Source organism: Nocardia sp. NPDC051929 (assembly GCF_044548645.1).
GTDB classification, from domain to species: domain Bacteria; phylum Actinomycetota; class Actinomycetes; order Mycobacteriales; family Mycobacteriaceae; genus Nocardia; species Nocardia sichangensis.
Genome location: NZ_JBIUCG010000038.1, coordinates 1 through 46539 on the forward strand (window position 1 = coordinate 1; position 46539 = coordinate 46539).

At 68.7% G+C, this 46539-nt stretch carries 55 protein-coding genes; 23 read left to right on the forward strand and 32 right to left on the reverse strand.

The window, feature by feature from the left end:
• Positions 1–96: 96 nt before the first annotated feature.
• Positions 97–699: a TIGR03086 family metal-binding protein gene (locus tag ACIHAX_RS35795; protein WP_397282067.1), complete on the reverse strand. Its 603-nt coding sequence runs from the start codon at positions 697–699 to the stop codon at positions 97–99.
• Positions 700–825: 126 nt separating this feature from the next.
• Here ACIHAX_RS35795 and ACIHAX_RS35800 point away from each other — a divergent pair, with 126 nt between their 5' ends.
• On the forward strand, positions 826–1074 hold the full coding sequence (locus ACIHAX_RS35800) for a hypothetical protein (protein WP_356962536.1): 249 nt from the start codon (positions 826–828) through the stop codon (positions 1072–1074).
• A gap of 129 nt (positions 1075–1203) precedes the next feature.
• Positions 1204–1428 carry a hypothetical protein gene (locus ACIHAX_RS35805; protein WP_355072009.1) on the forward strand — a complete coding sequence of 75 codons (225 nt, stop codon included), beginning with the start codon at positions 1204–1206 and terminating at the stop codon, positions 1426–1428.
• Positions 1429–1433: 5 nt separating this feature from the next.
• Here ACIHAX_RS35805 and menD read toward each other — a convergent pair whose 3' ends face one another.
• The 3 genes from menD to ACIHAX_RS35820 all read right to left on the reverse strand — a co-directional run bounded on the left by menD (position 1434) and on the right by ACIHAX_RS35820 (position 4417).
• A complete protein-coding gene (menD, locus tag ACIHAX_RS35810) occupies positions 1434–3077 on the reverse strand; it encodes a 2-succinyl-5-enolpyruvyl-6-hydroxy-3-cyclohexene-1-carboxylic-acid synthase (protein ID WP_356962537.1) in 1644 nt (547 codons plus the stop codon).
• A 162-nt stretch (positions 3078–3239) separates the two neighbouring features.
• Positions 3240–3686, reverse strand: a complete 447-nt coding sequence (locus ACIHAX_RS35815; protein WP_355072006.1) for a DUF6918 family protein — start codon at positions 3684–3686, stop codon at positions 3240–3242.
• A gap of 74 nt (positions 3687–3760) precedes the next feature.
• Entirely contained in the window at positions 3761–4417 is a 657-nt protein-coding gene (locus ACIHAX_RS35820; RefSeq protein ID WP_355072005.1) for a PaaI family thioesterase, read from the reverse strand.
• Positions 4418–4604: 187 nt separating this feature from the next.
• On the opposite strand from ACIHAX_RS35820, the gene ACIHAX_RS35825 reads away from it, so the two are divergent.
• From ACIHAX_RS35825 to menE, 3 genes are all read left to right on the forward strand, one after another.
• Positions 4605–5498: a 1,4-dihydroxy-2-naphthoyl-CoA synthase gene (locus ACIHAX_RS35825; RefSeq protein ID WP_159841692.1), complete on the forward strand. Its 894-nt coding sequence runs from the start codon at positions 4605–4607 to the stop codon at positions 5496–5498.
• Position 5499: 1 nt separating this feature from the next.
• Positions 5500–5892 (forward strand): VOC family protein, encoded by a 393-nt coding sequence (locus ACIHAX_RS35830; protein ID WP_364424271.1) that lies wholly within the window; start codon positions 5500–5502, stop codon positions 5890–5892.
• Between the two features lie 337 nt (positions 5893–6229).
• The gene (menE, locus tag ACIHAX_RS35835; protein ID WP_355072003.1) at positions 6230–7390 is read left to right on the forward strand and encodes an o-succinylbenzoate--CoA ligase; all 1161 of its coding nucleotides are present in this window, start codon (positions 6230–6232) and stop codon (positions 7388–7390) included.
• A gap of 80 nt (positions 7391–7470) precedes the next feature.
• On the opposite strand, the gene ACIHAX_RS35840 is transcribed toward menE, so the two are convergent.
• Positions 7471–7755 carry a nuclear transport factor 2 family protein gene (locus ACIHAX_RS35840; RefSeq protein ID WP_397282071.1) on the reverse strand — a complete coding sequence of 95 codons (285 nt, stop codon included), beginning with the start codon at positions 7753–7755 and terminating at the stop codon, positions 7471–7473.
• A 77-nt stretch (positions 7756–7832) separates the two neighbouring features.
• On the opposite strand from ACIHAX_RS35840, the gene ACIHAX_RS35845 reads away from it, so the two are divergent.
• Positions 7833–8825 carry an ATP-binding cassette domain-containing protein gene (locus tag ACIHAX_RS35845; protein ID WP_355072000.1) on the forward strand — a complete coding sequence of 331 codons (993 nt, stop codon included), beginning with the start codon at positions 7833–7835 and terminating at the stop codon, positions 8823–8825.
• Positions 8826–8895: 70 nt separating this feature from the next.
• The gene (locus ACIHAX_RS35850) at positions 8896–9729 is read left to right on the forward strand and encodes an ABC transporter permease (protein WP_355071999.1); all 834 of its coding nucleotides are present in this window, start codon (positions 8896–8898) and stop codon (positions 9727–9729) included.
• Between the two features lie 114 nt (positions 9730–9843).
• Here ACIHAX_RS35850 and ACIHAX_RS35855 read toward each other — a convergent pair whose 3' ends face one another.
• A complete protein-coding gene (locus tag ACIHAX_RS35855) occupies positions 9844–13182 on the reverse strand; it encodes an AfsR/SARP family transcriptional regulator (RefSeq protein WP_397282073.1) in 3339 nt (1112 codons plus the stop codon).
• A 132-nt stretch (positions 13183–13314) separates the two neighbouring features.
• Here ACIHAX_RS35855 and ACIHAX_RS35860 point away from each other — a divergent pair, with 132 nt between their 5' ends.
• The gene (locus tag ACIHAX_RS35860) at positions 13315–13779 is read left to right on the forward strand and encodes an SRPBCC family protein (RefSeq protein ID WP_355071996.1); all 465 of its coding nucleotides are present in this window, start codon (positions 13315–13317) and stop codon (positions 13777–13779) included.
• 126 nt (positions 13780–13905) lie between these two features.
• Positions 13906–14775 carry a 1,4-dihydroxy-2-naphthoate polyprenyltransferase gene (locus ACIHAX_RS35865; protein WP_356962547.1) on the forward strand — a complete coding sequence of 290 codons (870 nt, stop codon included), beginning with the start codon at positions 13906–13908 and terminating at the stop codon, positions 14773–14775.
• An 89-nt stretch (positions 14776–14864) separates the two neighbouring features.
• Here ACIHAX_RS35865 and ACIHAX_RS35870 read toward each other — a convergent pair whose 3' ends face one another.
• The 5 genes from ACIHAX_RS35870 to ACIHAX_RS35890 form a co-directional block, all read right to left on the reverse strand.
• On the reverse strand, positions 14865–15248 hold the full coding sequence (locus ACIHAX_RS35870; RefSeq protein WP_355071993.1) for a phage holin family protein: 384 nt from the start codon (positions 15246–15248) through the stop codon (positions 14865–14867).
• 74 nt (positions 15249–15322) lie between these two features.
• Positions 15323–15904 carry a Clp protease N-terminal domain-containing protein gene (locus tag ACIHAX_RS35875; protein WP_355071991.1) on the reverse strand — a complete coding sequence of 194 codons (582 nt, stop codon included), beginning with the start codon at positions 15902–15904 and terminating at the stop codon, positions 15323–15325.
• Positions 15904–16125 (reverse strand): helix-turn-helix domain-containing protein, encoded by a 222-nt coding sequence (locus tag ACIHAX_RS35880; protein WP_039802098.1) that lies wholly within the window; start codon positions 16123–16125, stop codon positions 15904–15906. The genes ACIHAX_RS35875 and ACIHAX_RS35880 overlap by 1 nt, the downstream gene beginning before the upstream one ends.
• 116 nt (positions 16126–16241) lie before the next feature.
• A complete protein-coding gene (locus ACIHAX_RS35885; protein WP_355071987.1) occupies positions 16242–17327 on the reverse strand; it encodes a PLP-dependent cysteine synthase family protein in 1086 nt (361 codons plus the stop codon).
• A complete protein-coding gene (locus tag ACIHAX_RS35890; protein WP_397282076.1) occupies positions 17324–17686 on the reverse strand; it encodes a DUF4229 domain-containing protein in 363 nt (120 codons plus the stop codon). The genes ACIHAX_RS35885 and ACIHAX_RS35890 overlap by 4 nt, the downstream gene beginning before the upstream one ends.
• Positions 17687–17871: 185 nt before the next feature.
• Between ACIHAX_RS35890 and ACIHAX_RS35895 the strand changes: the two genes are divergently transcribed.
• Both ACIHAX_RS35895 and ACIHAX_RS35900 read left to right on the forward strand, forming a co-directional pair.
• Positions 17872–18084, forward strand: coding sequence for a BldC family transcriptional regulator (locus ACIHAX_RS35895; RefSeq protein WP_039802103.1), 213 nt, complete (start codon positions 17872–17874; stop codon positions 18082–18084).
• 117 nt (positions 18085–18201) lie between these two features.
• On the forward strand, positions 18202–18408 hold the full coding sequence (locus ACIHAX_RS35900) for a hypothetical protein (RefSeq protein WP_355071985.1): 207 nt from the start codon (positions 18202–18204) through the stop codon (positions 18406–18408).
• 166 nt (positions 18409–18574) lie between these two features.
• On the opposite strand, the gene ACIHAX_RS35905 is transcribed toward ACIHAX_RS35900, so the two are convergent.
• Positions 18575–19183, reverse strand: coding sequence for a hypothetical protein (locus ACIHAX_RS35905; RefSeq protein WP_356962556.1), 609 nt, complete (start codon positions 19181–19183; stop codon positions 18575–18577).
• A 309-nt stretch (positions 19184–19492) separates the two neighbouring features.
• Here ACIHAX_RS35905 and ACIHAX_RS35910 point away from each other — a divergent pair, with 309 nt between their 5' ends.
• Positions 19493–20143: a hypothetical protein gene (locus tag ACIHAX_RS35910; RefSeq protein ID WP_355071981.1), complete on the forward strand. Its 651-nt coding sequence runs from the start codon at positions 19493–19495 to the stop codon at positions 20141–20143.
• A 292-nt stretch (positions 20144–20435) separates the two neighbouring features.
• Here ACIHAX_RS35910 and ACIHAX_RS35915 read toward each other — a convergent pair whose 3' ends face one another.
• Positions 20436–21506, reverse strand: coding sequence for a GNAT family N-acetyltransferase (locus ACIHAX_RS35915; protein ID WP_397282093.1), 1071 nt, complete (start codon positions 21504–21506; stop codon positions 20436–20438).
• A 128-nt stretch (positions 21507–21634) separates the two neighbouring features.
• Between ACIHAX_RS35915 and ACIHAX_RS35920 the strand changes: the two genes are divergently transcribed.
• The 6 genes from ACIHAX_RS35920 (at position 21635) to ACIHAX_RS35945 (ending at position 25907) form a co-directional block, all read left to right on the forward strand.
• Complete coding sequence (locus ACIHAX_RS35920; RefSeq protein WP_397282078.1) at positions 21635–22795, forward strand: helix-turn-helix domain-containing protein; 1161 nt, start codon at positions 21635–21637, stop codon at positions 22793–22795.
• Between the two features lie 213 nt (positions 22796–23008).
• On the forward strand, positions 23009–23470 hold the full coding sequence (locus ACIHAX_RS35925) for a hypothetical protein (protein ID WP_364424282.1): 462 nt from the start codon (positions 23009–23011) through the stop codon (positions 23468–23470).
• The gene (locus ACIHAX_RS35930; RefSeq protein WP_364424284.1) at positions 23467–23955 is read left to right on the forward strand and encodes a DNA-directed RNA polymerase subunit beta; all 489 of its coding nucleotides are present in this window, start codon (positions 23467–23469) and stop codon (positions 23953–23955) included. The genes ACIHAX_RS35925 and ACIHAX_RS35930 overlap by 4 nt, the downstream gene beginning before the upstream one ends.
• Positions 23952–24218, forward strand: coding sequence for a hypothetical protein (locus ACIHAX_RS35935; RefSeq protein WP_397282081.1), 267 nt, complete (start codon positions 23952–23954; stop codon positions 24216–24218). The genes ACIHAX_RS35930 and ACIHAX_RS35935 overlap by 4 nt, the downstream gene beginning before the upstream one ends.
• Positions 24219–24453: 235 nt before the next feature.
• Positions 24454–24807 carry a hypothetical protein gene (locus tag ACIHAX_RS35940; RefSeq protein ID WP_355071971.1) on the forward strand — a complete coding sequence of 118 codons (354 nt, stop codon included), beginning with the start codon at positions 24454–24456 and terminating at the stop codon, positions 24805–24807.
• Positions 24808–25187: 380 nt separating this feature from the next.
• The gene (locus ACIHAX_RS35945) at positions 25188–25907 is read left to right on the forward strand and encodes a hypothetical protein (RefSeq protein WP_364424290.1); all 720 of its coding nucleotides are present in this window, start codon (positions 25188–25190) and stop codon (positions 25905–25907) included.
• 231 nt (positions 25908–26138) lie between these two features.
• Here ACIHAX_RS35945 and ACIHAX_RS35950 read toward each other — a convergent pair whose 3' ends face one another.
• The 8 genes from ACIHAX_RS35950 to hemL form a co-directional block, all read right to left on the reverse strand.
• Positions 26139–26792, reverse strand: coding sequence for a Uma2 family endonuclease (locus ACIHAX_RS35950; protein WP_364424292.1), 654 nt, complete (start codon positions 26790–26792; stop codon positions 26139–26141).
• A 40-nt stretch (positions 26793–26832) separates the two neighbouring features.
• Positions 26833–27798 carry a c-type cytochrome biogenesis protein CcsB gene (gene ccsB / locus ACIHAX_RS35955; protein ID WP_397282084.1) on the reverse strand — a complete coding sequence of 322 codons (966 nt, stop codon included), beginning with the start codon at positions 27796–27798 and terminating at the stop codon, positions 26833–26835.
• Between the two features lie 2 nt (positions 27799–27800).
• The gene (locus ACIHAX_RS35960; protein WP_364424296.1) at positions 27801–29447 is read right to left on the reverse strand and encodes a cytochrome c biogenesis protein ResB; all 1647 of its coding nucleotides are present in this window, start codon (positions 29445–29447) and stop codon (positions 27801–27803) included.
• Positions 29444–30271, reverse strand: a complete 828-nt coding sequence (locus tag ACIHAX_RS35965) for a cytochrome c biogenesis CcdA family protein (RefSeq protein ID WP_364424298.1) — start codon at positions 30269–30271, stop codon at positions 29444–29446. Before ACIHAX_RS35965 ends, ACIHAX_RS35960 begins: the two co-directional genes overlap by 4 nt.
• 40 nt (positions 30272–30311) lie before the next feature.
• On the reverse strand, positions 30312–30566 hold the full coding sequence (locus tag ACIHAX_RS35970) for a hypothetical protein (protein ID WP_364424300.1): 255 nt from the start codon (positions 30564–30566) through the stop codon (positions 30312–30314).
• The gene (locus ACIHAX_RS35975; protein WP_356962575.1) at positions 30563–31204 is read right to left on the reverse strand and encodes a TlpA disulfide reductase family protein; all 642 of its coding nucleotides are present in this window, start codon (positions 31202–31204) and stop codon (positions 30563–30565) included. Before ACIHAX_RS35975 ends, ACIHAX_RS35970 begins: the two co-directional genes overlap by 4 nt.
• Positions 31201–31851 (reverse strand): histidine phosphatase family protein, encoded by a 651-nt coding sequence (locus tag ACIHAX_RS35980; RefSeq protein WP_355072138.1) that lies wholly within the window; start codon positions 31849–31851, stop codon positions 31201–31203. The genes ACIHAX_RS35975 and ACIHAX_RS35980 overlap by 4 nt, the downstream gene beginning before the upstream one ends.
• Before the next feature lie 359 nt (positions 31852–32210).
• Positions 32211–33530 (reverse strand): glutamate-1-semialdehyde 2,1-aminomutase, encoded by a 1320-nt coding sequence (gene hemL, locus ACIHAX_RS35985; RefSeq protein WP_397282087.1) that lies wholly within the window; start codon positions 33528–33530, stop codon positions 32211–32213.
• Between the two features lie 192 nt (positions 33531–33722).
• Between hemL and ACIHAX_RS35990 the strand changes: the two genes are divergently transcribed.
• On the forward strand, positions 33723–34109 hold the full coding sequence (locus ACIHAX_RS35990) for a hypothetical protein (protein WP_355071956.1): 387 nt from the start codon (positions 33723–33725) through the stop codon (positions 34107–34109).
• A gap of 21 nt (positions 34110–34130) precedes the next feature.
• Here ACIHAX_RS35990 and ACIHAX_RS35995 read toward each other — a convergent pair whose 3' ends face one another.
• The 6 genes from ACIHAX_RS35995 to hemB all read right to left on the reverse strand — a co-directional run bounded on the left by ACIHAX_RS35995 (position 34131) and on the right by hemB (position 37369).
• Positions 34131–34352 carry a hypothetical protein gene (locus ACIHAX_RS35995; protein WP_355071954.1) on the reverse strand — a complete coding sequence of 74 codons (222 nt, stop codon included), beginning with the start codon at positions 34350–34352 and terminating at the stop codon, positions 34131–34133.
• Positions 34353–34521: 169 nt separating this feature from the next.
• Complete coding sequence (locus ACIHAX_RS36000) at positions 34522–34752, reverse strand: hypothetical protein (protein ID WP_397282089.1); 231 nt, start codon at positions 34750–34752, stop codon at positions 34522–34524.
• A 57-nt stretch (positions 34753–34809) separates the two neighbouring features.
• Complete coding sequence (locus ACIHAX_RS36005; protein ID WP_355071951.1) at positions 34810–35070, reverse strand: hypothetical protein; 261 nt, start codon at positions 35068–35070, stop codon at positions 34810–34812.
• A complete protein-coding gene (locus ACIHAX_RS36010) occupies positions 35067–35549 on the reverse strand; it encodes a hypothetical protein (RefSeq protein WP_355071949.1) in 483 nt (160 codons plus the stop codon). Before ACIHAX_RS36010 ends, ACIHAX_RS36005 begins: the two co-directional genes overlap by 4 nt.
• 321 nt (positions 35550–35870) lie before the next feature.
• The gene (locus ACIHAX_RS36015; RefSeq protein ID WP_355071947.1) at positions 35871–36386 is read right to left on the reverse strand and encodes a hypothetical protein; all 516 of its coding nucleotides are present in this window, start codon (positions 36384–36386) and stop codon (positions 35871–35873) included.
• Between the two features lie 5 nt (positions 36387–36391).
• Positions 36392–37369, reverse strand: a complete 978-nt coding sequence (hemB, locus tag ACIHAX_RS36020; protein ID WP_364424309.1) for a porphobilinogen synthase — start codon at positions 37367–37369, stop codon at positions 36392–36394.
• A 206-nt stretch (positions 37370–37575) separates the two neighbouring features.
• On the opposite strand from hemB, the gene ACIHAX_RS36025 reads away from it, so the two are divergent.
• From ACIHAX_RS36025 to ACIHAX_RS36035, 3 genes are all read left to right on the forward strand, one after another.
• The gene (locus ACIHAX_RS36025) at positions 37576–38361 is read left to right on the forward strand and encodes a hypothetical protein (protein ID WP_356962583.1); all 786 of its coding nucleotides are present in this window, start codon (positions 37576–37578) and stop codon (positions 38359–38361) included.
• Positions 38362–38397: 36 nt separating this feature from the next.
• Positions 38398–39207 carry a tetratricopeptide repeat protein gene (locus tag ACIHAX_RS36030; RefSeq protein ID WP_364424311.1) on the forward strand — a complete coding sequence of 270 codons (810 nt, stop codon included), beginning with the start codon at positions 38398–38400 and terminating at the stop codon, positions 39205–39207.
• 116 nt (positions 39208–39323) lie between these two features.
• Positions 39324–39596: a hypothetical protein gene (locus ACIHAX_RS36035; protein ID WP_355071939.1), complete on the forward strand. Its 273-nt coding sequence runs from the start codon at positions 39324–39326 to the stop codon at positions 39594–39596.
• Between the two features lie 169 nt (positions 39597–39765).
• On the opposite strand, the gene ACIHAX_RS36040 is transcribed toward ACIHAX_RS36035, so the two are convergent.
• The 5 genes from ACIHAX_RS36040 to ACIHAX_RS36060 all read right to left on the reverse strand — a co-directional run bounded on the left by ACIHAX_RS36040 (position 39766) and on the right by ACIHAX_RS36060 (position 45283).
• Positions 39766–41328, reverse strand: a complete 1563-nt coding sequence (locus ACIHAX_RS36040) for a bifunctional uroporphyrinogen-III C-methyltransferase/uroporphyrinogen-III synthase (RefSeq protein ID WP_355071937.1) — start codon at positions 41326–41328, stop codon at positions 39766–39768.
• 61 nt (positions 41329–41389) lie between these two features.
• The gene (gene hemC, locus ACIHAX_RS36045) at positions 41390–42445 is read right to left on the reverse strand and encodes a hydroxymethylbilane synthase (RefSeq protein WP_355071935.1); all 1056 of its coding nucleotides are present in this window, start codon (positions 42443–42445) and stop codon (positions 41390–41392) included.
• A complete protein-coding gene (locus tag ACIHAX_RS36050; RefSeq protein ID WP_355071933.1) occupies positions 42442–43884 on the reverse strand; it encodes a glutamyl-tRNA reductase in 1443 nt (480 codons plus the stop codon). Before ACIHAX_RS36050 ends, hemC begins: the two co-directional genes overlap by 4 nt.
• 70 nt (positions 43885–43954) lie before the next feature.
• Complete coding sequence (locus ACIHAX_RS36055; protein WP_355071931.1) at positions 43955–44782, reverse strand: redox-sensing transcriptional repressor Rex; 828 nt, start codon at positions 44780–44782, stop codon at positions 43955–43957.
• Positions 44783–45022: 240 nt separating this feature from the next.
• Entirely contained in the window at positions 45023–45283 is a 261-nt protein-coding gene (locus ACIHAX_RS36060; protein WP_355071929.1) for a glutaredoxin family protein, read from the reverse strand.
• 223 nt (positions 45284–45506) lie between these two features.
• Here ACIHAX_RS36060 and ACIHAX_RS36065 point away from each other — a divergent pair.
• Positions 45507–46539: HAD family hydrolase (locus tag ACIHAX_RS36065; protein ID WP_397282095.1), on the forward strand; the 1033-nt coding region annotated here is incomplete at its 3' end.

Consider the following 46539-nt stretch of genomic DNA (forward strand, 5'->3'; position numbering starts at 1 on the left):
CGACTGGCTCCACTTCTACAATCACCACCGAGCCCACTCCGCCATCGGCGGTCGCCCACCGGTCACCCGACTGACCAACCTCCCCGGACATCACAACTAGCCGAGCACCGCTCCCCGGTCACCCGCGGTCCAGTCGGCGCGGCGACCGGTGAAAGCGAGGACTCGCTCCAAGGCGGTGACATCGGGCGCGACCGGCACCACCGGCCCGAACAGACCCGGCACCCCTTCGGCGGGTGTGCCGCGCAGCATGTCCAGCAAGGTCGCCAGATCTTCGGCGGCACACGAAAACGGCTGACCGGTGGCCTTCGCGAGATCCCAGCCGTGCACGACGACCTCGTCCAGCGCGATCCTGGCCATCACCGGGGCGGGCTCGTTCACCCCGCCCGCCTCCGTGTTGCCGTCCCAGGCCGCCGGCTCCCGCCACGCCGCCACCAAGGCATCGAGCTGAGCCGGAATGCGCTCGCGCCAGTCCTCCGCCAAGGCGCGCTCGGCAGGGGCGCCGGGCGCGACGGATCCGCCGACGGCCTCCTTGGTCGCCGACTGACGGAATGCCTCGGTCAGATCGACTACGTGGGCGAGCAGATCGCGGACCGTGGTGTCGGCGCACGGTGTCGGCGCCGTGAGCTGGTCGTCGGCGATGCCGCCGACGACGGTCGCCAGAGTGGCGGCCGCGGGCTCGAAATCGAACTCGGGATTCATCGGGCCTCCTCAGGTGTGGGACGTCTCCGGAAATAGAGACGGAGCGAGACGCCGAAATTGAGCGGCGAGTCGTTCCGCAATCAACCCGTAGCGGCGAAAAGCCCTGGAAAAGCGGATAATTGAAAGATGAAGGGTGATCGGGTGGAGATCGTCGTCGACGTCGGTGACGGGTCCCGCAGTTACGAGATCGCGGCTACCCGAGCTGGTAGGCGGGTCGAGGTGAGGATCGCGCGAGGCGTGGTCGAAGTCAGCGAAGTGACGCGATCGGGGACGGCCGTGCGGACCGCGCGGTTCATGGCCGGGCGCATGCTCGCGCTGGTCGAACACCCCGCGGACGCGACGGCGGCGCGGGTGGGCGAAGCGCGACAACACTGAGCGCCGGATGCTTGCCGTACGCCCGGACCGCGGGCATCCTCGATGCAGTCCGAGTTGATCGTCCGCCTCGATTGCGGCGTGCCACGACGGGTATGCCGATGGAGAGGCCTACGCGGAGAGGAGCGCACGATGTCAGATCCCCTTGCCGACGCGATCCCGGAGGCCGATCTCGCCGAGCAGTCCGTTCCGGCGTATCCGGAGGAGCCGGTGCTCGCCGACGAGCCCGAGCAGGACGAAGCCGTCGGACGGGCGACTCCGGAGCGCGACACCTTCGAGGCGAACCCGGCGGACGTGATCGAACAGTCCATCGCGGTCCCGATCGATGACGAACCCGAGGACGAATCCGGCTACTGACCCGGTCAGGGCTGGATCTTGGCCCGCACCGTCGCGTGCAGTTCCCGCAGGCTGGACCGCTCGGTGGCCACCTCGAGCACCCGTATGCCATGGGCGTGCCCGGTCAGCTCGACGGCCAGCTGCTGCGGATCGACCTGCCGGTGCGGAATGCGATAGGCGGCGCACAAAGCGGCAAGATCCATGCCGTGCGGGGTGCCGAAGACCCGCTCGAACACGCCCGCGTATTGCGGGTCGCCCTGCTCGAGCAGTTCGAAGATGCCGCCGCCGTCGTCGTTGGCGACGACGATGGTCAGATCGGCGGGCCGCGGTTCGCCCGGCCCGATCAGCAGGCCGGACGCGTCGTGCAGGAAGGTCAGGTCACCGATCAGGGCGATGGTGCGCCCGTCGTGGTGCAGAGCGGCGCCGACCGCGGTGGACACCGTGCCGTCGATACCCGCTACGCCGCGATTCGACAGCACCCTGATCCCCGGACGCGGATGCGACACCAGCGCCGCGTCTCGCACCGGGTTCGAGGCGCCGAGCAGGAGTTGGTCACCGTCGCGCAGCGCGTCCATCACGACCGCGGCGACGTGCAGCCCCGTCGGCTTGGGGTGCCGCGCGAGTGCGCCACGCACCACTTGGTCGGCTTTCGCGTTCAGTTCGCGGCAGTGCTCGAGCCATTGCGCGCTGGGTGCGCCGACAGTAACGGCGCGGGTACCGGTGCCGACCACGTTGCCGGACACGTCGGGCCAACGCGGACCGGTGGTCAGCGCGTAGACCCGGACGTCCGGGTCGGCGAGCACCTTCGATACCTGCCGGTGCAGGGTCGGGCGGCCGGTGATGATCGCCTGCGTCGGCCGCAACAGCGGCAGCACGAGGGGATGCAGCGCGGGACCGTGCATGGGGGCGGTGGGTTCGGCGACGGTGGGCAGATTCGCCAGCTCCGGCCGCAAGCCTGCGCCGTGTCCGGAGATCACGACCGTGTCGGGCGTGAGGTCGAGATCGAGCGGCACGTCCAAGGTGGCGTATTGGGTGTCGGTCCAGGCGCACTCCCCCGCGCGGCCCGCCGGAGCCGTCTCACCCGGTTTCAAGTCGGGGACCAAGGGCTCGCGCAGCGGGACATCGAAGTGCACCGGGCCCGCGTTGCCGGAGCGGGTACCGCGCGCCGCCGCAAGCACTCGGCAGACCGCCGAGCGCCACTGGCTGTTCTGCCGGCCGTAGGGCGGATGCTCGGCGTCGCCCGGCTCCTCCTCCGCGAGACCGAGCGAGATGGTGGCGCGAACCTGGCTGCCGAACAGGCCGAACTGTTCGACGGTCTGGTTGGCGCCGGAGCCGAGCAGCTCGTATGGCCGGTTCGCGCTGAGCACCACCAGCGGGACCCGAGCGTAGTTCGCCTCCAGCACGGCAGGCCCGAGATTGGCCACCGCGGTACCCGAGGTCATCACGACCGGGACCGGGAGCCGGCTCGCGATCGCGAGCCCGACGGCGAGGAAGCCCGCCGTTCGCTCGTCGATCCGCATGTGCAGGCGCAGTCGCCCGGCCGAATCGGCGGCTTGCAGGGCGAATGCCAGCGGAGCGTTCCGGGAGCCGGGGCACAGGACGACATCCCGCACGCCCCCGCGCACGAGTTCGTCGACGACGACCTGCGCTTGTGCTGTAGACGGGTTCACGCCTCCAGACTGGCAGACAGTCAACTAGAAGTCCGTGCCGGGAGGCTCGCAATCACACTGTGTCGTCGCACACGGGCCCATTCGCGGCCGGGCTCGCGTCCGAGTGCCGCCGCGTACGCGACGAAGTCGCCGGCGGCGGTCGCTCGGACGCGAGTCACAAAATCATCCAGCGTGCTTCTGGATCAGGTCGCCGACCCGCGGCAGCGCCTCGATGACGTTCTTCTTCGCCGAGGAACGCATCGAGGAGTAGACCTTCTGCAGGGCAGGGCGGCTGGAGGACTCGGCCCGGGCGTCGGTGACGGCGAGCAACGCCTCGGCGACCTCATCGGACTTGGCGACGAGCAGATCGGCGAACTTGCCGGAGCCCGACGCCGTGTACTCCTGCCAGAACGGCTCCAGCTGCGCGACCAGTTTGGGCGCCAACGACTCCAGCGCATCGGGCACGATGGACGGGCTGATCTTCTTGACCGCCGCGTAGCCACCCTTCACAGCCAGGCCGGACGCACCACCCTTGTCCGACACCTCGGCGTCGAGAACCTCGACGGCATCGGCAAGGAAAGCCGGGCGCTTCGCGTCGTCGAGCAGGGATTCAGACAGTGCTGCAACCACTTTCAGGTTCCTCCGGATCGGTATCGATGAACGAGCGAGGGCAACTATACGTGCCCGCGCCAGCATTCACCCGGCTACGGCTGCCACGGTAGCAACTCGACCATCAGACCTTCGCAGTCCGCGAGGAGATCGCCCTGCTCATCGAGCAATTCGGCGGTGATAAAAGTTTTTCGCCCTTCGATCCGATCGACCCGTCCGCGAACCGTCAGTTCCGTCTCGAGCGGAGTGATCTTGCGGTAGTTGACGTGAAGATACGCGGTGCGGCTGATCGGCCGTCCGGCGTAATGCACGATCATGCCGAGCAGATCGTCGAACAGCAGCGGCAGCACACCGCCGTGCGCGGCGCCGTTGCCGCCGAGATGGAAGCGGCGGAACACACCCGTCATCTCGATGCCGTCCGGCCCCGCCTCGACCACCCGCCACGGCAACAGCAGAAGGCTTCCCCGCCCGGGCAATTCGACCGCGCGGCCCGCCGGCCCATGCAACTCGGGGGCGCGGTAGGGCTCGAGCAGGTCGATCAGCTCGCGGGCTTTGGCCTGCGCGGCCCCGAAGACATCGTCCGGTGCGTTCGCGCTCACCGCGAGATCCTGCAACGTCCGCATGGCTTCGATGAACCCGCCGAAGTTCGGCCCGACCTTCGCGGGTGTGACCTTCGGAAACCCGCCGTGCTTCTCGTACCGGGATCCGTCCACCGCGCTCCGGTCTATAACCGGTTTCACTCGCTCGCTCATACTTGCACGGTAACGCGTAGTTTTACACCGTCAAATCGAAGTCCGGCCAACCCCGCGCGAATGCCCGGGTTCGCGGGGCCACGACCGCACCGCTCGCCTCCGCCGCCGCTGGATCGCAAGTCCGGGTCGTCGACGCTTCCCGGGCCCGACCACGACTTTCAGGCGAAGCGAGACCTAGCATTGCCCGGTGACGTTCAATCCGAAGCTGTGGCGCCCCGTTCCGGGATTCGAGAACCTGACCGACATCACCTATCACCGGCACATCGAGCAGGGCACCGTGCGTGTCGCGTTCGACCGGCCGGAGGTGCGCAACGCGTTCCGCCCGCACACGGTCGACGAACTCTACCGGGCGCTCGACCACGCGCGGATGACTCCGGACGTCGGCGCGGTGCTGCTCACCGGCAACGGGCCCAGCCCCAAGGACGGCGGTTGGGCCTTCTGCTCCGGGGGTGACCAGCGCATCCGCGGTCGCAGCGGATACCAGTACGCCAGCGGCGAGACGGCCGACACGGTCGACCAGGCCCGCGCGGGCCGCCTGCACATCCTGGAGGTGCAGCGGTTGATCCGTTTCATGCCGAAGGTGGTGATCGCGCTGGTGAACGGCTGGGCCGCGGGCGGAGGTCACAGCCTGCACGTGGTCTGCGATCTGACCTTGGCCAGTCGCGAGCACGCCCGGTTCAAGCAGACCGACGCCGACGTGGGCAGCTTCGACGGCGGCTACGGTAGCGCGTACCTGGCCAAGATGGTCGGCCAGAAGTTCGCCCGCGAGATCTTCTTCCTGGGCCGCCCCTACACCGCCGAGGAGATGCACCAGATGGGCGCGGTGAACAAGGTCGTCGACCACGCGGAGCTGGAGGACGTCGCGCTGGAGTGGACCGCCGACATCAACGGCAAGTCCCCGCAGGCGCAGCGCATGCTGAAGTACGCGTTCAATTTGCTGGACGACGGACTGGTGGGCCAGCAACTTTTCGCGGGCGAGGCGACCAGGATGGCCTACATGACCGACGAAGCCGTCGAGGGCCGCGACGCGTTCCTGCAGAAACGCAAGCCGGACTGGACCCCGTACCCCTGGTACTTCTGACATGGACATCCTCAGCAGCCGGATCATCCTGCGGCCCGCCGACTACCAGGCCACGCTCGCGTTCTACCGGGACGGGCTGGAACTGGCCATCGCGCGGGAGTATCCGGGCGGCACGGTCTTCTTCGCGGGACAGTCGCTGATCGAGGTGGCCGCGCACGGCGGGTCCGGAGAATCGTCGTCGTTCGAGGGCGCGATCTGGCTCCAGGTGCGCGACCTCTCCGCCGCCGCCGTCGAACTGGCGCTGAAGGGCATCGCGATCGATCGCGCCCCGGTCGAGGAGCCGTGGGGTCTGCACGAGATGTGGATACGCGATCCGGACGGTGTGCCGATCGTTCTGGTGGAGGTTCCGCCTGCCCATCCGATCCGGCGGGATTCCCGCTGGCAGGCGTCGTAGCAACGGTTCCATTCGGTAGTTCGGCGGGCCGCACCGAGTTGCCAACGCGCCGACCGGCGAGGACGATAACGCTCGGATGGCCACCCGACCGCCGACGTCCGGGCCGGCTGTGTCCGTGTCCCGTCCGACGAGTGAATCGCAGTCTCGATGCCTGTCCCACTTGAGCCCCGATCCGACCGGATGGCCGCGCTACGGGCGCGCCACTCCGGCATACCGACCCGTTCCGCACGCGGCGGCGCGGGCATGACACGATCCCTACCGTGAGGGAGTGCAGCGAGCGAGCCATGGGCACAGCGGCTCTGGGCACCACCGAGCCGGGCGAGCGGCGAGGCATGGCATGACCAAGAAACTGCGTACCTTGCCGATGCCGACCGGGTCCGGTCTCGGCGACGTCATGCCCCACCTACGGGAGGCGCTGGAAGGTAACGGGGCCGCCTGGCTCCCCATTCCCACCAGCGATCGGCGCGAGGCGAGGCGCCTGAGCGACGCTTTGTCGCCGGGCGAGCCGATCGACGAGGACATCGCTCTGGTGGTGACCACCTCGGGCACCACGGGCATACCGAAGGGCGCGATGCTCAGCTCGTCGGCCCTGCGCGCCAGCGGCACCGCTACCCACGACCGGCTCGGCGGCCCCGGCAACTGGTTGCTGGCCCTGCCGACCCATCACATCGCCGGTATCCAGGTGCTGTTGCGCAGCATCCTGGCGGGGACCGAACCCACCGTGCTCGACGTGTCCGGCGGATTCCTGCCCGAGGCCTTGGCGGGCGCCATCTCGGGTATGCGCGGGGAGCGGCGCTACACGGCCCTGGTGCCGACTCAGCTGATCAAAGCGTTGGAGTCGCCGGTCGCCGCCACCGCGCTGGCCGAGCTCGACGGTGTGCTGGTGGGCGGCGCGGCCACTCCGCTGCCGGTCTACGAGCGCGCACGCGCCGCGGGCATCACCGTGGTGCGCACCTACGGCATGAGCGAGACCTGCGGCGGCTGCGTGTACGACGGCGTGCCGCTGGAGGGCACGAAGGTCCGTATCGAAGAGGGCCGGGTGGTGCTGGGCGGCGCGATGATCGCCTCCGGCTACCGCAATCAGCCCGACCATCCCGCCTTCGCCGAGCCGGGCTGGTTCCGCACCGAGGACGCGGGCACCTTCGACAACGGCGTCTTGAGCATCACCGGGCGGCTGGACGAGGCGATCACGACCGGCGGCCTGCTGGTGATCCCGCAGGTGGTCGAGGCCGTGCTGATCAACCACCCGGCCATCAGCGAGGTGGTCGTCCTCGGCTTGCCCGACGAACGGCTCGGCCAGCGCGTCGCGGTCGCGGTGATCCCCGCCCCAGGCGCCACCCCCAGCCTCCCCGAGCTGCGCGAATACGTCTCCGCCGAACTGGACTCCATCGCGGCCCCCCGCGAACTGGCCGTCCTCGACGAATTCCCGCTCCGCGGCCCCGGCAAGCCCGACCGCGCCAAGCTCCGCGAATACCTCTTGGCCGAGTCGACCCGCTAGCGGATCGCCGGGCAGCGCACGCGTCCGGCGAAGCTCTCTCGTCCATGGCTAGGTGCGCAAGTGGCGGCTCAGATCGCCCGTCAGGTGAATATGAACCCGGCGCTCCACGAATCGCCACTGCCCGTCGACGCGTTCGAAGCGGTCGTGGTAGCGGCCTGCCGCCACGGGTTGTAAGGGAAAGTCCGGGAGAGCCTGGAAGACGGTGACGTCTCGACGCCTTCCCGGCCCCTGATCGTCGTACCGCTGCCGACGAAGACGCCGTCGGCGAACAGCGCGCCGACACCGGCGAAATCCCCGGCGTCGACCAGTTCCGCGTACTTCATGATCAGGTTCGTCACGGCAGTCGTATCACCGGCTGTGCTCACATTCGTGAGGGTAGCGCCGGAAACCAAGCCAGCGCCGTGCAAGAGCCGTGCAAGTCGAGGCATCCACAGTTGTCCACATGACTTCTTTCGCACCAACTTCAGCGCTCGCCGTCGAGGCGGACGGCCTGGTCAAGGTGTTCGGGGAACAGCGGGCCGTCGACGGCGTGAGCCTGGCGGTGCCGCAGGGCTCGGTGTACGGCGTGCTCGGACCGAACGGCGCAGGCAAGACCACGACCATCCGGATGCTCGCGACCCTGTTGCGACCGGACGGCGGCAGCGGACGCATCTTCGGCCACGACGTGGTCGCCGAGCCGACGGCCGTCCGCTCGCTCATCGGCGTCACGGGACAGTACGCCTCGGTCGACGAGGACCTGAGCGCCACCGAGAACCTGATCGTCTTCTCCCGACTGCTCGGCCTGAGTCGCGTCGACGCCCGGCGCAAGGCGGCCGAGCTGCTGGAGGAATTCGACCTCACCGAGGCGGCGAACAAGCCGCTGCGGCACTTCTCCGGCGGTATGCGACGCCGCCTCGACCTGGCGGCCAGTCTCATCGCGACGCCGCCGCTGCTGTTCCTCGACGAACCGACCACCGGGCTCGACCCGCGCACCCGCGCCCAGATGTGGGAGACCATCCGCCGCCTCGTCCGCGAAGGCGCGACGGTGCTGCTCACCACCCAATACCTGGACGAGGCCGACCAACTGGCCGACCGCATCGCGGTGATCGACCGCGGCAAGGTGATCGCCGACGGCACGGCCGACGAACTGAAGGCCTCCGTGGGCGGTTCGTCGCTGCATCTGACGCTGGTCGATCGCGGCCAGCTCGACGAGGCGCGCCGCATCGTCGGCGATTTCCTCGGGGTCGAAGCGCAGATCACCCCGGAGGCCGGGCGGCTCACCGCGCCGTTGACCGACGCCGGAGTCACCGCCGATCTGCTGATCCGCCTGCGCGAGTGGGAGATCGGCATCGATGAGATCACCGTGACCAAGCCGAGCCTGGACGAGGTCTTCCTCACCATCACCGGCCACCCGGCCGAGGACACCACCGACGATTCCGCGAAAAGCGCGGCATGAGCGTCCGGACCGCAGGCAGCAGCCTGCGTGACCACGCCGGATCCCGCGCACGCAGAGAAGGAACACGACCATGACCACCATCACCGCGACCGAGACGCGCCGAACGGCGCCGACGAAGATCCCCGAAGTGAGCAACCACGTTCCGCTCGTCCAAGCGGCGGCGAACTCGTTCACCATGGCCTACCGCGGCCTGCTGAAGATCAAGCACAAGCCCGAGCAGCTGTTCGACGTGACGATCCAGCCGATCCTGTTCACCGCCCTGTTCGCCTACATCTTCGGCGGCGCCATCGGCGGCAGCGTGCAGGACTACCTGCCGGTCCTGATTCCCGGCATCCTGGTGCAGACCGTGGTGCTCACCTCAGTCGTCACCGGCACCCAGTTGCGCGAGGACATGGACAAGGGCGTCTTCGACCGGTTCAAATCCCTCCCGATCGCCCGCGTCTCGGCGTTGGCCGGCGCTCTGCTGGCGGATATGGTGCGCTACGCCCTCGCCACCGTGCTCACCATCGTCGTCGGCGTCGCCATCGGTTATCGCCCGGAGGGCGGTGTGCTCGGGGTCGTCGCGGCGGGTCTGGTCATCGTCTTCTGCTCGTTCGCGATCAGCTGGATCTGGGCGCTGGTCGGGGTCACCGGCAAGAGCGCGGCGGGCGTGCAGGGCATCTCGATGATGATCATGTTCCCGCTGACCTTCATGTCCGGCGCCTTCGCGCTGGTGAGCACGATGCCGGGCTGGATGCAGGGCCTCAATCACGTGAACCCGGTGTATTACATGGTGAACACGTGCCGCGGGTTGATGAACGGCGCCGCCTTCGGCAGCGATCTGGCTTGGTCGCTCATCGGCTCGCTGGTCGTCATCGCGATCTTCGCCCCGCTCACGGTCAAGGCGTACATGCGCCGCGCGTGACCGATCACCGCACCACAGCGGGCCGGGTGACATCGTCACCCGGCCCGCTTTCGCTGTGCTGCCGCGCACGACGGTTCGACTCCTCGCGCAAACCAGATCACCGCCGTCGACTGATCAGCGAGCGTCGACCAGTCCTTGCAGCAATTCCATGATGCGATCCGCGGACCTGTTCCGGCGCAGGTGGCCGAGGCGGCGGCGGGCTTCGGCGACCGGGCCGGGACCGAGCTTCGCGGTCGCCGCGTCCAAGTGCCGTTGCCACCGCATCGAGGGAAAGTCCTGTCGGCAGACGACGTTCGGGGCCAGGATGAGCAAGTCGAGCCCCACCGTGACCTCGCGGTCGACGGCGATGAGATACGAGCCGATCGCGCAGGCGACGCCGCCGATCTGCGGCAGGTCGCGGTACTGGGTCATCGTCGGCACAGCCGTCTCGGCAAGCTGCGTGGGCAGAGTCGCGTCCGGGTCGGCAGCGCCGTTTATCACCTGCGCGGCGAGCGCCGCCGCGGCCAGCATCAGGGCGCCGGGCCCGGGGCCGAGCGCGTTGTCCGGCCAGCCGAACAGTTCCAGCGCGCGTTCGTAGCGAGTGAACCCGCCCGCGGTGTCACCTTCCGCGAACGCCAACTCCGCCGAGCTCTGCATCACGGTGGACAGCAGCCGGTTCTGTCCGAGGGACGAGTTGTCCAAGTCCGGCGTCCCGAACGCGAGATCGAGTTCCCGCCGCGCCTGCTCCAGCTCGCCGATTCCGACCAGTGAAGCCACCAGCAGGCTGCGGATCTCCACCGTGTCCTCGTAGGCGCCGAGCCGCTGCAACACCTCGAGGGCGCGGCGGTAATAGGTCACCGACTGGTCGTAGCGGGCGATCTGTCCACAGACCTGTCCGAGGTGCCTGCTCACCATGGCCACGCTCCAGACGTTCTCGCGCCCGAGCACCTCCAGCGCCTTGATCGCATCGATGGTGGAGCCGCGCACATCGCCGAGGTTCTCCCGGATGTTGGCTCGCAACAACAGCGCCGAACCCCTGGTCTCCGGATCTGCCGAACGCGCCGCCTCGGCGAGGAGCCTGCTGAAGCCGCGTCCGTCGGCCCTGGTGAGCACGACCCGGGCGATGAATCGGCTGTTCTCGGTGAGTTCGACGGGAAGATGAAGCAATCGGCGCACGCGCCTGCGGAGCACGGCGATCTCCCTGGCGCTGCCGTTGGTGTAAGCGAGATGCAGGAACGTCATCTGGTAGGTGACGAGCACCAGATCCGGACGCGGACCTTCCGGCCCGAAGTCGGCCGGCTCCAATTCGATGACCCGCTGAGCCCAGGCGATCACTTCCAGGTGCGATCCCCGGATGATCCACAGCGTGGCGACGACCGGGAACACCGTGTAGGCCGTCGCGGCATCCCGCCTTTCGATCGCGCAACGCAGCGCGGCGAGCAAGTTGTCCACCTCCGCCGCCACGGAGAGCGCGAGGTGGAACTGATCGCCGGTCATATACCGGCTCGCCACGTCATCGGCGTAGTCCTTGGCCCACCGCATCATCCGGGTATCGACCGATTCCGGCTCTCCCGCCGCGGCGGCCAGCTGCTCTTCACCGTATTCCCGCACCGTCTCCAACATCCGGTAGCGGGTGCCGAGCACTTCGTCGTCCAGGACGGTGAGCAGCGATTGGTTGACCAGGCCGTCGACGGCCGCGGCGACATCGACCACGTCGGCTCCGCCCGCGACCGCCTCGGCCGCCGACAGCGTGAAACCCGCGGGAAATCGGCACAACCGGCGCAACGTGGCTTGCTGTTCGGTGTCGAGCAGGTTCCAGCTCCAGTCGATCACCGCGTGCAGCGTGCGATGCCGTTCGGGCGAACTGCGATCGCCGTGGCGCAGCAGCGCGAACCGATCGGCCAGCCGCTCGTTGATCTCCTCGACGCTCATCACGCGCACGCGGGCCGCCGCCAGTTCGATGGCCAGCGGCAGCCCGTCGAGGGTGTGGCACAACTGGGCGACCACGTCCGGATCCAGCCGGACGCCGGGCCGCACCGCCCTGGCGCGCGCGGCGAACAGCTCGGTGGCGGGCGAGCCCGCCGGATCGATGGTCAGCGGCGGCAAAGGATAGACCGTCTCGGCGGTGATGGTCAGCGGCGAACGGCTCGTGGTGAGCACGGTCAGCCTCGGTGCGACGCCGATCAGATCGGCGACCACCACGGCGACGGCGTCGATCAGATGCTCGCAGTTGTCCAGGATCAGCAGCATCGAGCGCGCCGACACCGCGTCGTGCAGCCGCCCGCGCAGATCGACGATCTGCCCGGAACGCAGCGTGGCCGCGTCGAAGGTGACCTCGCTGAGCCCGAGTACCGCGGCGATCGCCGCCTCGATCTCGACCCTGGCTTCGTCGCCTTCGGCGCGCACCGACGCCAGCTCGACCAGCGCCACCGGACAGGTGGCCGCCGCCTGCCAACCGATCTCGTTGGCGACCCTGGTCTTGCCCGCACCGCCGGGGCCGAGCACGGTCACCACCCGGGCATCGCGGAGCAGCTCGATCAGCTCGGTGATATCGGCGGCCCGGCCGAGCAGTGCGTTGGGCGCGGCACGCAGGCCGATCGCGGCGAGGTGCGGTGTCGGTACGTCAGCGGCCGAGGGTGTCGCCTCGGCCGCGAGCCCGCTTCGGGAACCGCCGTCTTCGCTCGCCGCGCTGCCCGAGCGCGGCAGCGCGACGCGGCCTATCCGCTCCCCACGCAGGATCGCCGTATGCATCTCGGTGAGCGCGGGCCCCGGGTCCGTGCCGAGTTCCTCGGCCAGCCGGGAGCGGAAAGCGGCGAACGATTCCACCGCCTCGTTGGGCCGCCCCGCCGCCGCCAACAGGCGCATCAGGGTCTGCTGCGCGGGCTCGTCCAGCGGTTCCGCGGCGGCGCGCAGCCGAGCGAGACGCAAGGCTCCATCGACGTCGCCGCCGTCCTCGCGTGCGGCGAGTTCGAGTTCGTCCAGTTCGGCCAGACGCCGCCCGGCCGCTGCGCGAAGCTCGTCGGCGAGGTCGCCCGGCGGCAGATCCGCACCGGGATCCCCGCGCCACAGCCCCCGCGCCCGGGTGATTTCCGCCAGGCACCCCGGAAGGTCTCCCGCCGCGCGCAGCCCGTGCGCCCGCGCCACGCGCTCGCCCACCGAGGACAAGTCGACCTGATCGGCGCCGAGGGTCAACCGATAGCCCGCAGGGCCGATTTCCAGCGCGCCCTCCGGCAGCGCCGAACGCAACCGGGAAACCTGGGTGTGTAGCGCGTTCATCGGCGAGCGCGGCGGCTGCTCGCCCCAGACCTCCTCGATCAGGGCCTGCGCGCCGCGGCTGCGACCCGGCCGCAGGGCCAGGGCGGTGAGCAGCAGCCGGGAGCGCGCACCGGGCAGCGGCGTCAGCGTGCCGTCGCGGCGCAGCGCGACCTCGCCCAGCAAGGCCACCACGACCGATTCGCCTGCGGGCGTCGTCACTGCTCGACTGTGGCCGTGCGGGCCGCTGTGCTCCGGAAACATCCCGCGGTCATCGTAGGCGAGCAGACCCGAGAAGCTCGACACGAATTCTTTGCCGCGACTGCGAGCGGTCGGTCGCATAGTGTGACCCCCATGGCTGAGTTCGAGGTGGTCCGATCGGCCGTGATCACGGCCGACCCCGCGCGCGTGCACGGGCTGATCAACGATTTCCACAAGTGGGTCGAGTGGTCGCCGTGGGAGGACCTCGACCCGCAGCTCCAGCGCAGTTACTCCGGCGCGGAATCCGGCGTCGGCGCGCGCTACGCCTGGAGCGGCAACCGTAAGGCAGGTGCGGGCAGCATGGAGATCGTCGGCAGCGCCGAGCGCGAGATCGGCGTGCGCCTGGAGTTCATGAAGCCCATGAAGGCCACCAACATGGTGACCTTCATCCTGGACCCGGTCGAGACCGGCACCGAAGTGACCTGGCGGATGACCGGCCGGCAGACCGGGCTGATGGCCGTCATCGGCAAGCTCATCCCGATGGACAAGTTCGTCGGCCGGGATTTCGAGAAGGGACTCGCGCGGATGCAGGAGGCGGTGACGGCCGAAACGGCCTGATCGCCGCGCGCGGGCTGAGGACGGACTGCGTCCGACTGCGCCGATTATGCGGAACCTCCGCCTTCGCTGCGGCCATGCGCGAGCTGAGGACGGACTCCGTCCGACTCTGCCGATTATGCTGCGAACATGGCTACTGCAGCGCAATGGATCGAGGGCGCGCGACCCCGTACCCTGCCGAACGCGATCGCCCCGGTGCTCGCCGGGACCGGCGCCGCCGCGTCGATCGATGGTGCGGTGTGGTGGAAAGCGATTCTCGCGCTGTTCGTTTCGCTGGCGCTGATCATCGGCGTGAACTTCGCCAACGACTACTCCGACGGCATCCGCGGCACCGATGACGTCCGGGTCGGCCCGCTGCGCCTGGTCGGGCAGAAATTGGCCTCGCCCACCGCGGTGAAGACCGCCGCGATCGTCAGCTTGGTCGTCGGGGCCGTCTTCGGCCTGGTGCTGGTGCTCACCAGCGCCTGGTGGCTGCTGCTCGTCGGCGCGGCCTGCCTGGCCGGCGCCTGGTACTACACCGGCGGCAGCAAGCCCTACGGCTACAGCGGATTCGGTGAAGTGGCGGTGTTCGTCTTCTTCGGCCTGATCGCCGTGCTCGGCACCCAGTTCGTGCAGGCGGGCCGGATCGACTGGGTCGGTGCGCTGCTGGCGATCGCGGTGGGCGCGTTCTCCAGCGCCGTGCTCGTCGCGAACAACCTGCGTGACATCCCCACCGACACCGGGTCCGGAAAGGTCACACTCGCGGTCAAACTCGGCGATCCGCGCACCCGCACACTGCACCTGGCCCTGCTCACCGTCCCGTTCCTCGTGACGTTGGCGCTGGTGGCCCGCACGCCATGGGCACTGGCCGGGCTGCTCGCGATACCGCTCGCCGTCCGCGCCAACGCGCCGGTGCGCGGCGGCAAGGGCGGGCTGGAACTGATTCCCGCGCTGCGGGATTCCGGCCTGGCGCTGCTGGTCTGGTCGGCGGTCACCGCGCTGGCGGTCGGGCTGGGTTAGCGCGGCCCTCGCGGTCGCGGATCGCGCCGACCAGGTGGACTCGATGGCGCGATGCGCGATCGAGCGTCGTCCGTTCGCGGCGGCGCGGACTAATCCTCGTCCGGAACCAGGATGCCGAGCACCCAGTTCACCAGCGAGACGATGATGCCGCCGAACACCGCGGCCCAGAAGCCCTCGACGCGCAGGCCGTAATGGCTGAATGCTCCGGTGATCTCGGCGGTCAGCCACAGCATGAGCGCGTTGATCAGAAGCAGGAACAGGCCGAGCGTCACGATCACCAGCGGTAGCGACAGCAGTTTCACTATCGGCTTGACCAGGGCGTTCACCGCCGTGAACACCGCGGCCACCGCGAGGACCACACCGATCTTGGCGCCGTTGCCGCCTTCCGGAGCGAGAATGTCGATCTTGTCGACCCAGACGGCGGCCAGCCAGATGGCCACCGCGTTGATGATCAACCGAATCACGAGCTGCATGGCCCAATGCTAGGCGTCGGAGGCGGACACACGCCGCTGGAAAACACGAACTCCCGCAGCGCATGTCCGCCTGCTCAAGCCGCACGGTCGAGCAGGGCGTGCACCTTGGGCCGCAATTCACCGATCGCGTCGGAGCCGCCGAGCAGGCGCACCGTCGTCTGGTTCGGGGCGCGCAGGATGCCGAGCAGCATGTGCCCCGACTCGATGGTCTTGTCCTTGCGACCGAGCGCCTCACGCAGGGAGAGCTCGAGCACCTTCTTCGCTTCCTTCGTGAACGGAATGTGCCCGTAGTACCCACCGCGGCTCCACGGGAACGGCCCACGGCGCGGGTCCGGCGCGGCGCGGTCGAGCGCGTCCTCGCCGAAATGCGTGTCCAGCGACTCCCGGACGGCGTCCAGATCAATGCCGATGGAGCGCAAGGCCTCGGCGTCCTCGGGGCCGAGCGGTATCCCGTTGCCCTGCTCGGCGAGCGCGCTGCGCACGCCGTCGCGAGTGAGTCCCGCGTCCGCGAGCAACGCTGCCAATTCCGGCTCGGCATGCGCGAGCACACCGAGCAATACGTGCTCCACCTCGATATTCGACGCGTGGAGTTCGCGCGCGTCCTCCTGGGCGACGATGATCGCCGTGCGCGCAGACCTGCTGAACCGCTCGAACATCAGCGGATCCTGCCTTTCCGGTTGTACTTCTGGTGGACTGCTTGCCTGCTGACCTCGAGCGCCTCCGCGATCGCTTGCCACGACCAGCCCTGAGCACGGGCGTTGGCCACCTGGATCGCCTCGAGACGTTCGAGCAGCCTGCGTAGCGCGAGCACCGCGCGCAGCCCGACCTTCGGATCGGGGCTGCCCGCGGCCGCCGCGAGTGTGGTTGCTTCCGTCATGACGTCAATTTTGATTGACACATGCTCGCGATGTCAACAAAAATTGACAACCGCGGGCGCGATTCGACCCCGTTCCGCCTCAGGCGAACAAAACCCCTGGCCGGGGCACGAACCGATCAGGCGTCCCAGATTCCGGTCGCCACGAACTTCTCCAGGACAGCGGTGGGCTCCGCGAGCTCCAGCCCCTGGGACGCCACCCACGCGTCGTCGAAATACGTTCCGGCATAGCGATCCCCGCCGTCACACAGCAGGGTGACGACACTGCCGCCGCGCCCTTCGGAGAGCATCTCGGCGATCAAGGCGAAAACGCCCCACAGGTTGGTGCCGGTGGAGCCGCCGACCCGGCGGCCGAGCCGCACGCTCGCGAACCGGGCCGCAGCGATAGACGCCGCGTCGGGCACCTCGAACATGCGGTCCACGATCTGGCCGACGAACGAGGGTTCCACGCGGGGGCGGCCGATGCCTTCGATCCGGGAGGGCATTCCGGTCTGGTAACCCGCATCGCCCGTCTCGTAGCCGCCGTAGAAGGCGGAGTTCTCCGGATCGACCACGGCCAGCTTGGTCGCATGCCTGCGATACCGGATGTAGCGGCCGATCGTGGCGCTGGTGCCGCCCGTGCCCGCGCCGACCACGATCCACTCCGGCACCGGATTGGTCTCCAACGCCATCTGCTGGAAGATCGACTCGGCGATGTTGTTGTTGCCGCGCCAGTCGGTCGCGCGCTCGGCGTGGGTGAACTGGTCCATGTAGTGACCGCCGCACTCGGCCGCCAGCCGCGCCGCCTCGGTGTACATGTCCGGCGGGCGTTGCACGAAATGACAGCGCCCGCCCTGCGCCTCGATGAGCGCGATCTTCTGCGGAGAGGTGCTCGCGGGCATCACCGCGACGAAGTCCAAGCCGAGCAGTTTCGCGAAATAGGCCTCGCTGACCGCCGTCGAACCCGAGGACGCCTCCACCACGGTCGTCCCCTCGCCGACCCAGCCGTTGCAGATCGCGTACAGGAACAGCGAGCGAGCCAGGCGGTGCTTGAGGCTGCCGGTGATGTGGGTGGACTCGTCCTTGAGATAGAGCTGGATGTTCCACTCGGCGGGCAGCGGGTAGCGCAGCAAGTGGGTGTCCGCGCTGCGCTGGGTGTCGGCGTCGATCAACCGCACCGCGTTGTCGACCCAGTCGCGCGGAGCGGTGTGATCGCAGGACTTCACGAAGAAGTCCCGGACTCCGGCGGAGCGGGCGGCTCGTCGCCGCGCAACCGCGCCCGTAGCTCGGCCTTGTCGCGGCGCCTGCGCTCGTCGACCAGGGCGATGTCCTCGTTCACATTGGCCCGCAGCCGCTTGAACAGCACCAGCGACAGCGGCATCGCGATGATGAGCGCGAACAAGGCTGCGACCACGATGGGGATGTCCACCGACACCAGTCGCGCGGCCAGCACGATCAGCGCGGCGAGCACTACCACGAGACCCAACCTGGCGACGGTGTAAAGGGCCAGATTGCGGGCCAGACGACGACCAGCGCCAGCCGTTTGCTGTCCGGAAGCACCTTTTGGTGGATTCGCGTCACGCACATCCCTCAGCCTATGCGAAGCTGTTGCCCGCCCCCGGTGCACGCCCAACAGCCGGGGGTGGGGCGCGCATCCGTTTTGTCTATTACCTCCCCTTTACCAACTGTAGGTGGTTCGAGTACCTAGGGGTTTCAGTGCGACGATGGCGCCATCTGATGAGGGAACTGTCGAGAACGGAGAGGTTTGCTATGACTGCGATCACCGTCGGCGGCCAGGACACCCTGCTGACTCCGGGCCAGGTTGCTGCCCTGTTCCACGTCGACCCCAAGACCGTGACGCGCTGGGCTCACGCCGGGCGCCTCGGGTCGCTTCGCACACCGGGCGGACATCGCCGGTTCCGCGAATCGGAAGTACTCCAGCTGCTCAAGTCGTTGACCACCGAAGCGACCGCAGCACGCTGATCGCAGGGCGCGCGGACCTGTCGTGCTCGGGTCCGCGCTCGCCCGCAGACCATTTTCGCGTCTGCGGTGTGCTGGAGTCACGTCCGCGGCTACCCTCGTAATCAGGAGGTGAGCGACGTGACGTACCTGTTGGCACTCATCGCGGTGGTGGCAATAGCGGTGTTGTGCTGGAAGGCGTTCGGCCCCGAGCGGACTGGACCCACTGCCCCGCAATCGCGTTCACCACGGCGCAAGCGCGTCATCGGACCCGACGACGACCCGGAGTTCCTCTGGCGACTATCTCGCCAGCACCGTGACGGCGAGTCCGGTTCCGCCGAGCGTTGATCTTCGCAGTACCCGCGCGATAGCACGCGTCCAGCGGTATCCGGCGTTCGCGCGATTTCATCGCTCTGCCGTGGGTCGAACCTTCAACCCCACGACGATCGACAACCCGGTCCGGGTGCGGCAGGCGCGCTGCGGTGCGCCTGCCGCGTCCGATCCGCACCATCGATCAGGGTTCGCCGTTGACGACCGCCATCAGCGCGTCGGTGAACGGCTGTCCACCCTGAATGGCTCCGCCCGCGATCGCGCCGACGACCAGGCCGATCGGGCCGGTGATGATGCTGAAGAAGCCCAGGCCGATCAGAGCCCCGAGCAGTCCGCCGAGCAGCGCGCCGCCGACCACGCCGACCACGTTCTGGTTCAACTCGGCGATGAGACGGTTCATCGAGCTGATCGGCTGCATCTCGCCGATCTCCTTGGCGCCTGCCACCGGGGTGAGCGCGAGACGCCGTCCGCTGTCGCTGATTTCGTGCGCGACCGACAGCTTGCTGCCGGAAACCTGGAAGGTGAGCGGCACTTCGGCCACCACGGCCCCGGTATCGGAGGTCAGCTTGATCTTGGTGCCGTCGTCGGCCACCGCGAAGGTGCCGTGCTCGACGGCGGTCGAGATGGCTCCGGTCTCGCGTGAGACCGTGGTGTGGTAGTCGACCCCCTGCTCTACCCCGGTTGTCGTGATCTCACGCTCCGGTTCTACGGGTTTCGCGTTCGCGGCCCCCGCTGTGATGCCCACTGCGGCAACCGCGCCGAGCGTAATGGCGGCAATAGTGCCGAACTTCATTCTGGAATTCCTTCTCACCGAGACACCGGCTCCGGAGGCCGGATGGCGTGTGACTGTACAGCGCCCGTGACTAGTTTCCAGACTTGGCGACCGGCACACCTGATCGCGAAGTTCGTTATCCGATCGTGATCACACCGGGCCCGGATACCGACACGTACGTGAATTCCCAGCGCGGATCGCTACGCCTGGGAAGGAAAACTCGACGCGGACGTGCCGCGTAGTGTAAGCATGGCGTGGTCTTCAATCCGCAAGATTCACAACTTCGGGTCGCTAGGTGGGTCGAAGGGTTCACAGCTCTGGAGGACGTACGTGTCGCGCCAACGTGTCCGCGCCGGTATCACCCTGGCCGCCTTCATGGTCGGGACCGGACTGGCGGCCACCATCGTGGTCGTCGCCGCGCTATCGATGTCCGGCCCCGCCGATGAGCCGGCCAAGGCCGCCGCTCAGAACGCCGCCGCGGCAACAACCTCGGCTCCCCCGCCGACCACCGAGGAGCCGCTGCCGACCACCACGGAAGCGCTGCCGACCACGTCGGCGATGCGCGGCGCGTCCAACAAGAGCGCCACCAGCATGCAGGTGAACATCGGCGACTGCGTACAGCTCGGCGGAGCAGGCGCGATCGACAAAACCGCTTGTGGCAGCCAGAACTCCGTCTACAAAGTCGTCGATAAGGCACCGGCGAACGCCACCTGCCCCACCGACGCCGACCACACCTACAACGAAACTTTGCACGGGGCGACACAGGCCGCGCTGTGCCTGGACATCGACTGGGTCGTCGGCGGCTGCATGGAACTGACACCCGGCAGCCCCAAGCGTCTCGACTGCGCCGCCCACACCCCTGGCGCGGTCCGGGTCATCGACATCAAGCAGAACACCGTCGACGTCAACGCGTGCGGGTCGGCCGACAGCGGAATCGTCTACCAGCAAAGGCATTTCGTGGTTTGCGTGGCGCGGCTGTAGGTGCCGTTACACCTCCGCGATACGGACTTTCCGCCCACGAGGGAGCCGCGACTTTGCGGCCGATTAACAGACATTCGAAGTCTTGTGTCCCTTAAGGCGAGGCTCGGAACGTTATTTGTTCTGCCGGTGGGGAATTCGCGTGCTGCCACTCGTGCGTTACAAGCGTCGTAAACCAGCGGCGATCTCACACAATTCGGGCCGCACAGTCTGAAACGTGCGCATTCAATTATTTTCGCGCAATCGCGCCAATAAAAACCCTAGTTTTCCGCGAAATACTCCAGGCGTGCGCTCGTCAGCCCACACCGTCGAGTGGCAGGCCCATGAGCACCGCGTCCCACAGCTCGCCGCTGCGGCGTCGGTAATGCCCGCGCAAGACGCCCTCGACCTCGAAACCCGCTCGGTCGTAGAGCGTCATCGCGCGCTGATTGTGCGGCCATACTTGCAGACTCACCTTGTGGGCGCCCCGATCCCGCGACCAACTGATGACTTGCTCCAGCAGCACCGGCCCGATGCCACGTCCCCGCCGATCCGCCGCGACCATCATGCCGAAGGTGGTGACGCCAGGTGTGCCGAAGTAGACCGTCGCCGTGCCCACGATGCCTCCGTCGATCTCCGTCACGAAGACACCGCGCTTCTCGTCGCCGAGATGCGCTCGGATCTGCCGTGCGGCGTCTTCCACGTCTAACGGCGCTTCGGCCCCGATCCATTTGCCCTCCGCTGCCACCGCGACGCGCAGTTGGACGATCCCGTCGACATCGGCTTCTTCAGCAACACGAGCCGTGGGGCCGGTCAGCGACCGCGGTCTCGCCGACGGGCGGCTCGGGGCGAGCCGCGCGTACATGAACATGTCGCGACGACTTTCGCCGACTTGCCGCCACCCGCGCAGCAGCCCCTCACGCCGGAATCCCGCCCGCTCGGCAGTCCGGATGGAGGCGGTGTTCCACGGTTCCACGTGGAGCTGCAGCCGGGCAACGGCCAGTTGCTCGAACGCCCAGTCCGCGACCGCCCGCAGCGCGTGTGCGGCCACCCCCTGCCCACGAGCGGACCGCACCAGCCAGTACCCGACCGATGCCCGGCCCTCTCCGAGATCCTTGGTCCAGACTCCGATACTGCCGAGCGGCTTACCGTCCGTCGCTCGCGCGATCACGAAGGGGTACCCGCTTTCGCTCACGGATCGTTCCCACTGCCGCTCGACGAACTCCTTCGCCGCTTCCGCGGTGTAGATCGACGGCACAGTGGTGATCAACGGGATCGTGTCGTCGTCCGATGCTTCCCGAACCAGGTCGAGATCAGCAGACGACATCGACCAAGGTCGAAGAACCAAGTCATCTGCCGCTGCGGTCAATTCCGGCACGCGACGCATCCGGGCCGTATCCGAGTTCTTCCCCACCAGACGATGATCACCGTCCGCGGCCCCGGGCGCTAGCGGGTTCGACCGTGCTGGTTCGAGACGAGCCTGACGAGAATCCCAAGGTCCCGTAGCCTCGGGCCATGAGCACAGATCTCGGGGAACGCTTGCGATCTGTTCGCAAGCGGAGCGGTCTGACGCAACGTGAACTCGCACAGAGTTCAGGGGTATCGCTATCTCTGATTCGCAAGATCGAACAGGGCGAGCGCGATGACACTCGCATACAGACACTTCGACGGCTGGCCGTCGCGATGAGCTGCCCGCTCTCGACTCTTCTCGGGCCCACCCCCCGCCGACCCGAGACCGAAAGCGGCGAACTCTGGCTTCCAACTCGGCGAGCTCTCGTGTCGAGCGCAGACGGACACGCGGTCGAAATGCCTACGGAGCGGAGCGTGAACGAGTCGCTTGTCGCAGCGGTGAAGCTCTACCACGACAACGAGTACGACGAATTGAGTCGGCAACTTCCCCGCTTGATACTCGATGGACGCGCCGCGTCGCCGCTCATGCGGTCCCGGATCCTGCAACTGGTCGGGTCGGTGCTGGTCCAGACTCGGCAACTCCAGCCAGCGAGAACCGCCCTCGAGCAGTCACTCCGGGATGCCGAATCGACCGGGAACGCGCTCGATTCCGCGTCGGCAGTGATCACTTTGTGTTGGCTGCTTCTTGTAGAACGGCAGTTCGAGCAGGTCCGCACCTTGGCCGTGTCGTGGGCTGACCGTGTCGAGCCGCGTCTGTCGGTCGCCACCACACGGGAGCTGTCGACCTGGGGGTGGTTGCTGTTGCGTGGCTCGGCCGCAGCGATACGCGACAACCGGCCAGACGAGGCGGACGAAATGATGCGCCTCGCGAACGCGGCAGCGGCAGCGGTCAAACGGGATTCGGGTAATTATCACCAGTACTGGACGACGTTCGGACCTGCCACGGTCGCCATGAAGCGGGTCGAGAATGCCATCGTGGACGACCGTCCCGACCTCGCGTTACGCCTGGCCCGCGACGTGCCGTCAGGGCTGCGCCCGACCTCCGACAACCGGAACAGGCATCTGCTCGATGTCGCCGCAGCACACATCGAACTTCGAAGCTATGACACCGCGTTCGATGTTCTGGTTCAGCTGTCCCGCGAGGCCCGCCCGTGGCTGATCGAACAACGGTCCGCCAAGGATTTGCTCGGCCGGATCATCACCAGACGGCGCACTCTGACACCTGAGATGCGAGATCTCGCTGATCTACTGCGACTGGAGTACTGAAGCTTCGGCTCTCGATGGCACTTTCGCCGGTCGGTCTGCCGAGAGTGCCATTGTCGACCACGTTCTCGGCCTGTGACGCTTTCTCCGGCCCCGACGCCGGGGTGAGCCGGCCGCTTCGAAATCCCGGCCGCACCAGTACAGCTATCACCGCTGGCGGGTGCTGTGCCCTCGGCGTCGGGTGCTTTCCAATCGGATCGCAGGGAGGCGCAGGGGATGGATGCGAGCAGTCGGCAGGGGTTGTATCGGGCGGGAGTGCCTGAGCTGGAGCGGATCGCGGCGTATCTGAAAGACGCGTCGACGCCGTTGCGTGGCTCGCTCACATATACGCACGGCGCACTGGCCATCGGGATGCGGTGCGCGGCGGTCGCGGGGGCAGACGCCGTGAACGATCGAGCGACGATCGAGGCGCTCGCACGGCGGCACGGTTACACACTGGCCGCGATCTATGTGGTTGCGCCGCACACGGTATCGCCGGTGGCGGCGGCGCGTGTGTTGGAAATGGTGCACGTCGCCCGCGCGAGTGCGGTGATAGTTCCGGGGATGACGCATCTGGGCGGCTCGGTTCCGGCCGACTTCACGCGAGTGTGCAGCGTGATCATGCCGGGACACGTGATGCTCGGCCGCGCCCTGTACCCCACCCCGGCACCGTCGGGGGACGCGGAGGCTCAGTCATGAGCGCGCCAGGCATCGAAGGCTTCGATCTGGCAACCCCATCCGGGCGGTGCGCGTACTACAAGATGATCTGTCAGCTGCCTGCCGAGGTAGAACCCGAAGCACTCGGCCGAATCGTGGTGCGAGCAGGTTCGCTGGTGTGGGGTGTCTCGGTGCCGGAGCCGTTGGGGCGGGCAGCGACGGACCGGTTGCGCAGCGGCGGATACGGTCTCGGCCCGATCATTACGCACCCGCATTCCCTGACCTGGACATTCCTGGTGCGGCCTGATCTGCCCGACGAACCTCGAATCTTCGCGGGCCTGTTCCGGGATCGCGTGAAGGTGATCCGCGACGGCGGATTGATCGCCCTCCCTTCCCCGGCCGACAGCAACGCCGCATACCGCGCATGGCTCGAGGTTCCCTGCGACACCTACCGGCCCTCAGGACGGCTGGTGGTGGATGCAGTGCAAGCATCCCTGCTCACACGCGCGGTCAGGACAGGCCGATGAACGCGCACGGCGAATCGATCACGCCGCCGATTCGCAGTCTCATGACCGGCCGCACCCAGTCCCCGCACCCAGAGGAACCCGACGTACACCTTTCGGTCTACCTGCACGACCAACGAATGGACTTCGCCGCATGCCTCACCGCCGCATTGGTATTCGTCCAGGACTGGAACGCCCGCCACCGCCCCGGCGCGGTAACCGTCCTACCCGGCGACCCCACCGGCCTCCCCCGCCTCCCGAACGAGCGGCTCTACCTCGAATGTTGATAAGGCCAGCCGGGTGCCCGTCGACACCAGAGAAGGGATCGAGTCACTCAAGGGAACCGATCGAGGGAACCAAAGTCGTGGCCGGTGCGTCAAAGCATGTTGAAAAGCAATGAAGTTGGCAGTCAGGACGGCGCGCTACCACCACCCGCTGGAGGCGATGGAGCCGTATCGGGCCGCTGACGCGCCATCACCGAGAGAGGCAAGATCATCACCGCCTACCCAGGAGGAGCCTGTGGTGGAAAAGTCTGATCCGAATCTGGCTGAACTCACTGATTCGGTGATTCGTGCCGGTAACGAGTGGGGATACCAGATCGGCCGCGGCAGCGCAGGTCGGCTGCTACTCACGGCTGTAGGCGAATCACCGGTGGTTCCCCCCGTAGAGTTCCGCTTCACCGACCAGGAACTTCATGACTACTATTCGCGCCTCGCGGCGAAAGCTGGAACTCCCAATGGCGAGAGCACGCCGTGGAAGACGTGGATGGTTCTGATGTCGACTCACCTCAGCGAGGCCGTCTACAAGGCGGGGGTGCTCAACCAGCCATGCGCCATCGTGATCGATAGGGCTGGATTCTGGGCCGAACCGGCGTAGCCAGCGGATCGAGCTACCTCACGCATCACCGAGCAGGAACTCGATGGATCGCAACTCGTTCCATGCCGCCAGTTCCTCTGTCGTCAAAGCATACCGAGCGGCGAGCTCCCCGATCTCCTCTCGTGTCAGCCCTAGACGCCGCAGGGCCTCTCGATGGCGCGAACGAAGTCCTGCGGCCGTGCTGGGTTCAATCGTGACTGTCATCAGCGAAACACCGTCCTTGCTTCGTCGACCGTCTCCGCTCACTATGCCCACACCTCATTCTCTGATCAGATCGAAGAAACCCTTGGGATTACCGCGACAGCAGGCTCTATATGAGCGCACGAACGTGATTCCGGATGGGTGGGTGGAAACACTTCGTCGACCAAGGAGGTAACTCGGTGCCCGATCCAGACGCCGACGGCCGGTTCGATCTGCTGCTGTACCGCACGATTCCGTTGGTCCTCGCCCCGGCCGGTACTGCAGTCGGCCCCCGGGTGCGGGGAGTGGTACGCGCCAACTCCGGACATGCCCGGATCGTGCTGTCGCCGACCGCGACGATTGTCTCAGGAATCGCCGTGGATTACGAATTATCTTCCGGCACAGGCCTGCTCGATGTTCCTGGCGCTGTCGACCACGCCCGGTTCACCGTCGCGCCCGCTGTCACACAGCTACTGGCTGACCACGAGGACCAACCGCGTGACAGCCACGGCAACACCGTCCTCGCCGCGGCCGATACCGGGTTCGACTACACCGCCGAAGCCGATTCCGGTGACCAACGCCTGTTCAGTCTGTTCAGCCTCTTGGTCGGTGGCGGCCTGCCCTGGTTCGCCGACGACTACACGTTCGCAGGATTCCTGTACACCGACGCCGACACCTGCCGCATCTACATCCATGTCACCCGCACGGACCGCACCTACGGCATCGACCTGGCCGTCAGCGGCACCGACGGCCGCCCGACCGGATACGCCTACCTCGCCCAAGAACTGGCACCGCTGGTGCGTACCGGCGACCTCGCTCGACAGCCGGTTCTCGACGACACCGACGACTACTGCGACAGCGTCGTGGACCTGCGCGCCTGGATGGGACCGGCGGGGTCCGGAGCCTCCAGTACTGTCTGACCACTGAGTGTGAGCGGAATGGGCGAAGCATCACGGCTAAGGCCGCGTGGCCCTCGGCCGTGCCCCGGTCGAGTTCGTCCCGGACGATCTCCTTCGCCCGTTCCGCAAGGTCGGGTTCGGCGAAGGCGATGCCATCACTGTGGAACGTGCAGGTCCGGCCTCCTCCTGCACCAGGGCGATCGATGATCGATGATCGCGGCTGCCACCGTGATGGGGCGAGCCGACCTGACGTCAGAATTCGAGTTCGGTCCATGGGATAGCGATCGCGAACGGGCGGTCGAACTCGATACCGTCTCGGTTCTGGTGGGTCCATTCGGCCGCGAGGATGTAATTAGCGGCACGGAGCGGATGGACTCCGTCCGGGAGTTGCGCATGGCCGATGTCGAGACCGTAAGCGCGAACGGTGGCGATCGCGCTGACCTCACGGGCCAACGTCACCTCCCAGTACCAAGGGATGCCAGCGCTGGCGTACCGACCTTTCTTGGCTTCGATGTCCGTCTGCGTGTTGGACGGGGACAAGACTTCGCCGACCAGGAGGACATCGCCTCCCCGTACGTCCTGATAGGGCGATTCGAGACAGCGGTGAACGAGGAAGTCCGGGGTCAGGAAGTTGGACTTGCCGGTGCGTCCCAGGAAGACGTTGGTTTCGAAGTTGACGCGCCAGCAGTGTTCCGGCCGGTCCGCCATCGACTTTCGCGCACAGCGCTCGAGGGAGTTGGTCAGCCGACGGGTGAAGACCTGGTGTTCGCCGGGCCCGCGTCGTACCCAGACCACGCGACCGTCCCACAACTCGATCTGCTCCGCGATCTCCTCGGGGAGTCGCTCCAACTCCTCCCAGGTCATCGACTCAGGGAGGTCCGGCCGTTGGATGTGTGGCACCGACATGCCGCAATGGTAGCGGCCTATGCAGGGGTCAGAACGCCCCTCAGTTCAACCCCGCATACGAATGCAACCCGCTGATCACCATGTTGATGATGAACAGGTTGAACAGCATCGCCACGAAGGCCGCGATGTTGATCCAGGCGGCCTTGGTGTCGCGCCAGCCGGAGGTGGCGCGGGCGTGGAGGTAGGCGGCGTAGAGGACCCAGGCGATGAAGGAGCAGGTTTCCTTCGGGTCCCAGCCCCAGAAGCGGCCCCAGGCGGCTTCGGCCCAGATGGCGCCGAGGATGACGCCCGCGCCGAAGAGGGGGAAGCCGATGATGGTGGCCTTGTAGGCGAGCCGGTCCAGGGTGCGGGCGTCGGGGAGGCGGCGGGCGATGGCGCCGAGGACGTTGGCCGACTCCTGGCCATCCGGCTGACGCAGGCGGTAGAGGAAGAGCATGCTCGCCACACCCGCGAACAGGAAGACGCCGCTGCCCACGCTGACGATGGTCACGTGCACGGGCAGCCAGAACGACTTCAACGCGGGCACCACGGGTGCGGCGTCGGCGTAGAGCACCGTGCCGGCGAGGAACAGCAGGATCAGCACGGGGACCAGCAGGAACGCCCACATGGCGCGGTAGCGCTGCTCGCGCAGGAGCGCGATCCCGACCAGCACGGCGGCGGCCGTCGCCATGGTGACGAACTCGTACATGTTGCCGAGCGGGAAGCGGTGGGTGGCGAAGCCGCGCAGCACGATCGAGCCCACGTGCAGCGCGATAGCCACCATGAGCACCGAGAACGCCATGTTGCCCAGCCGCTCCGACAGCGGCCGCCCCTCGGGCTCGCTGACGCGGCCGGGTCCCTGCGGTGTCGATCCGCCACCCACCGTCACCAGCTCGCGCTCGGAGACCTGGCGGCTGCGCGCCGTCGCGTACTGCCAGATCAGCAGCACCAGCACCAGCGCGTACACCACGATCGCCGTCTTGAAGGCGAAATCGCTGTACCTGGCGATGGTCTCGTCGATCGGCATCGTCACTCTCCCGTGGTCTCGGCGTGCTCATCGAGCAGGCGCGCGCGCAGCCGGTCGAACTCGCCGCCCCAGCCCGCCTGGTCGGTCCTGGCGAGCCCGCCCATCTCTACTACAGTGCGTCGTTGGTCCACGGTACCGGCTGTGTCCTCGGCCGGGTAGACCCGCACCCAGATCCGCCTGCGCTTGATCAGCAGCGAGACCAGCAGGCCCGCCATCATCAGCAGCGCGCTCACCAGCACCCACTGCTGGGCCGGGTCGTGCGAGACCTGGAGATTCACGAACTCCTGCGCGCCGTCGAAGGTGACCTTGGTGCCGTTCGGCAGCGTTGTCGACTCGCCGGGGCGGAGATTGACCCTGGCCTCCTTGGCGAGCCTGCCCTGCTTGACCTGCTCGGGATCGAGGGCGAACAACGATTGCGGCTTACCGGTGTCCAAGCCGGTGTCGCCGCGATAGATGTCGACCGCGACAGCGGGATCGTTCATCGCGGGGTACGCGGAGGACAGCAACGATCCGTGGAACATTGCCGTGGGCGCGAACAAGCCCTCGATCGCGATCTGGTTCTTGCGGCGCTCCTCGTCGGTGGCGTACATCCCACCGGGCGGGTCGATCCGCAGCACGCCGCTGGACAGGAACGTCGAGGCGTCGTCGGGCCGCCACTGAATGGACTCGGTGCGGGTCTGGCCGTTGGGGAAGGTCACCGTGAAGGTCGGCGCGTAGCCGTGTCCTTGCAGGTAGAGCCGGTCACCCGCGACGCGGAGCGGATGGTTGACCTGCACCCTGGTGTCGCGCCAGGTGTTCGTCCGCAGATCGTCGCCCGCCTGGTAGGAGAGGTTCGCGGTGAACATCTCCGCTTGCCCGTTGGTCAGGTAGTCGGCCTGGAAATCCTTCACCCGCACACAGACCGGGGTCATGCCGGTGCCATCGTTGACGTTGCCCGCCTTGAACGAGTCGAACACCGCGGGCGAGGTGGTGCAGAAGCCGGGGCCGTTGTTCGCCAGCACGATGACGCTGCCCTCGTAGCCGAACAGCTTGCCCATCGCGATGGCGACCAGCAGCCCGACCAGCGCGAGGTGGAACACCAGATTGCCGAGTTCGCGGGTGTAGCCCTTCTCCGCGGACAGCGCCAGTTCACCCTCGCGGGGGCCGGGGCGGACCTCGGTGCGCCAGCCGCGCAGCTGGGCGCGGGCGTGGTCGATCAGCTCCTGCGGCGACCGCTCGACCCGGGCCGCGTAGTGGTGTGGAAGCCTCGTCAGATTGCGCGGCGCGCGCACCGGCGGTGTGCGCAGAGCGCGGTAGTGGTCGAGCGTGCGTGGCAGGATGCAACCCACCAGTGAGATGAACAGCAGCACGTAGACGGCCGTGAACCAGAAACTGGAGAACACGTCGAACAGCTCGAAGCGGTCCATCCACGGGCCGAGCGTGGGCCGGCTCGCGATGTACTGCTCGACCTTCTGCTCGTTCAGGTTCCGCTGCGGCAGCAGCGCGCCGGGAATCGCGGCGAGGGCGAGCAGGAACAGCAGCACCAGGGCGGTGCGCATGCTGGTGAGCCCGCGCCAAGTGTTGCGCAGGAACGCCCAGGCCCGCCCGATCAGCGATTGACGCGGCGGACGCTCGGGGCTTTCGATCGTGGGGTGGTCGGTCACGGTCATATCGGCAGGGTCACCTCGGAGACGAACGCGTCCCGCACCCAGGCGACGAACTGGTCCCACGCCCCGGTGACCAGCGCGGCGCCGACCGCGACGAGCAACATGCCCCCGATGATCTGAATGGTGCGGGAATTGCGGCGCAGCCACCCGACCCCACGCAGCGCGCTCGCCGACCCGAACGCCAGCACCACGAACGGCAGACCGAGGCCGAGACAGTAAGCGATGATCAGCGCGACCCCGCGCACCGCCGTGGTCCCGTCGGTGCCCGCGGCCACGGCCATGACGCCCGACAACGTGGGGCCGAGGCACGGCGTCCATCCCAGCGCGAACACCCCGCCCAGCAGCGGAGCGCCCATGAGGCTGGTGAGCCTGCGCGGTTCCATCCGGGTGTCGCGCTGCAACGCGGGCACCAGGCCGATGAAGACCAGGCCCATCAGGATCGTCACCACACCGCCGATGCGTTGCAGCAGTTCCCGATTCACGTTGAGGGTCTGGATGACGCCGAACACGGTCGCGGTGGCGAGCACGAAGACCACGGTGAAACCGGCGACGAACAAACCGGCCGCACCCGCGACCCGCATCCGTCCCGACCGAAACGGCCGCGCGGCAGTCGCGACGCGTCCGCCGGTGGCCTCCGCCACCGTGGCAGGCGGCGCCTCCGCGCCGACGAGTCCGGCCAGATAGGACAGGTACCCCGGCACCAGGGGCACCACACACGGCGAGGCGAACGACACCAGACCCGCGAGCAGGCACGCGCCGAGCGCCAGCAGCAGCGGCCCGGAGGCCGCCGTCTGCTGGAACGAATCACCGACTGCGGCGAGCACCATCACAGGTCCTCCCCGGTACGCGGCGCGGTGCGCGCGAGGGTCACACCGAGTCCTCCCGCGTGTCCTCGGACGATCGTCCGGCGCCGCGGCGTGGCGCTACCGTGCGCTCGGTGGCCGCGGGTTCCTCGGCCGCGTCGAACGCCGGGAAGTCCAGCAACGACTCGGCCGCGACGCTGCGCGGCACGGTGGCGATGCCCGCCCACCGGTCGTCGACGGCCCATCCGCCGCCGATTCGTCGGGCGCCCTGCCGTGGCCGACAGGCACGCAGGTGGCGGGTACGACGGTCGCGATTCACTGTGATTCCTCCGCGGCGATACTTTCGACCACTGACTGCAGATCTTCGGCCAGCAGGGACCGCAGGAATACCGCGGCGACCCGGTGTTGCCGGTCGAGGACGAGCGTGGTGGGGATGACACTGGTAGGGAAATTCCCGCCGAGCGCCAAGAGCGTGCGCATCGACGGGTCGTAGACGGACGGGTAGCCGACCTTGTTGTCGACCACGAAATCTTGGGCCTTGTCCTGTTGCGGGTCGCGGACGTTGATGCCGAGGAAGGCGACGCCTTTGTCCTTGGTCGCTTCGTAGACCTTTTCCAGGGCGGGCGCCTCGGCGCGGCACGGACCGCACCACTGGCCCCACAGGTTGAGTACCACGACCTTGCCCGCGTAGTCCTCCACCGAGGTGGTCTTGCCCGCGGTCATCAGGTCCGGACCGGCGAGTTTGCCGATGGTGCCGCGCGCGGCGGGCGGGTCGTAGCGGATGTCGGTCTTGCCGCCGGGCGAGACGAATTCGAAGGTGCCGCCCGAGGCCACCGCGTCCGAACCGGTCGAACAACCCGCGAGCGCGGCGATCAGCGCCACGCACGCGAGCAGAGCCGGCAGCACCCGCCCGGCGCGCGCCGAAGGCGGGATGGGGAACGCGGTGCGGTGCGTCATGCGCCGTGCACCGAGGGGTCCGAGCCGCCCGCGGGCTCGGAGTAGACGATGTCGACCAGCGTGTCGCCGTGATAGACGAGCGAGGTCAGCGAGGCGAGCGAGCACTGCCGTTGCCGGGGGTCGTGCCATAGGCGCTGGCCTTGGAGGAACCGCCGAAGCGTCCAAACGGGTAGCTGGTGGGAGACGAGCACGGCCTCCCGCCCGGCCGCTTCGACCCGGGCTTTGTTCACGGCCGCCAGCATGCGGTGCGCGATCTGGAGGTACGGCTCGCCCCAGGACGGGGTGAAGGGGTCGCGCAGCTTCCACCAGTGCCGCGGCTTGCGCAGCGCGCCGTCGCCGACCGAGACGCGCAGGCCTTCGAAGGTGTTGCCCGCCTCGATGAGGTTCTCGTCGGTGCGCACGATGACGTCGTGCTGCGCGGCGATCGGCTCGGCGGTCTCCTGAGCACGCTGCAGCGGCGACGCGATGACCACGGCGATGTCGTGATCGGCCAGGGTCCGCGCGACAGCGGCGGCCTGCGCACGGCCCGCCACCGAAAGGCTGAAGCCGGGCAGGCGGCCGTAGAGGATGCCGTTCGGGTTGTGCACCTCGCCGTGGCGCAGGACGTGCACGATCGTCTCGATCGCGGCGGCGCCGCCGTCGTGCACCCGGTCGGTGGCGCTGGTCCGCGCGTCGGCGTGCTCCGCCGCCTCGGTTCCATTGGTCTCGGTCTCGGCCGGAGCCGGCTTGTCCCCTTTACGCGCCGCGACGACCTGCGCGTCCGACGACGCGGCAGCCGCCGCGAACTGGGCGCCCGCGTCGACCAGGCTGGATTCCTCGGATCCTGGCTCGGCGGTCTGCGTCCCGGCGCTCGCGGCGGCGAACTGCTCACCAGCGTCGATCACGGTCGCGTCCGCGGCCGGATCGACCGCGACGGCGGTCGCGCCGTGCGTCGCGGTCACCTCCGGCGCGGCGGACGGCTTGGCCGGCTCGCGCCGGTCGGCATCGGGCTGATCGAGGTCGGAGGTCACGCGCGGGATCCTTCGGGGGTGGCGGCCGCCGCCGCGTGCGCGGCGGCGGGCAAGGCGGCAGCGATACGGTCGAACGCGTCCTCGTCGAGCGCCGCGGAGACGAACCACGCTTCGAACGCGCTCGGCGGCGCGTACACGCCACCGTCGAGCAGGGCGTGGAAGAACGCTGGATAGCGCCAGGTCTCGCTCGCCTTGGCGGCGGCGTAGTCGGTGACCGGGCGTTCGGCGAAGAACACGCTCACCATATTGCCTGCGAACTGGACCTGGTGCCCGACCCCCGCGGCGGTCAGCGCCGAGGTGAACAGCTCGCCGAGCCGCCGCGCGTTGCGGTCCAGCGCGGCGTACACCGCCTCGTCGGCCGCGCGCAGTGTGGCGAGGCCCGCGGCCACCGCGACCGGGTTACCGGACAGCGTCCCGGCCTGGTAGACCGGCCCGAGCGGCGCGAGGTGGTTCATGATCTCGGCGCGACCGCCGAACGCGGCCGCGGGCAGACCGCCGCTCATCACCTTGCCGAAGGTGTAGAGGTCGCCCGCGACGCCTTCCCGGCCGAACCAACCCGCGGCGCTGACCCGGAATCCGGTCATCACCTCGTCCATGACGAGTAGCGCCCCGTGCTCGGCGGTGAGCGCGCGCAGTCCCGCGTTGAATCCGGGCAGCGGCGCCACCGCGCCCATGTTGCCCGCCGCCGCCTCGGTGATCACGCAGGCGATCTGACCCGGGTTCGCGGCGAACGCGGCGGCGACGGCGTCGATGTCGTTGTAGGGCAGCACGATGGTGTCGGCGGCCTGCGCGCCCGTCACGCCGGGCGAGGTGGGCAGCCCGAGCGTGGCGACGCCGGAGCCCGCGTCGGCGAGCAGCGCGTCGACGTGGCCGTGATAACAACCGGCGAACTTGATGATCTTGGTGCGTCCGGTGTAGCCGCGGGCCAGCCGGACCGCGCTCATCGTCGCCTCGGTGCCCGAGTTCACCAGCCGTACCCGCTCCACCGGCGTGACCCGCCGCACGATCTCCTCGGCGAGTTCGATCTCGGCTTCGGTCGGCGCGCCGAAGGACAGACCCCCGCTCGCCGCGCCGCGCACCGCCTCGACTACCGCCGGATGCGCGTGGCCGAGGATCATCGGGCCCCAGGAGCAGACCAGGTCGACGTACTCGTTGCCGTCCGCGTCGACGAGCCTCCAGCCGTCGGCCGAGGCGATGAATCGCGGTGTGCCGCCGACGGATCGAAATGCCCGCACCGGAGAGTTGACGCCACCCGGAATCACCGAACTCGCCCGGTCGAAGAGCTGAGCGGAAACCGGCACAGCTGCACTGGTCACGCGCGGAGAAGAACTCACGAGTTCCAGTCTCTCAGCACCGGAAAATCGGCTTGACGACAGGGTGTAGTGCAGTGATGCAGGCCGCAGCCGCCCGGCAACACGCCGAGGTGGGGTTCGCGCGGATTTCGATCGCTGAACGGTTGCCGGTGCGTAGTCTCAGCTCACATTCGTCCATCGTTCGGGAGGGTCTGCATGCGGATTGCCATCGTCAGCGTGGGTGTGCTCGCCGTCGTCGCGGGGGCCGCAATGGCACTCGGCGCCGGATCCGCCGCCGCGCAGCCGCTCGATCAAATCGACGACGTGCGGCTGGCCATCCCCTTGGACCACACGGCGACCGCAGCGCTGGCCGGCGGGCCGATTCCCGCCGTGGTCACCATGTTCGTCCCGCCCAGCCGGATCGGCGCCGGACTGAAGAACGACTCCGCGATCTACCGCGACGACCGCGGTGCGGTGCACGCCACACTGCGCCAGGTGGTGCTGGAGGCGGCGGGCCATCCGGACGGCACGGTGACCGTCTACCTGAACGCCCCCGGCACCCGCGACGGCCGTGTGCTGGACATCTACCAGCACTGGAACTGAACGGGCGCCGGGCCGCCGCCGTCAGGCGTACATGCAGGGGACCTGCGCCGACATCGTGTGCAGGAAGCACATGAACCCGTTGTAAGGGCCGGCGGATCCGGAATCCGGCACCAGGATCGGCGCATCGACCGGGTTCGCGTCCTCCAGTGGCAGTCCCGGGGTCGCGCCTGCGGGCGCGGCCCCGAGTCCGAGGGCGGCGGCCACGGCAAACGCGGCACAAATCTTCACGGCGAACCGGTTCATCGAACACTTTCCTTCATCGACGCACGTACCAGATACGGCCGAAATACTAACGGCCCCAGGGCCATTCCAACCAAAGCGCACGGTCGGCGGGCGTCGGGCGCCGAACCGGGAGCGGTAGCACGGTAACCCGCCTGCGCGCGGTCCGCAGCGGTTAGCAGGCAATCCGTGGCTACGTGATGCCCAGACAGAACGCGACGAAGCCGGTCGTCACCAGGCACGCCAACGGCGTCGGCAGCGCGTGCAGCAGCGGTGCCGGCGGCGTGGCCGCGAAGGCGGGTGTCACCGGAACAGGCTCTTGCGGAACGGTTTCGGCGGACGCGGTGGCTGGTACGGCTGCGGCCGCGCCGATCACACCGGCCGCCACCGCACCGAAAAGTGTTCGCTGGACAGTTGGTTTCATGTGATCGGCGTTCCCGCTACGCGCGGCATGAAACGACCGCAGACGAATTCGCGTCGATCAGCGCACGGCTCCGGCGCCACGCAGTCCACGCGCGAGCCGGGCCGCGGCGTCGATGGCGAGCACACCGGCCACCGCGACGAGCAGCGTGGCCAATAGCCACCAAGGCGCGGCATAGCGGATCGCGGTGAAACCCGGGGCGTCGCCGGACGGCGGGAAATCGGTGGTGCGCATGCCCGCGCGTGCGCTCAACGCCGCCCCGATCAGCGCGAGCACGAACAGATCCACTTCCACCAGCACCGCGACCAGCCAGCGCCTCATCGGTCCACTCCGTCCGAACTGCGTTGAACGGCCTCGGTCAACGCCGCGCGCAGCGCCTTGTGGTCTCTGGCCCAGGCCTGCACCAGGCTGCCGTCGGCCAGCCGCAGCCCGATGCCGGTACGGCGGCGCGGCACGCCGCTCAGCTCACCGAGCGCCCTGGCCGACTCCCACTCTTCGTCGTCCCAGGAGTTCTCGTCCCGTTCCGGCATGACCTCCGCGATCGAGCTCAGCGGGAGCGACTCGGTGCCCGAACGCAGCGTCTCCGCGGTGAGTTCGACGCCGACGTGCCGTTTGCCCGCGACCACTTGCAGTGCGACGAAACCGGCGATCAGCGCGGCACAGAACAGCAGGGCGAACCAGTGCACGTCACCACCGGTGACGAGTTCCAGGACGAGAACGGCCAGGCACAGGATCGGCCCGTAGGCTACGGCGCGCCAGCGGGCGCCCGGCTCGGTGAACAACACGGCTTCGGCGGTCACGCCGGAGCCCCCGCGGCAGCGTGGACCAAGGCGGAGAGCGGAATCAGCGACTCAAGCCGGGCAGCAACAGCACGGCGACGGTCAGCACGGCGAACAGAATCAGCAGACTCAAGACGGCCAGATCCCGCCGAATGCTGTGCGGCTGCTGGATCACCACTCGCATCGATGCCTCCGATCCTCCGGAGCCATTTGCCGAGTTCGCGCGCGTAATAAGCGCCAACGAACGGCAGACGACTACCGGTTTCCACGTCCACTGTGACAACCCTCACCATACATGCCGGACTGTCTCGGACAAATTGGAAACCTGTTCCATTCAGAGCCTCAACGCCTGCCCGGCTGGAAGTAAGCGGTGGCTTCGGGTCGGTGGGACAGATAGATGGCGCCGACCGCGAGCACGCCCTGCACGATGGAAGCACCGCCCGCGACGAGCGAGGCCGTCCCGGTCACCGCGTCGATGGCCAGCAACGCGCCGACGCCGATCACCACGGACCAGGCGCCGAGGACCGTCAGCACGGTGCGCGCCCACGGTTTGCCACGCCCGAACTGGTGCACGATCACCAGAGCGAGCGCGGACAGACCGAGCCCGATCAGCACCACGACTACGTAGACCAGCGACACCATGAGCTCGGCGCTTGCCATCGTGACCTGCGGATCTTGCGTCCTGGCCTGCTCGAAGACCTGCTCGGCGAACGTGCGCCGCTGATCCAGGGCAGCGACGATCGAGGCGATCAACTGCACCACGCCGAATCCGACGACACCCCACCACAGCTGCCGCGCGGTACCGACATCCTCCGGCATCGGGGGCCGGGCCGAGCCCGCGGCGAACGGTCCCGCCATATTCGTCACGACAGCCAGTTCGCGGCCTCGGTCGCCCAGTAGGTGAGCACGAAGTCCGCGCCGGCCCGGCGAATGCTCAGCAGCGACTCGAGGACGGCGCCGCGGCGGTCGATCCAGCCGCGCTCGGCGGCGGCGGTGATCATCGCGTACTCGCCGGAGATCTGGTAGGCGGCGACCGGGACCGTCGAGTGATCGGCGACCTCGCGGAGAATGTCCAGATACGACATGGCCGGCTTGACCATGACGATGTCCGCGCCCTCGGCCAGGTCCAGTTCGAGCTCGCGGATCGCCTCGCGCCGATTTGCCGGGTTCTGCTGATAGGTGCGCCGGTCGCCTTCCAGCGAGGAAGCGACCGCTTCCCGGAACGGTCCGTAGAACGCCGAAGCGTATTTGGCGGAGTAGGCCAGGATGCCGGTATCGATGCGCCCGGCCGCGTCCAGACCGCGCCGGATCGCGCCTACCTGGCCGTCCATCATGCCGCTGGTGCCGAGCAGGTCGGCGCCCGCCTCGGCCTGGGCGAGCGCCATCTCGACGTAGCGGTCCAGCGTCGCGTCGTTGTCGACCGCGCCATCGGCCGCGAGCACACCGCAGTGCCCGTGATCGGTGAACTCGTCCAGGCAGGTGTCGGCCATGACCACGGTCGAGTCGCCCACCTCGTCGGCGAGGGCGCGCAGGCCGCGGTTGAGGATGCCGCGCGGATCGCTGGCCGCGCTGCCTACCGCGTCCTTGTCCTCCGGACGCGGCACGCCGAACAGCATGATGCCGCCGACACCCGCCGCGACCGCCTCGACCGCCGCCTTGCGCAGCGAGTCGAGCGAGTGCTGCACCACGCCCGGCATGGAGCCGATCGGACGCGGCTCCGCCAAGCCGTCGGCCACGAACATCGGCAGCACCAATTGCCGTGGTTCGAGCGTGGTTTCGGCCACGAGACGGCGCAGAGCGGGAGTACGGCGCAACCGCCGTGGGCGGTCCATTCCGGTCATGAATCGCACGATACGCCCGGCGCGATCCGCTGTCGCGAGCGCCCGTGGCCCGCTCCGCGACGCCGGGCCCGACCCTCTGGGACAGCTGCCGCGCGTTACCCGGCGATCACTCATGCCATCCGAGTGATAACAGTGTGCGAAATCACACATTACCCCCCTGACGAAGGCGCATACTCCGACTAGGCGAGACCTGCTGGGGGACAAGCATGACCGATCCGCACATCGACATCTCGCTGGCCAGAGCCGCCGACTTCGAGTCGTGGGCGGCGGTGTTGCTGGCCGACTGGTGGCCCGTGCTCACCGACGGTCTGCCTCCGCCCGCGTTCATGCTGCGGGTCTGGCGTGCCACCGACGCCACCGGGCAGAACTTCGCCGTGGAGTTCGTCGCACGACAATCGGCCGCGCCCGAGGTGATGCCGGGCGCGCACGTCGCCTTCCGGATGCTCGGCATCCGGCCCGACGAGCCCGAGTGGATACGCAGCCGGGGGACGCACCTGGCCGGCGGCACCGAGGACGCCATCGTCCAGTTGCGCTTCTCCGACACCGCCCGCTGCGTCTTCCTCCGCCTGCAGAGCAGGCCGTGCCAGGTCACGGAGGCGGCGGGCCGACGACTGTGCGCAGGGGCGGAGACCAGCCTCCGGTTTCCGGACACCACTTCGGGGCCGCTGGACGTGCGCGTGGCCCGCAACAGCGCACGGCATCTGCTCGCCCAGCACAGCGCACGGCATGCCACCCCGGCCGACCCCTTACAGCTCGGGCCGCCGCAGCGGGTCGCCGACATCGGCTGGGCCTTCATCTTCCCGTGGTCGACCACATCCTGGTACCTCGACGGCTCGGTACCCACGCTTCCGCCGGGCAGCCGGGGGCCGATCGTGGTCGTCAAGGACACCGGACACACCTGGCTGCTGGACAGCCTCCGCAACTACGACGCGCAGCTGACCGCGTACGCGCACGCCAACGGGTACCGCGTCCCGATGGAACAGGCGCGATGATGGACGGCGTGGTGTTCCGCGAGACGGGCTGTTGAGATGACCGAGCCGCCGAGCGAGGTCGAGTTGGTCGCCATGCAACGGCGCGCCGAAGCGCTGTGGCACGCGGGCGACGCGGCGGGCGCCGAACGCTGGCTGCGCCGGGCCGCCGCGGGTGGCAGCGCGCCGGCGATGGGCATGCTCGGCGCGCTGCTGGGAGCCGACGGGCGGATCGGCGAGGGGATCCACTGGCTGGAGACCGCCGCCGGCCGCGGCAACGAAGCGGCGGGGATGCAGCTGGGCCTGCTGCACACCGAGCGCGGGAATATCGATGAGGCGGAGCGCTGGTTGCGGCCGGCCGCCGAGCGCGGGTTGCCGGAAGCCCTCTGCAATATGGGCGTCATCGCCAACCGGCGTGGACGCGACGAAGAGGCCGAGCAGTGGTACGAACGAGCTGTCCGCGCCGGAAACCCCACGGCCATGCGCAGTCTCGGCTTGCGCTTGGCGCGCCGCGGCGAATTCGACCGCGCGATCGACCTGCTCACCGAGGCCGCGCGGCGGGGAAGGACCGATGCGATGGCGGTGCTCGGCGCCTTGCATCTGGACCGCGGCGAGCCGATCGAGGGTGAGCGGTGGTTGCGCAAGGGCGCCGAAGCGGGCGACCCGGACTCGATGTTCCACCTCGCGCTATTGCTGCGCGCCGCCAACACCCCCTACCTCGCAGGCGATTTCGCCGACCCCGAGGTGCTGCGGACCGCCGCCGCCATCGCGACCGGCCGCACGCCGGCGCAGCGGGAAGCCAGGCAGTGGCTGGAACGCGCGGCCGCGCTCGGCCATCCGCAGTCGATGCGACTGTTGCACGATCTGTGAGCCACTGGACGCTCGAAAACCCTTCTGGCCAGCCAAGTTTGTCGGTCCCCCCGGGTACAATCGAAGGTACGTTCGAGGGGGCTCGCCCGCCCCCGATCGCCACGGGAGGGATGCCAATGCGCACACCACAAACCGTTCTCATCGATCGCCCCTACACCCCTTTGCAGAAGCGCCCGCTGCCTCCGGGCCGCCCCAAGGCGTGGTACGTCCTGCACAACCGGCGGCTCAAGGCGATGCGCCTGGCGATCGCACTGCTCGACTCCGGCGTCTACGCACCGAGTTACGCCACGAACAAGCGAATCAGGCACACCGCCGAGGTAATCGGCATCCGCCCACCCTCCGACGCCACCTGCTCCATGGTCCGCACCTTGATGCGCAGACGGTACTGAGATCCGATCGCTGGTTCGGGTCGCGGTCGCGAAGCCGCATAAGCGAGCCTTCGCGACCGCGAATCACCCCTGACGCGCCCAGCGCACCGCAACCACGTCTTTCGAGCGAAGCGAGACCGGGCCGCGAACACCCAGCGCCGCAGGCGCTGGAAAGACCGACACAGCAAAACTACCTACTGCGGCGGCTCTTCTTGCGCGGCGGCGGCAGGAGTCCTTCGGCGCGCAGCCGGGCCGCGTGCTCGGCCAGCGCTTCGACCAGGGGACCGACCTGGGCCACATCGGGCTGCACGTCAACGCGCAAGCCGAATTCGATGGCGGTTTCGGCGGTCTTGGGGCCGATGCAGGCCACGATGGTGCGGGCGTGCGGCTTGCCCGCGATGCCGACCAGGTTGCGCACCGTGGAGGACGAGGTGAACAGGACCGCGTCGAAACCGCCGGTCTTGATCATCTCGCGGGTCTCCGCGGGCGGCGGCGAAGCGCGCACCGTGCGGTAGGCCGTGACGTCGTCGATCTCCCAGCCGCGATCGCGCAAGCCCTCGGCCAGCGTCTCGGTGGCGATGTCGGCGCGCGGCAGCAGCACCCGGTTCACCGGGTCGAACACGTCGTCGTAAGGCGGGAAGTCGGCCAGCAGGCCCTCGGAGGACTGCTCGCCGCTGGGCACCAGCTCGGGGTTGATGCCGAACGACCGCACCTTGTCGGCGGTGGCCTCCCCCACGCAGGCGATCTTCACACCGGAGAACGCCCGCGCGTCCAGACCGAATTCGGCGAACTTCTCCCACACCGCGCGGACCGCGTTGGTGGAGGTGAACACCACCCACTGGTAGCGACCGTCGACCAAACCCTTGACCGCGCGCTCCATCTGGGCGGGGCTGCGCGGCGGCTCGACCGCGATGGTCGGCACCTCCATCGGGATGGCGCCGTGCGTGACGAGCCGTTCGCTCATCTCCGCGGCCTGGTCCTTGGTGCGCGGCACCAGCACGGTCCAGCCGTACAGCGCGCGCGACTCCCACCAGGACATCTTCGAGCGCTGCGCGACCACCTTGCCGATGGTCACCACCAGCGGGCCGACCAGTTCGGAGGCGGCGCTGTTCAGCGTGGCCAGAGTGGCCTCGATGGTGCGCTGCTGACGGGTGGTGCCCCGTACCGTCACCGCGACCGGGGTCTGCGGCGCCATGCCGTGCTCGACCAGGGCGCTCGCGGTCTCCGCGAGATGACCCGAGGTCGAGTGCAGGACAAGCGGGCCGGGCGCGGCCGCGAGCGCGGCCCAGTCGACCTCGCCGCGCACGTCCGCCTCGGTGTGCCCGGAACCGAGCGCGATGCCGGCGTAGCTGGGCACCGCGGAGCCGTTGGGCAGGCCGGGCAGCACCTCGAAGACCATGTGCGAGCGGGTGACGGCGTTGACCTCGGCGATCACCGAATCGGTGGTCAGCGGGTCGCCCGCGACCACGCGCACCACGTCGTGCCCGGCACGCGCTTCGGCGATGAGCGTCTTGGCCACCTCGGCCGGCTCGCCGAGCGCGGGCCGCACGTCGACGGGACGTTCGCCGTCGGGCCCCGGCTCGACCGAGGTGCCGATCAGGGCGAGCACACCCTTGTCGACATCCGGGTCGGTGAACGCCAGCGTCGCCCGCCCGATGACCTCACGGGCCCGCACCGTGAGCAGCGCCGGGTCACCCGGACCCGATCCGACGAAAAGGATGCGACCGGGGTGCTTCTTCGTGGCTCGGCTCATGCCTGCACCTCGCTTGCGCTCGGCTCCGGCATACCCGAAGGCACGGTGCCTATGCTTCCGCTCATCGGCTGTTCTCCATTGGGCTGGGGTTGGGCAAGTCTGTGGCGGGCGAACTCACCGCCCGGGTGGGGGAACCGTCGTCCGGTTCGGTGGCGAGCAACTCGCGCGCACCCATGTCGAGCAACTCGCGGGCAAGTGCGCGGCCGAGCTCGGCGGCGTCGTCCGGGGCGCCGACCACCGATGCGCGCAGCACGTCGGATCCGTCGACGGCCGCCGCGCACGCGCGCAGCGACAGCTCGTCCACGATCCGCCCTTCGTCGTCGAGCGATTCGACCACCTCGGCGAGCGCACCGATCGGTGCGGTGCAGCCCGCCTCGAGTTCGGCCAGCAGCGACCGCTCGGCGACGACCGAGGCGCGGGTGGCCGCGTCGTCGAGGCCGGAAAGGATCTCCACCAGCGCGGTGTGGTCGCTGCGGCATTCGACCGCGAGCGCGCCCTGCGCGGGAGCGGAGAGCATCTGCACCGGCTCCAGCGACTCGGTGACCGCGTCCAGCCGATCGATGCGGGCCAGTCCGGCTCTGGCCACCACCACGGCGTCCAGCTCGCCCTCGCGGACCTTGCGCAGCCGGGTGTCCAGGTTGCCGCGCAGCGGGACGATGTCCAGACCCAGCCCGAGCGCCCGCAACTGGGCGGCGCGACGCGGCGCGGAGGTGCCGACCTTGGCGCCCGCGGGCAGCTCGCCGAGGACCAGTCCGTCGCGCGCGACCAGCGCGTCACGCGGGTCCTCCCTGGGCGGGATGGCGGCGATGGTGAAGCGCGGGTCCTGCGCGGTCGGCAAATCCTTGTAGGAGTGCACGGCGATGTCGATCGCGCCCGCCGCCAGCTCGTCGCGTAGCGCGGAGGTGAACACGCCGACGCCGATCTTCTGCACCGGGTCCGACGACAGGTCACCGGCGGTCTTGATGACGACCAGCTCGGCGGGTTGCCCGGCCGCGATCAGCGCGTCGCGCACCGTGCCCGCCTGGGTCAGCGCGAGCAGGCTCCCGCGGGTGCCGATCCGCCACGGGGCACGAGTGCCTTCCGCGGTGGCGTTGCCTTCTCGGTGAACCATGGTCATGCCGTCTGCCCCTGTTCCTCGCCGCGATGGCCCGCGGTGAAGTCGTCGGCCAGCGCGATCTCCCCGTCGGCCAATGTGATCTCGGCGCGGTCGTCCGCGAGCGCGGTGATCTCCATCGGCGCGGCGACCGCCTGGGCCGCGCCCGGCTTCAGTTCGAACAATTCGCGCAACGCCTCGGCGTAGCTGTCGCCGCCCGGCGTGGAGGCGAGCTGCTTGACCCGCACCGTCGGCGCGTGCAGCAGCTTGTCGACCACCCGGCGCACCGTGCGCGCGACCTCGTCGCGTTCCGGGTCGGCGAGGCCGGGCAGCCGCGAATCCAGACGCAGCAGTTCGGCCTCGACCACCTCCGCCGCACGCTGGCGCAGCGCCGCCACCGTCGGGGTGACCTCGGCCATCCGCTGTCCGGCGAGATACTTCGCGAGCTCGTCGGCGACGATCGATCGGGCGGCCGCCGTGTCGTCGGCGGCGGCGCCCGCGGCCGGATCGCGCTGCAAGGTCTCGATGTCGATGAGCGTGACGCCGGGCAGTCCGGCCACGGCGTGCTCCACATCGCGCGGCAAGCCGAGATCGCAGAACACCAACGGCCGGTCCACCGTGGCGAATTCCTCGCCGCGCTCGCGGTCGGTGAGCGCGCGGTGGGTGTCGGCGAGCGTCACGACCGCGCCGACCGCGCCGGTGCAGGTGACCACCACGTCGGTCGCGGACATCGCCTCGGTGAGCCGCGACAGCTCCATGGCCTCGGCCTCGACGCCGTGCGTCCGCGCGGTCTCGGCGAGCCTGCGCGCCCGCGCGATGGTGCGGTTCACCACGATGATCCGGCCGATCCCGGCTCGGGAGAGATGCGCGACCGCGAGACCGCCCATGGCCCCCGCTCCGACCACCGCGGCGGTCCGGCCGGCCAGGGGGCCGAGCACCTGCTGCGCGCGATCGAGCGCGACCGACACCACCGACGCGCCCGCGCGGTCGATGCCGGTTTCGGCGTGCACCCGCTTGCCGACCCGCAGCGCGTGCTGCGCCAGCTCGTGCAGGGTCCGCCCGACCGCGCGCTGCGCGTCGGCGGAGGCGTAGGCCCCGCGAATCTGGCTGAGCACCTGCTGCTCGCCGACCACCATCGAGTCCAGGCCACTGGCGACCGCGAACAGATGCTCGGCGGCGGCCTCGGAGTAGCGGACGTAGGCGTGCTTGGTCAGATCCGGCATCGGCAGGCCGGAGTGCTTGGTCAGCAGATCGCCGATCTCGGCGAGACCGCCGTGGAAGGCGTCGACCACCGCGTAGACCTCGACCCGGTTGCAAGTGGAGACGATCATCGCCTCGGACACATGACTCGAGGAGATCAGGCGGTCGATCAGCTTCGGCCGGTCGGTGTCGGTGACGGCCACCTTCTCCAGCACGGGAACCGGCGCGCTGCGGTGCGAGATGCCGACGAGGAGAACGCTCATGCCGTCACCGTCCCGGCACGAACGGAATCCTCCGCCGTGCTGTACTGCATGATTCGCTCGCTGCGCTCACTCATGGTGTGACCACCGATCCCTTGCTGCTTGGCTCCGTTGCCGTATGCGAGGTTGCCGTATGCGGGGTTGCCGAGTGCTGGAGTGCCGGATGCGAAGTCGGCAGGCGGTGCGCGATGCGACCCGACCCGGCGTGCGCGACCGGCAGCGGAGCCTGCTCCGCGTTGCGCACCCGTTCGAACGACAGCATCTGCATCTCGACGGCCAGGTCGACGCGACGGACCTCGACCGTGGCCGGTGCGACCAGCTCGCAGGGGGCGAAACTCAGAATCGACTGCAGTCCGAACGCGACGAGCCGATCGCACACGTCCTGGGCCGCGTCGTCGGGAACGGTGATCACCGCGATGGTCGGCTCCAGCTCGGCGACCGCCGCGGCCAGCTCCGCGACGTCGCGCACCACCAGTCCGGCGACCGGCATGCCGATCACCGCGGGGTCGCTGTCGAGAATGCCGACCACGGTGAAACCGCGCCGCTGAAACCCGCCGTAGCCCACCAGTGCCCGGCCGAGGTTTCCCGCGCCGACCAGCACGACACGGTGGCCCTGCGACAGACCGAGCACATCCTCGATCCGGGAGCGGAGCTTGGCCACGTCGTAGCCGACGCCGCGAACGCCGTTGGGGCCGAGGAAGGATAGATCCTTGCGCAATTTGGCCGAATTGACACCCGCCGCGACAGCCAGTTCCTCACTCGATACGATGGCAACACCGTCGTCGGCCAACATGGCGAGGACCCGAAGATAGGTAGCCAGCCGCGCGACGGTGGCCTGCGGGATGTCCTTCTGCAGAGCCCTGCCGGAGACGCCGCCTGGCGCCTCATGCTGCTCTGTCACGTCGTCGGCTCCTCGTCCCGGGCCTCGGGCTCCGGTTCGTCGCTCGACCCTTCTGACCCGGGGGCGGTCCGGTGCCATGGTGTCGAAGTTTCGGATTTCGGGGCGGCTCCGCAGCCTCGGCATGCGGGTCGCGTTGCCACCACCGTAACTGCTTGTGAAGCCCTGCACAAAGTCGGTGAAATTGGCCTCATTTTCCGCTGCGACCAGCACAGTGGCCGAATCGGACGGAAAACGGCGCGCTCAGCGCTCCAGGTCGGCCCGCAATCGAGTCTCGTCGACATCGAAATAGCTGTGTTCGCGGCCGTCGAGCAGGACGACGGGAAGCCGGTCGCCGTACTCCGCGCGCAGGCCAGGGTCGGTAGCGGCGGCTTCGTCGACGTCGACGGTCGCCGGTTCGAAACCGAATTCGGCGCAGATCACGCGCAGCTGTTCCAGTGCCGTCGCACACAGTCCACAGCCCGCGCGAGTCAGCAATGTCACCGAATGTGTGTGATTGGTCATGACCGGAATTCAATCAGCGGCCGGAACGCCATGCGGGCTCGGTGCGCGCCACGCGATTGTGTCGCGCGCCGCCTTCTGCCGTGACTGTCGGCCGATCCGGCTACTGTTGACATGGTTCGCGCGACGGGCGGAGGTACTGGTGCCGGAACGATCGAAGGTGGCGAGGGCCGGATTCATCGCGGGACGATTCGGTGAGTTTCCGGCGCGGTGGAATCTGAGCCAGATGGGCCAGGGTCTGCAGGACCAGCTCGCCCGCATCTCGCGCAGCCCCTTCGGCCCGACTGAAGAGGAATTGCGGGCCAATCTGGCCGGTGAGGCGAGCGCGGACGCGGCGCTGACCCTGCACGACGCCGAGCTCGCCGCGGGCGAGGTGGAGGCCGCTGGTCCCGAGGCGCCGCGGGACCTGACCGCGGCGGCGTTCTTCGACGTCGACAACACGATGGTGCAGGGCGCCTCGATCGTGCATTTCGCCCGCGGTCTGGCGGCACGCAAGTACTTCAAGACCTCCGATCTGGTGGATGTCGCCTGGAAACAGGTGAAGTTCCGGGTCACCGGCAAGGAGAGCAGCACCGACATGGCCAGCGGCAAGGAGAAGGCGCTGGCGTTCATCGCCGGGCGCTCGACCGCCGAACTGGCCGCGCTGGGCGAGGAGATCTACGACGAGATCATCGCCGACAAGATCTGGCCCGGCACCCGCGCGCTCGCGCAGATGCACCTGGACGCGGGCCAGCAGGTGTGGCTGGTGACCGCGACCCCGGTGGAGCTGGCGCAGGTGATCGCGAAGCGGCTCGGGCTCACCGGAGCGCTGGGCACCGTGGCCGAGAGTGTCGACGGGAAGTTCACCGGCCGCCTGGTTGGCGACATCCTGCACGGACTCGGCAAAGCGCATGCGGTGCGCACCCTGGCGATCCGCGAGGGCCTGAACCTCAAGCGGTGCACCGCGTACTCCGACAGCCACAACGACGTGCCGATGCTCTCGCTGGTCGGCACCGCCGTCGCGATCAACCCGGACTCGGATCTACGCGAGGTCGCCAAGAACCGCGGCTGGGAGATCCGCGACTTCCGAACCGGCCGCAAGGCGGCAAAGATCGGCGTACCCACCGCCCTGGCCCTCGGCGCAGCGGGCGGTGCCGTAGCGGGGGGGGGGACCCCCCCCCCCCCCCGGGCCGCGCCCCCCCCCCCCCCCCCCAAAAACCCCGGGGGGGGGGGGGGGGGGGTGTTGGGGGGGGGGGGGGGGGTGTGGGGGCCCGGGTGGG

Excerpts from the sequence above, each read along its gene's own strand:
- ACIHAX_RS35795 (WP_397282067.1), bottom strand. The coding sequence starts at position 699 with ATGAATCCCGAGTTCGATTTCGAGCCCGCGGCCGCCACTCTGGCGACC.
- ACIHAX_RS35800 (WP_356962536.1), top strand. The coding sequence starts at position 826 with ATGAAGGGTGATCGGGTGGAGATCGTCGTCGACGTCGGTGACGGGTCC.
- ACIHAX_RS35805 (WP_355072009.1), top strand. The coding sequence starts at position 1,204 with ATGTCAGATCCCCTTGCCGACGCGATCCCGGAGGCCGATCTCGCCGAG.
- ACIHAX_RS35820 (WP_355072005.1), bottom strand. The coding sequence starts at position 4,417 with ATGAGCGAGCGAGTGAAACCGGTTATAGACCGGAGCGCGGTGGACGGA.
- ACIHAX_RS35830 (WP_364424271.1), top strand. The coding sequence starts at position 5,500 with ATGGACATCCTCAGCAGCCGGATCATCCTGCGGCCCGCCGACTACCAG.
- menE (WP_355072003.1), top strand. The coding sequence starts at position 6,230 with ATGACCAAGAAACTGCGTACCTTGCCGATGCCGACCGGGTCCGGTCTC.
- ACIHAX_RS35845 (WP_355072000.1), top strand. The coding sequence starts at position 7,833 with ATGACTTCTTTCGCACCAACTTCAGCGCTCGCCGTCGAGGCGGACGGC.
- ACIHAX_RS35850 (WP_355071999.1), top strand. The coding sequence starts at position 8,896 with ATGACCACCATCACCGCGACCGAGACGCGCCGAACGGCGCCGACGAAG.
- ACIHAX_RS35860 (WP_355071996.1), top strand. The coding sequence starts at position 13,315 with ATGGCTGAGTTCGAGGTGGTCCGATCGGCCGTGATCACGGCCGACCCC.
- ACIHAX_RS35865 (WP_356962547.1), top strand. The coding sequence starts at position 13,906 with ATGGCTACTGCAGCGCAATGGATCGAGGGCGCGCGACCCCGTACCCTG.
- ACIHAX_RS35870 (WP_355071993.1), bottom strand. The coding sequence starts at position 15,248 with ATGCAGCTCGTGATTCGGTTGATCATCAACGCGGTGGCCATCTGGCTG.
- ACIHAX_RS35875 (WP_355071991.1), bottom strand. The coding sequence starts at position 15,904 with ATGTTCGAGCGGTTCAGCAGGTCTGCGCGCACGGCGATCATCGTCGCC.
- ACIHAX_RS35880 (WP_039802098.1), bottom strand. The coding sequence starts at position 16,125 with ATGACGGAAGCAACCACACTCGCGGCGGCCGCGGGCAGCCCCGATCCG.
- ACIHAX_RS35895 (WP_039802103.1), top strand. The coding sequence starts at position 17,872 with ATGACTGCGATCACCGTCGGCGGCCAGGACACCCTGCTGACTCCGGGC.
- ACIHAX_RS35905 (WP_356962556.1), bottom strand. The coding sequence starts at position 19,183 with ATGAAGTTCGGCACTATTGCCGCCATTACGCTCGGCGCGGTTGCCGCA.
- ACIHAX_RS35915 (WP_397282093.1), bottom strand. The coding sequence starts at position 21,506 with ATGCGTCGCGTGCCGGAATTGACCGCAGCGGCAGATGACTTGGTTCTT.
- ACIHAX_RS35920 (WP_397282078.1), top strand. The coding sequence starts at position 21,635 with ATGAGCACAGATCTCGGGGAACGCTTGCGATCTGTTCGCAAGCGGAGC.
- ACIHAX_RS35925 (WP_364424282.1), top strand. The coding sequence starts at position 23,009 with ATGGATGCGAGCAGTCGGCAGGGGTTGTATCGGGCGGGAGTGCCTGAG.
- ACIHAX_RS35930 (WP_364424284.1), top strand. The coding sequence starts at position 23,467 with ATGAGCGCGCCAGGCATCGAAGGCTTCGATCTGGCAACCCCATCCGGG.
- ACIHAX_RS35935 (WP_397282081.1), top strand. The coding sequence starts at position 23,952 with ATGAACGCGCACGGCGAATCGATCACGCCGCCGATTCGCAGTCTCATG.
- ACIHAX_RS35950 (WP_364424292.1), bottom strand. The coding sequence starts at position 26,792 with ATGTCGGTGCCACACATCCAACGGCCGGACCTCCCTGAGTCGATGACC.
- ccsB (WP_397282084.1), bottom strand. The coding sequence starts at position 27,798 with ATGCCGATCGACGAGACCATCGCCAGGTACAGCGATTTCGCCTTCAAG.
- ACIHAX_RS35960 (WP_364424296.1), bottom strand. The coding sequence starts at position 29,447 with ATGACCGTGACCGACCACCCCACGATCGAAAGCCCCGAGCGTCCGCCG.
- ACIHAX_RS35965 (WP_364424298.1), bottom strand. The coding sequence starts at position 30,271 with ATGGTGCTCGCCGCAGTCGGTGATTCGTTCCAGCAGACGGCGGCCTCC.
- ACIHAX_RS35975 (WP_356962575.1), bottom strand. The coding sequence starts at position 31,204 with ATGACGCACCGCACCGCGTTCCCCATCCCGCCTTCGGCGCGCGCCGGG.
- ACIHAX_RS35990 (WP_355071956.1), top strand. The coding sequence starts at position 33,723 with ATGCGGATTGCCATCGTCAGCGTGGGTGTGCTCGCCGTCGTCGCGGGG.
- ACIHAX_RS35995 (WP_355071954.1), bottom strand. The coding sequence starts at position 34,352 with ATGAACCGGTTCGCCGTGAAGATTTGTGCCGCGTTTGCCGTGGCCGCC.
- ACIHAX_RS36000 (WP_397282089.1), bottom strand. The coding sequence starts at position 34,752 with ATGAAACCAACTGTCCAGCGAACACTTTTCGGTGCGGTGGCGGCCGGT.
- ACIHAX_RS36005 (WP_355071951.1), bottom strand. The coding sequence starts at position 35,070 with ATGAGGCGCTGGCTGGTCGCGGTGCTGGTGGAAGTGGATCTGTTCGTG.
- ACIHAX_RS36015 (WP_355071947.1), bottom strand. The coding sequence starts at position 36,386 with ATGGCGGGACCGTTCGCCGCGGGCTCGGCCCGGCCCCCGATGCCGGAG.
- hemB (WP_364424309.1), bottom strand. The coding sequence starts at position 37,369 with ATGACCGGAATGGACCGCCCACGGCGGTTGCGCCGTACTCCCGCTCTG.
- ACIHAX_RS36025 (WP_356962583.1), top strand. The coding sequence starts at position 37,576 with ATGACCGATCCGCACATCGACATCTCGCTGGCCAGAGCCGCCGACTTC.
- ACIHAX_RS36030 (WP_364424311.1), top strand. The coding sequence starts at position 38,398 with ATGACCGAGCCGCCGAGCGAGGTCGAGTTGGTCGCCATGCAACGGCGC.
- ACIHAX_RS36035 (WP_355071939.1), top strand. The coding sequence starts at position 39,324 with ATGCGCACACCACAAACCGTTCTCATCGATCGCCCCTACACCCCTTTG.
- ACIHAX_RS36040 (WP_355071937.1), bottom strand. The coding sequence starts at position 41,328 with ATGAGCCGAGCCACGAAGAAGCACCCCGGTCGCATCCTTTTCGTCGGA.
- hemC (WP_355071935.1), bottom strand. The coding sequence starts at position 42,445 with ATGACCATGGTTCACCGAGAAGGCAACGCCACCGCGGAAGGCACTCGT.
- ACIHAX_RS36050 (WP_355071933.1), bottom strand. The coding sequence starts at position 43,884 with ATGAGCGTTCTCCTCGTCGGCATCTCGCACCGCAGCGCGCCGGTTCCC.
- ACIHAX_RS36060 (WP_355071929.1), bottom strand. The coding sequence starts at position 45,283 with ATGACCAATCACACACATTCGGTGACATTGCTGACTCGCGCGGGCTGT.